Annotated in this window: 40 protein-coding genes and 4 pseudogenes; 22 read left to right on the top strand and 22 right to left on the bottom strand. The window is 60.3% G+C overall.

Translation table 11 applies throughout. The annotated features are described in order from the left end of the window. The 3 genes from ACMGFE_RS25825 to ACMGFE_RS25815 form a co-directional block, all read right to left on the bottom strand. Positions 1-1,253, bottom strand: a 1,253-nt coding sequence (locus tag ACMGFE_RS25825) for a multicopper oxidase family protein (protein WP_436928145.1), incomplete at its 3' end; no start/stop codon positions are given. Further along, entirely contained in the window at positions 1,243-2,391 is a 1,149-nt protein-coding gene (locus ACMGFE_RS25820; RefSeq protein WP_436928144.1) for an MBL fold metallo-hydrolase, read from the bottom strand. The genes ACMGFE_RS25825 and ACMGFE_RS25820, both read right to left, overlap by 11 nt. A 77-nt stretch (positions 2,392-2,468) precedes the next feature. After that, on the bottom strand, positions 2,469-4,253 hold the full coding sequence (locus ACMGFE_RS25815; RefSeq protein WP_436928143.1) for a bifunctional metallophosphatase/5'-nucleotidase: 1,785 nt from the start codon (positions 4,251-4,253) through the stop codon (positions 2,469-2,471). Positions 4,254-4,555: 302 nt separating this feature from the next. Between ACMGFE_RS25815 and ACMGFE_RS25810 the strand changes: the two genes are divergently transcribed. Beyond that, positions 4,556-5,341: a sulfite exporter TauE/SafE family protein gene (locus ACMGFE_RS25810; RefSeq protein WP_436928142.1), complete on the top strand. Its 786-nt coding sequence runs from the start codon at positions 4,556-4,558 to the stop codon at positions 5,339-5,341. A gap of 109 nt (positions 5,342-5,450) precedes the next feature. Here the strand turns inward: ACMGFE_RS25810 and ACMGFE_RS25805 are convergent, their stop codons facing one another. Further along, positions 5,451-5,780, bottom strand: coding sequence for a four-helix bundle copper-binding protein (locus ACMGFE_RS25805; RefSeq protein WP_436928147.1), 330 nt, complete (start codon positions 5,778-5,780; stop codon positions 5,451-5,453). Positions 5,781-6,149: 369 nt separating this feature from the next. After that, positions 6,150-6,743 (bottom strand): helix-turn-helix transcriptional regulator, encoded by a 594-nt coding sequence (locus ACMGFE_RS25800; RefSeq protein ID WP_436928141.1) that lies wholly within the window; start codon positions 6,741-6,743, stop codon positions 6,150-6,152. Between the two features lie 492 nt (positions 6,744-7,235). Between ACMGFE_RS25800 and ACMGFE_RS25795 the strand changes: the two genes are divergently transcribed. The 3 genes from ACMGFE_RS25795 to ACMGFE_RS25785 all read left to right on the top strand — a co-directional run bounded on the left by ACMGFE_RS25795 (position 7,236) and on the right by ACMGFE_RS25785 (position 9,344). Further along, positions 7,236-7,886 (top strand): hypothetical protein, encoded by a 651-nt coding sequence (locus ACMGFE_RS25795; RefSeq protein WP_436928140.1) that lies wholly within the window; start codon positions 7,236-7,238, stop codon positions 7,884-7,886. A 5-nt stretch (positions 7,887-7,891) separates the two neighbouring features. After that, positions 7,892-8,467 carry a GNAT family N-acetyltransferase gene (locus tag ACMGFE_RS25790; protein ID WP_436928139.1) on the top strand — a complete coding sequence of 192 codons (576 nt, stop codon included), beginning with the start codon at positions 7,892-7,894 and terminating at the stop codon, positions 8,465-8,467. Positions 8,468-8,528: 61 nt separating this feature from the next. Further along, on the top strand, positions 8,529-9,344 hold the full coding sequence (locus ACMGFE_RS25785) for a DUF6517 family protein (RefSeq protein ID WP_436928138.1): 816 nt from the start codon (positions 8,529-8,531) through the stop codon (positions 9,342-9,344). Between the two features lie 377 nt (positions 9,345-9,721). Here ACMGFE_RS25785 and ACMGFE_RS25780 read toward each other — a convergent pair whose 3' ends face one another. Beyond that, a complete protein-coding gene (locus ACMGFE_RS25780) occupies positions 9,722-11,125 on the bottom strand; it encodes a permease (RefSeq protein WP_436928137.1) in 1,404 nt (467 codons plus the stop codon). Between the two features lie 357 nt (positions 11,126-11,482). On the opposite strand from ACMGFE_RS25780, the gene ACMGFE_RS25775 reads away from it, so the two are divergent. From ACMGFE_RS25775 to ACMGFE_RS25760, 4 genes are all read left to right on the top strand, one after another. After that, positions 11,483-11,746: a hypothetical protein gene (locus tag ACMGFE_RS25775; protein WP_436928136.1), complete on the top strand. Its 264-nt coding sequence runs from the start codon at positions 11,483-11,485 to the stop codon at positions 11,744-11,746. Positions 11,747-11,762: 16 nt separating this feature from the next. Next, positions 11,763-12,296, top strand: a complete 534-nt coding sequence (locus ACMGFE_RS25770) for an SRPBCC family protein (protein ID WP_436928135.1) — start codon at positions 11,763-11,765, stop codon at positions 12,294-12,296. Between the two features lie 128 nt (positions 12,297-12,424). Then, entirely contained in the window at positions 12,425-15,205 is a 2,781-nt protein-coding gene (acnA, locus tag ACMGFE_RS25765; protein WP_436928134.1) for an aconitate hydratase AcnA, read from the top strand. A 161-nt stretch (positions 15,206-15,366) separates the two neighbouring features. Then, positions 15,367-15,921 carry a DoxX family protein gene (locus ACMGFE_RS25760; RefSeq protein WP_166974382.1) on the top strand — a complete coding sequence of 185 codons (555 nt, stop codon included), beginning with the start codon at positions 15,367-15,369 and terminating at the stop codon, positions 15,919-15,921. A 59-nt stretch (positions 15,922-15,980) separates the two neighbouring features. Here ACMGFE_RS25760 and ACMGFE_RS25755 read toward each other — a convergent pair whose 3' ends face one another. The 7 genes and pseudogenes from ACMGFE_RS25755 to ACMGFE_RS25725 all read right to left on the bottom strand — a co-directional run. Continuing rightward, entirely contained in the window at positions 15,981-16,304 is a 324-nt protein-coding gene (locus tag ACMGFE_RS25755) for a hypothetical protein (RefSeq protein ID WP_436928133.1), read from the bottom strand. 135 nt (positions 16,305-16,439) lie between these two features. Beyond that, positions 16,440-17,342, bottom strand: a complete 903-nt coding sequence (locus ACMGFE_RS25750) for a DUF63 family protein (protein WP_436928132.1) — start codon at positions 17,340-17,342, stop codon at positions 16,440-16,442. 165 nt (positions 17,343-17,507) lie between these two features. Next, a complete protein-coding gene (locus ACMGFE_RS25745; protein WP_436928131.1) occupies positions 17,508-18,326 on the bottom strand; it encodes a TrmB family transcriptional regulator in 819 nt (272 codons plus the stop codon). A 247-nt stretch (positions 18,327-18,573) separates the two neighbouring features. Then, positions 18,574-18,930, bottom strand: coding sequence for a DUF7344 domain-containing protein (locus ACMGFE_RS25740; RefSeq protein WP_436928130.1), 357 nt, complete (start codon positions 18,928-18,930; stop codon positions 18,574-18,576). 162 nt (positions 18,931-19,092) lie between these two features. Beyond that, complete coding sequence (locus ACMGFE_RS25735) at positions 19,093-19,614, bottom strand: Lrp/AsnC family transcriptional regulator (protein ID WP_436928129.1); 522 nt, start codon at positions 19,612-19,614, stop codon at positions 19,093-19,095. Between the two features lie 81 nt (positions 19,615-19,695). Then, entirely contained in the window at positions 19,696-20,952 is a 1,257-nt protein-coding gene (locus tag ACMGFE_RS25730; RefSeq protein ID WP_436928128.1) for an RNA-guided endonuclease InsQ/TnpB family protein, read from the bottom strand. A 136-nt stretch (positions 20,953-21,088) separates the two neighbouring features. Continuing rightward, positions 21,089-21,313: pseudogene (locus ACMGFE_RS25725) on the bottom strand (CopG family ribbon-helix-helix protein); the annotation flags it as partial. A gap of 101 nt (positions 21,314-21,414) precedes the next feature. Here ACMGFE_RS25725 and ACMGFE_RS25720 point away from each other — a divergent pair. Continuing rightward, a complete protein-coding gene (locus tag ACMGFE_RS25720; protein ID WP_436928127.1) occupies positions 21,415-22,356 on the top strand; it encodes a hypothetical protein in 942 nt (313 codons plus the stop codon). 138 nt (positions 22,357-22,494) lie between these two features. Here ACMGFE_RS25720 and ACMGFE_RS25715 read toward each other — a convergent pair. Next, positions 22,495-23,196, bottom strand: a pseudogene (locus tag ACMGFE_RS25715) (cobalt-factor II C(20)-methyltransferase); the annotation flags it as partial. A 174-nt stretch (positions 23,197-23,370) separates the two neighbouring features. Between ACMGFE_RS25715 and ACMGFE_RS25710 the strand changes: the two are divergent. Then, positions 23,371-23,985, top strand: coding sequence for a universal stress protein (locus tag ACMGFE_RS25710; protein WP_436928126.1), 615 nt, complete (start codon positions 23,371-23,373; stop codon positions 23,983-23,985). A gap of 259 nt (positions 23,986-24,244) precedes the next feature. Here ACMGFE_RS25710 and ACMGFE_RS25705 read toward each other — a convergent pair whose 3' ends face one another. Further along, on the bottom strand, positions 24,245-24,697 hold the full coding sequence (locus ACMGFE_RS25705) for a cation diffusion facilitator family transporter (protein WP_436928125.1): 453 nt from the start codon (positions 24,695-24,697) through the stop codon (positions 24,245-24,247). A 597-nt stretch (positions 24,698-25,294) separates the two neighbouring features. On the opposite strand from ACMGFE_RS25705, the gene ACMGFE_RS25700 reads away from it, so the two are divergent. Next, complete coding sequence (locus ACMGFE_RS25700) at positions 25,295-25,723, top strand: universal stress protein (protein ID WP_436928124.1); 429 nt, start codon at positions 25,295-25,297, stop codon at positions 25,721-25,723. A gap of 127 nt (positions 25,724-25,850) precedes the next feature. Next, complete coding sequence (locus tag ACMGFE_RS25695; protein WP_436928123.1) at positions 25,851-28,031, top strand: heavy metal translocating P-type ATPase; 2,181 nt, start codon at positions 25,851-25,853, stop codon at positions 28,029-28,031. A gap of 199 nt (positions 28,032-28,230) precedes the next feature. Here ACMGFE_RS25695 and ACMGFE_RS25690 read toward each other — a convergent pair. Continuing rightward, a pseudogene (locus ACMGFE_RS25690) lies at positions 28,231-28,647 on the bottom strand (PIN domain-containing protein). A gap of 9 nt (positions 28,648-28,656) precedes the next feature. Continuing rightward, complete coding sequence (locus ACMGFE_RS25685; protein WP_436928122.1) at positions 28,657-28,887, bottom strand: AF_0619 family ribbon-helix-helix protein; 231 nt, start codon at positions 28,885-28,887, stop codon at positions 28,657-28,659. Between the two features lie 355 nt (positions 28,888-29,242). Between ACMGFE_RS25685 and ACMGFE_RS25680 the strand changes: the two genes are divergently transcribed. From ACMGFE_RS25680 to ACMGFE_RS25670, 3 genes are all read left to right on the top strand, one after another. Beyond that, positions 29,243-29,617 (top strand): winged helix-turn-helix transcriptional regulator, encoded by a 375-nt coding sequence (locus tag ACMGFE_RS25680; RefSeq protein WP_436928121.1) that lies wholly within the window; start codon positions 29,243-29,245, stop codon positions 29,615-29,617. A gap of 143 nt (positions 29,618-29,760) precedes the next feature. Further along, the gene (locus ACMGFE_RS25675; protein WP_436928120.1) at positions 29,761-30,702 is read left to right on the top strand and encodes an NmrA/HSCARG family protein; all 942 of its coding nucleotides are present in this window, start codon (positions 29,761-29,763) and stop codon (positions 30,700-30,702) included. A gap of 107 nt (positions 30,703-30,809) precedes the next feature. After that, positions 30,810-31,403: a hypothetical protein gene (locus ACMGFE_RS25670; RefSeq protein WP_436928119.1), complete on the top strand. Its 594-nt coding sequence runs from the start codon at positions 30,810-30,812 to the stop codon at positions 31,401-31,403. Positions 31,404-31,700: 297 nt separating this feature from the next. On the opposite strand, the gene ACMGFE_RS25665 is transcribed toward ACMGFE_RS25670, so the two are convergent. Beyond that, the gene (locus ACMGFE_RS25665) at positions 31,701-32,564 is read right to left on the bottom strand and encodes an SDR family oxidoreductase (RefSeq protein WP_436928118.1); all 864 of its coding nucleotides are present in this window, start codon (positions 32,562-32,564) and stop codon (positions 31,701-31,703) included. Further along, a complete protein-coding gene (locus ACMGFE_RS25660) occupies positions 32,561-33,217 on the bottom strand; it encodes an NAD(P)-dependent oxidoreductase (protein WP_436928117.1) in 657 nt (218 codons plus the stop codon). The genes ACMGFE_RS25665 and ACMGFE_RS25660 overlap by 4 nt, the downstream gene beginning before the upstream one ends. Before the next feature lie 117 nt (positions 33,218-33,334). Between ACMGFE_RS25660 and ACMGFE_RS25655 the strand changes: the two genes are divergently transcribed. The 7 genes from ACMGFE_RS25655 to ACMGFE_RS25625 all read left to right on the top strand — a co-directional run bounded on the left by ACMGFE_RS25655 (position 33,335) and on the right by ACMGFE_RS25625 (position 38,211). Next, positions 33,335-33,742, top strand: coding sequence for a winged helix-turn-helix transcriptional regulator (locus ACMGFE_RS25655; RefSeq protein ID WP_436928116.1), 408 nt, complete (start codon positions 33,335-33,337; stop codon positions 33,740-33,742). Positions 33,743-33,812: 70 nt separating this feature from the next. Beyond that, positions 33,813-34,886 (top strand): ABC transporter ATP-binding protein, encoded by a 1,074-nt coding sequence (locus ACMGFE_RS25650; protein WP_436928115.1) that lies wholly within the window; start codon positions 33,813-33,815, stop codon positions 34,884-34,886. Continuing rightward, positions 34,883-35,773, top strand: a complete 891-nt coding sequence (locus ACMGFE_RS25645; protein WP_436928114.1) for an ABC transporter permease — start codon at positions 34,883-34,885, stop codon at positions 35,771-35,773. The genes ACMGFE_RS25650 and ACMGFE_RS25645 overlap by 4 nt, the downstream gene beginning before the upstream one ends. Positions 35,774-36,084: 311 nt before the next feature. Beyond that, positions 36,085-36,372: an amphi-Trp domain-containing protein gene (locus ACMGFE_RS25640; protein WP_436928113.1), complete on the top strand. Its 288-nt coding sequence runs from the start codon at positions 36,085-36,087 to the stop codon at positions 36,370-36,372. 28 nt (positions 36,373-36,400) lie between these two features. Then, on the top strand, positions 36,401-37,045 hold the full coding sequence (locus ACMGFE_RS25635; RefSeq protein ID WP_436928112.1) for a universal stress protein: 645 nt from the start codon (positions 36,401-36,403) through the stop codon (positions 37,043-37,045). Beyond that, positions 37,027-37,278 carry a universal stress protein gene (locus ACMGFE_RS25630; protein ID WP_436928146.1) on the top strand — a complete coding sequence of 84 codons (252 nt, stop codon included), beginning with the start codon at positions 37,027-37,029 and terminating at the stop codon, positions 37,276-37,278. Before ACMGFE_RS25635 ends, ACMGFE_RS25630 begins: the two co-directional genes overlap by 19 nt. 63 nt (positions 37,279-37,341) lie before the next feature. Beyond that, a complete protein-coding gene (locus ACMGFE_RS25625) occupies positions 37,342-38,211 on the top strand; it encodes a universal stress protein (protein WP_436928111.1) in 870 nt (289 codons plus the stop codon). Between the two features lie 500 nt (positions 38,212-38,711). On the opposite strand, the gene ACMGFE_RS25620 is transcribed toward ACMGFE_RS25625, so the two are convergent. The 3 genes and pseudogenes from ACMGFE_RS25620 to ACMGFE_RS25610 form a co-directional block, all read right to left on the bottom strand. Further along, the gene (locus tag ACMGFE_RS25620; protein ID WP_436928110.1) at positions 38,712-40,043 is read right to left on the bottom strand and encodes a hemolysin family protein; all 1,332 of its coding nucleotides are present in this window, start codon (positions 40,041-40,043) and stop codon (positions 38,712-38,714) included. A 466-nt stretch (positions 40,044-40,509) separates the two neighbouring features. Beyond that, positions 40,510-41,592: a CNNM domain-containing protein gene (locus ACMGFE_RS25615; RefSeq protein WP_436928109.1), complete on the bottom strand. Its 1,083-nt coding sequence runs from the start codon at positions 41,590-41,592 to the stop codon at positions 40,510-40,512. Positions 41,593-41,633: 41 nt separating this feature from the next. After that, positions 41,634-41,720 (bottom strand): annotated as a pseudogene (locus ACMGFE_RS25610) (IS5/IS1182 family transposase); the annotation flags it as partial.

The following is a 41,720-nucleotide window of genomic DNA, read 5'->3' as shown; positions in this document are numbered from 1 at the left end:
AGGTGCATCGGGTGAACGACTGGGCTCTGATTGGTCATCCGAATCCGGACGTGTTCCCCGGGCCGAATCTGTAGCGGATCGGCGTCCGGGTAGGCCTGCCCGTCTATCGTCCACGTGTATGATTGGCCCCTGCCGCGTGAGAGCGTCAGATCGAACGTTCGATCCGGCTCTCCACTCACCCCGTCGAGCGAGGAGATTGCCTGCAAGTCCCCGTACCGCAGCCGGTTACTGGCCGACGACGGGCGCTGTGGGCTCCCTCCGCCCGCTGACTCGTACTCGACGACAGCCCTCGCTGGTGGTTCGTTTCCATCGAGCGCATCCGCTTGAACGGCCCACGTACCCGGGTTCGTCGCCTCAATCACGACGTCGTAGCGCTCACCGGCCCCGAAGACGAACGAGTCCACGTCGACGGGTTCGACAGGTCGACCATCGGCGTGGGTCACCGTCATCTCGTGGCCTGCGATTCGTACACCGAAGACTGTCGCACTCCCGGCGTTCACGAACCGGAGGCGCACCCGTTCCCCTTCTGCCACTCCGAACGTCGGTGGATCCTCTGGAAGCCGACCGTTGATCAGGAGACCCTCGTACGGCGGACGAACGTCTCCCATCATTCCGCCTCCTCCGCCCATTCCGCCACCGCCACCCCTGCCGCCGTCGGAGGGGAGTTCCGGCTCTTCGGGGAGGTAATCGTCGACGACGACGACGTACTCGCGGTCGTACTCGACGTGCGGGTCGCGTTCTTCGACGATCAGTGGGCCGAACAACCCACGGTCAAGCTGGAGCCCGACGTGACTGTGGTAGAAGTACGTCCCCGCGGGTTCCGCACGGAACGTATACGTGAATATCTCGCCGGAATCGATCGGGTCCTGGGTCACGTTCGGCACGCCGTCCATCGGATTCGCGACGGGAATCCCGTGCCAGTGAATCGTCGTCTCCGCCTGGAGGTCGTTGGTCAGTTCGACGCTGAGCACGTCTCCTTCCTGAACGCGTAGCTCCGGCCCCGGGAATTCACCTTCGTACATCCAGTTGGTCGTCGATGTATCGGGTGCTGGCCGAATGGTCCCGGACGCCGCAGTGAGGTTGACGGAAGTATCTGGCTCGAACGTGACCGTCGAGCGCGGCGTCACCTCACGACCTCCGCCGTCGCCGGAGCCCGGTAGCTGTTCGGCACAGCCCGCGAGCGCGCCGAGGGTGGTCGCTCCCGTCAGCTGGAGGAGGCTGCGACGGGAGAGCGAGTGCTGTTTACGCGGCACAGTTGTTCGGTCCCAGTTCGAGTTCTGTCGCTTCGCTCTCGTCGTCGACGGTGTCTCTGCCGGTGTTGATGGCGATGACTGCCTCGTAGTTCGGGGGTTTCTCCGGGACGTCCTCGGTCAGGCGCTCGACGAACGCGTCGCGGTCAAGTCCGAGGAAGTCAAGTCCCTCGCGCAGATCGCCGAGTCGGGCCTCGAGGGGTTCGCCCGGCGTGCCGTTTTCGTAGCGCCCGTCGCTCGTAACGGTGAGATGACCCGGCAGGATCGTCGTGTCGTCCGGGAGATCGAGGATTGTCTCGTGGAGCGAGTCGTACAGTAGTTCTGCTCCACGGGAGGCGTCGTCCTCGTCGAACTGGAGTTCCGTCCGTCCAACGGAGTCGACGAACAGCGTGTCGCCCGTCAACAGGAGTTCGCCGTCGACGAGGTAGTTCATCATCTCCGAGGTGTGCCCGGGCGTGTGCAACGCCTCGATTTCGACGTCACCGACCTCGATGACGTCTCCATCCGATAGCGGGTCGTATTCGTACTCGACACCGCGCTCGCTGGCTGCGTCGCCGAGGTGGTAGGGCACGCCGACCTCGTCGGCGAGCGCCGGGCTGCCCGAGATGTGGTCGGCGTGGACGTGCGTATCGAGCACGCGAACTATGGAGAGCCCAGCGTCCTGGGCGGCGACTTTGAACTGGTCGGTCTGCCGGGTCGCATCGACCACGACGGCCTCTTCTGCCTCCTTGGATCCGATGATATAGCCGAGACAGCCCTTCGCTCGGCGCTGGACCTGCCGAACGACGAGGTCGTCGCTGGCTGTCTCGATGAGGACGATCTCGTAGAGTTTGCTCCACTCCTCCATGCCGCCAGTGACAACCGAGACGTCGTCGTAGCCGCGCTCCTCGAGGTCGAACGCGAACGGCGTCGACGTTAGGCCTTTGCCACAGATAGCGATGACTGGCTGGCCGTCGACCAGTGCGTTCACCTCGTTCAGTTGGTCCTCGCTCAAGCCCTCGTCAGGGTCATACGGAACGTTCTCTGCGCCGCGCACGTGCCAGGCCTCGTAGCTGTCTTCGGGGCGCACGTCGACGAGCGTGAACTGTTCGTCCGAGTCGATCTTGTCCGCAAGTTGTTCCGCAGTGATGTTCTTGACCATCGTATCTCACCTGTGTCGTGTCGTGCGGTGTCCTTCGAGATCGTCGCTCGACGCAGCTGTCGCGTGCGCCGTCGCCCCTAGCGCGTTCGATTACGCCCTTCTTCGGGAAACGTGTTCCTGCGCGGAATCATGGACGTCTCGCAGTACGCTTCGCCGGCCGTGTAGTCGACGCCGGGCTGGACGAACGGATACGGGCCGTCCGCGGGCGTGTTCTGGACTCGACCGCCGTCCGCTGCGGTCTCGACCAGCCCCATCACCTTGTAGTCGACGGGCGAGTGTTCCTCGAGGTAGTCGACGATGACGTCGATCGGTATCGTTGCGTCCTCGACCTCGACGTCCTGGAACGGGAAGCCGCAGTTGCCGAGGTCGCGCTCGGGGTCGCCGGGCCGGCGGAGCGTCGCCACCGAGTACGTCTCCTCCGGGTCGACCGACTCGCCGTCGATCTGTAACTCGACGAGGCGGCGGCCGCGCTGAGCGGTCGGGTCGAGGGTTACCTCGACGTTCGAGGAGAAGTTGCGGACGCGGCCGTCCTCCTGGTCGTAGGGGTTCGGCGTGAAGTTGTCCTGGAGGAACGCCTCCATGTGGTTCGTGAGTTGCTGGCCGTAGGCGACACCGCGGGCGACGGGCGTCGTCATCGGGAAGAACGTGTATAGATCTCCGAGCGTGATGTCGCCGGGTGGGATAGCGGTCCCGTACCGGAACCCGTGTGAGACGGCCAGATCAGTGTCGAAGTGCGCCTGCAGTGCGTCGTTGAACAGCGTGTTCCACGCGCTCTCGAGGAACGACTGCCGATAGAGTGATTCCTCCGTTTGGCCGACGACCGCGTCCAGTGGCCGGTCGAGCGTGCCGGCCCCTCGCTTGAACCCTGGTTCGTCCTCGAGGAATGGTGCACGCACCGATTCGACTGTCTCCTGGGCATCGGCGTCCGGTTCCGGCGTGTGTTCGCCGTCCTCGGTCAGGCAGTAGAGGTGATGACGGAACTGCACTTCGCCGTCCCGAACGCGGAGGTCCACACGGCCGAGCGCCTCGCCCATGCCGGACTCGACGACGACTGTTTCGGTCTCCTCGACGACGATGGGGTCGTAGGTGTACTCGTGAGTGTGCGCGCTGAACATCATGTCCACGCTCGCACAGTCCTTGGCGGCCTGGACCATCCACGGGAGGCCGATCTCGGTGACCGCGACCACGACGTCCGAACCGTCTTCGCGGGCGGCCTGTGCGGACTCTTCGAGGAGTGCGGGGTGTTTGCCGAAGCGGTACTTCCCCTCGTAGAACGCGGGTGCCATCCGGTCGACGTAGACGTTCGTCATCCCGACGACGCCCACAGAGAGCCCCCCGACTTCGAGGACGCTGTACCCGTCGTACAACCGCTCGTCGGTCTCCTGATCGTAGAGGTTGTTCGCGAGGACTGGCGCGTCGAGTGCGTCCATCAGTTCCACGAAGTTGCCCTCCTCGGCGGCTTCGTTCGAGTAGTCCCAGTTGCCGGGAACGTAGACGGCCGGGTCGACGAACTCGTTGATGGGATCGATCATCGCCTCCCCGTCGGTGTAGGTCGTGATGGCCGACCCGTGGAACGTGTCGCCGCTCATCAGCGTACAGACGTCGTGGTTCTCGCGGAGTTCGGTGAGTTTGGCTGCGAGCAGGGGGATTCCGCCCCCGCGCTCGACGACGCGGTCGTCGTCTCCGAAGTCGAGGTCGGGCTTCGACGTCGGGTTGTCGTAGTAGACTTGGTGGCGCGGCGTTAGCTGGCCGTGGAGGTCGCTGACGTGCGTGAAGACCACGTCGGCGTCGTCGTTGCCGTCTCCGACAGGGGTGCCGCTGAGGGACCGCCACTCACCGATATCCGTTTCGTGCTCGTTCATCGTGCTGTGACTGTCGTTACAGACATCGAATGCTCGGTACATCCGGGTATAGTTATTCAGACAGTACACGAATATCGAAGAGCGCGAGCCCAGCGATCACGCTACTGTTAATGCCAAAGAGGTCGGACGAGCCGGCGACATTTAGGTGGAGCACGGAACGTGTAAAATTGGATTTTGTCTCAGATTCGAACTGCAATATAAGGTTCACTTACTGCTTCAGAGTTGAGCATTACAATAACAGATGCAGCCGGAGTATCGCTCATTCAGATGCGCACTCTACCGTGGCAATGGGGGTGTGATCGATGACGAGCGACTGGGTAACGACGGGGTTGTCTGCGGTCGTTATCCTCGTCGCAGCCGCCGTTCACGGTATCGCCGGGTTCGGCTTCGCACAGGTGTCGATGGGCATAATGCCGCTATTTCGGTCGCCCTCGAGCGCGTCGATTATCTTCACGGCGACGGCGGTGGTTGCCAACGCCCGCGTCTGGTGGAGCGTCCGCGACGCCTTCGACTGGGAGAAGTGGATCGTTCCTGTCGGCGGGCTCGTCGTCGGGATGCCGCTCGGCATCGTCGTGTTCAGTGGGTTCGACGCGGCACAGATGCGCGTCGCCATCGGGGCGGTTCTCGTGTTAGCGGTCATCGTCGTCGGCGCGACCCAGCAACTCGATGTCGTCACGGACTGGATCGAGGAGAAGGACTACCGACCGGGGAAGATAATTGGCGCGACGGCCGGGCTGCTCGCGGGGATTCTCGGCGGCGCCGTCGCCGTCCCCGGTCCGCCAATGATTGTCTACGGGGCCTTCATGTCGGCGAGCGGGTTCTGGAGCGACGAGGAGATGAAGGCCACGTTCACCGCCTTCTTCGGGACGCTCATGCTGTACCGCCTCGGGAGTCTCACCTACACGGGGGACGTGACGACGCCGCTGATGATCGAGGCTGCCGTCGCTATTCCGATGGTGTTCCTCGGTGCCTGGATCGGCGTGTACATCTTCGACCACATCCCCGAGCGCATCTTCCAGTGGCTCGTGCTGGCGCTACTGACCGTGAATGCGTTCGTCCTGCTGTTCACGTCGGTTCCGGAACTCTAACCGCGTTCGGCTGTCCTCTGTGCGAGGAATCCGGGTCCCCTCGAAACAGCGGTTGTAGCCAAAAAACAGCGTCGCAACGGTGCTAATTCGTGCGCTATTCGGGCGTCGGTCAGGCACTCATCATGTTCCGACAGCTCTCGGCGCATTCCTTGAGGACCTCGGCACAGACCTGGCAGTGATCGGCATCATGACGCTCACATTCTTCGGCACACTCCTCACAGGCACCGGCGCAGGCTTCGGCCAGTTGTGGGCTGTAGTTGGAGTTGCGAGCCATGAATCGGGCATGCAGCGACGCGATGTCTGCGACGTCGCGACAGAGCCGAGCACACGCTTCCATCTCCTCGTCGCCGAGGCACTCGTCGGCACACCACTCACAGACCTCAGTGGCTTCATTGCAGATCTCGATGCACTCGCGCTCTTCCTCGCTCAGATGATCGATCTTAGAGACTGTTTCTGCAAGTTACATTGCACGTCACCGTACGAGGCCTTTCTAGTTCATCGGCCTGCTTGCCCTTGCGGGGCCATATCATATCTGGTCGCCAGAAGGCGTCGAAGAGTGCGAGCACACCGCGCGGGAACGCGAGGTTCTGATGGCCTGGGCTCGGACAGCCTGAGAGGCCAACGGGCGCGATGGAACTCGATCCCATTATACGGCGGCGGGAGAGCGTTGTGGGGATCATAGCCCTCCTTTTCCGGGAGTCGAGGATTGGCCTCCTAGTGAGGACGGTGATACACGAATGTCGCTCGTCTCAAGTGCAAGCACCCACGACCACGGTTCCGATCAGTTCTGGATCTGCAGTAGCGATTGCTAGTTCGCCTGTTTCTGTTGTAAGTCGTCGCTCGGATAGATGCGATACGTCCGCCCTTGGCGCTCGCGGTACAGGATGCCGCGCTTCTCGAGAGCGCTCACCGTCTGACTGACCTTGCTCTTCGAGAAGTCCGAGAGATCTCGTAATTCGATCTGTGTAATGCCGGGCGAGGAGATAACTGGTTCGAGGATACGGCATTCATCATCTGGCAGGAGGTCTAACACACGAGCCTGTGGCTGAGACTCTGGATTGATAGCCCCGTCTGGTTGGGTGGTTCCCTCTGGCGATTCGTCACCCTCCGGATCGGTCGGATTCGCCATATCATTCTGTGAGCTGTCGGTTACGTCTATGCTGGTGACCTCCTCCCGAATCACGAGATACCCCCCACCGATGACAGCCGAGACGAGGAAGGTTCCGAGGACGTACCAGAGTGGATTCGTTCCGTGAACGGACCCCATCGACGTGCCCATCATCGATCCCATCTGGTCGAAGGCCTGCTGTTGCTGATATGCTTGCCAGCTGAGCACACCGACGACGACGAGGACGGCGGCGACCAAGCCACCGACCACTGTATCGGCTCGCCGCCGATTCATGTTCCCCACCTCGATCCGCCGAGATACCTGCTCATGCATAAGAGTTCGCGAGACATCGCTGTACCTGTTTTGATTAGACGACAGCGTGTCATAGAATTCTTCTCGTACGCATTGAAGTGATAGATACAGAGAATGCATCGCTCAATCACGAACTGAGTATGTTTCACGAATTCGGTCAAATATCTAACTAAGCCATAGAATCGTCGGAGAGCGACGAGTTTGCGCGAGGTCGGTCACCGCTAGCACGAGGTTCCATCTCGCTCGGCGTTCACTCCCTCTCTGCGTGGTTGCGGGTGTATCCGTGGTTACCCTCAAACAGCTGCTTGCCGTTCTCGGCCGTGTCGAGCGTGGCATGCTACAGTTGCCGCTACCGAGCCCGCTGACCGGATTCCCGACAGCGGCCCCGACGGAGCAGCTCGGTCGGGATTCCGGGCATTCTACCACCGATTCGTTTGCGGATAGAACTATATGCCCCTCCTACGGATACGTCGTATGTCAACTGACGAGCGAGGCGGAGACGACCGACGTCTCGACCGCCGGTCGGTGCTACGGGTCGCGGCGGCTGTCGGTGGGGTCGGCTTGGCAGGGTGTACAGGACTCACGTCGCAAACGTTCACGGCGAACTCCGCCGAGGGGACGGCGGCGTTGACCGAAGAACTCGGATTTGAGCAGACGATCTCGGAGACGTTCACCGAGACCCGGAGCCGATCCGTCGGGCCGCTCGAGGGCTCCGTGACCGCCGAGAGTAGGCTCACCGTGTTCTCGGATGGGGAGTCCGCGCCAGCACCCACCGAAGCGGACCGCTGGGCGGCCAGCGAAGCACCCATGGCAACGTGGGCGGAGAAGACTCCCACTCTTGGGGTCACCGACGGGGACGCCATCGATGGCTCGAACGTCACGCCGACGGACGAGGAGGCACCGTTCGAATCGGTCCCATCGAACGCTCTCCGACTCTTGTATCCCGAGGGGGCCATCACTGATGGAACAGTTGCGTCGACGGACCTCCTCGCCGTTGCACCTGGCGACGACGTTCGTTGGGGTGACCGGGAATCCGACGGTCGGATTACGCTGGACGAGCCAGCGCACGTGTTCACCGGGGGGAGCTTCGCTCCCGAGGACGCAGTCCTCCCCTTCCAGTCCTGACTCGCATGTCCGACTCGTCGGACGGGACCTGGACGGTCCGACCAGCCGAGGCTGCAGATGGCCCGGCGGTGCATGACCTCTGGGCCGATTCGTTCGGCCCGCCTGGTGGGGAAGCCAGTCGCTGGCTAGATCTCGCTCTCGCCGATGGACCGACCCAGTGCTGGGTCGTGGCCGATACCGCGGGCGACCCGGTCGGCTTCCTCTTCTCGGCCGAGGTCGACCGACGGTTTCTGCAATCGTATCTCCGCGGCCACCCGGTCGTGGACTCACTGCCGACCCGGGTCGCGATTATCCACATGCTGGGTGTCAGCCCAGCGTGGCGCTCGACTGGGGTGGCGACGGCACTCGTCCGGCGGAGTATGGACTGGGCGAGCGAACGGGTCGCCGTGATGCTGGTGGCACTCTGGAGACGGGACGACCACGTCGACTCCAGCGGGCTCTCGACCAAGCTTGGATTTACACACGTCGGAACCGCCGAGGAGTTCTACGACGATCGCGTCTACTGCCCGGACTGCGGGGCGTCGTGTTCCTGTCCAGCGACCATCCACGTGAAATCGCTCGACGACGAGCAGCCGTCGTAGTCGCGTGAATCGCCCGTGTCGAACGGTCAGTCCGTCCCTGTAATCGATTATATTGCATGACATGCCATGTTACTTACTTCCACAGATTTATTACAGGACATCTCGACCCCTCCGCATGGGAGGAGTTTCAGGTCTGGAGAGAGCTCCGGAACGCATCGCACACCTTGGCTCCGGCGAGGGGGTTCCGTTCGCCGACGCCGAGGAACTCACCGAGTTTGACGTGGGCGGGGTCTTCGTCACGATGGCCGGAACCGCTCTCTTCGACGACGACCAGACGTTCGACGTGGGTGAGGGCGAGAAGCAGTTCACCTACCTGCAACCACTCGACGAACAGTGGGTCGACCGGACGGCGACGACGGTATGTGTGTTCACGACGCCAGTGGCTGCCGTGGAGGGGGAGTCGCTCAATCCACTCGCCGAGGTCTCGGAGGAGACGTTCGTTACTGCGAGGGGTGGCCGGTATCTCTCGGAGTCGGGCATGCTCTCAGCCAGTGGGCTTGGCTCGAACCTGTCGTGGGTCGTCTCACCCGCCGAGGTCGGCTCACAGTCGGTAACCCTGTTCGACAAATCGTCGCCGCTGTTATCGTATCTGGGGCTCATCGAGGACGAGTCGGGCGACATCCGGACGGTGATCATCCACATCGCGAAAGCGACGCTCGACGACGAGACCGCCTTCGGCGTGGGCGTCCAGCATCGAAAGCTCTGGACCGGCGGGAGTCCGGATGCCGTGGCATCACTCGTCGAGGAACTCGAGTCACGGTCGGTTCCCGAACTCGTCGGTGACGACGAGACGGCAGTCGTCGAACGGGCTGGTATAGACGCAAGTGCTGCACACGTGGCCGCCGCACTCGCCGAGGTTCGCCGTACGGAGTCGTGATCGGGTCGAGCTAACCGCTCTCTCTAGGTGACGCCCCCGCCCAGACCGTCGTCTCGGAGCTCGCCGTCCCAAAACGCCTTTCGATTGCGCTCTCACCTCGCTGCACTCTATCCAGCTGCGTCCCCCCAGTCGTCTGCCGCCATCCACTCACCCATCACACCCTCGAGCACCCGATACGCGCCCTGTATTCAGCACTGCTCTTCCGATCTCATCGCTATTTGATAGGACTCGTCGCGTTACGTTCGCACATCTATTGAGCGGATGTTTCGACGCAACTGCCGTCGAAATCAACCCTCGTGAACGATTCTATGACACGCTGTAGACGTAGCAATATTTGGGGCTGCCTGGCCGCGATACTTGGTATCGCGATGCGACGTTCAGTGATGCTCATGGTTCTGGGAACCTCCCGATCCTGAAACCTGTGGGTGTTGCTGTGCAAATTCGGAGGGGCGCTTCTCGAACGAGCGCTTGCACTGATCCGAACAGAAGTAGTACGTCTCGCCGTCGTGGGTGAGACTCGGCCCGCTATCGTCGGTTCGCATCCCACAGACGGGGTCGCGGTACTGCCCTGGCGCACCGAGACCACGACGGTAGACGTAGAGGAGGAAGCCAGAGAGCGCAAACGCGACGATGTTGAGGTAAAACGTGTAGTTAAGTTCGAAGTACGTCTGTTCGGAGGCTGTCTCTCCGCCAGCGAGATTCGGGACGATCCCGAGAGCGCTGAACAGTTCCTCCATGAGAAAGCCCGTGAACGCCATCGTCACGAAGAAGATACCGAGGATGTACAGCATCACCTTCCAGCCGTAGTACTTCCGGTAGACATTCAGGACAGGGATGGTGATGAGGTCGGCGTAGACGAACGCGATGACGCCGGCGAAACTGACCCCACCACCCCAGAGCGCGACGGCGAACGGGACGTTGCCCATGCTGCCGACGAAACTGAGCACGGCGATCGCGACACCCATGGTGGCGTTCTCTGCGCTCACCAACAATCCATCGCCCTGGAGGAAGAGCGTGTTCCAGACCCACTGCGGAACGAAGACGATGACAAACCCCGAGATGAGAAACCCCGCGATGATGTCCGTCCAGATCATCGACCATTCCTTGCGATACTGATCCCCGACTTTGTACCACCCGCCCCACGAGCGGAGTTCGTCGCGCCAACCGCCGCTACTTGCGGCTTCCTGCTGGTACGTCTCCATGCAACCTTCTGAACAGAACTTCAGCGTCTCGCCCCCGTCAGTCTCCAGCGAGTACTCGTCTTTGCCTTCCATCCCGCAGGTCGGGTCCTCAGTGATCCCTTGGTCGTGGTCGCGTTGATTCAGTTCCTCCCGTACTTGCTCGAAGAGGTTCTCGGGGAGTGTCAGATGAACGAGGACAGCCATCACGGCGATGAGAATGACGCCGCCAAGGAGTTCTGCAACCAGAAACTCCCAGCCGAGGAGGATGAGGATCATCAGCCCGAGTTCGACGATGAGGTTCGTCGAGGCGAACATGAACGCGAAGAAGTTCACTGTGTGCGCTCCCTTCTTGAACAGTCCCTTCCCGATGGCGACCGCGCCGTAGCTACAACCACTACTTGCCGCGCCGAATACGGTTGCCTTCGCGAGACCGCCCAGATCTCCCTCTCCGAGTACGTTGGCCATCCGCTCTTTCGAGACGTAAACCTGAACGAGACTCGTGATGACGAGCCCCATGATGATCGCCCACGCCGCCGTCCAGAGGAAGCCGACGCCGATCCGCAACGACTCGAGGATCCCCTCGACGAGGGTGGCTTGCATGGCTAGACTATCGCAGCCATCTGCTTTGTCATTTGTTCTTAAGAAACCGGGGCAGTGGATGGAGTAGACCTTGCATTCAAAGGTGACTCATGCTATTAGATGTGGTCAACCGTTCGAGGACTGTGTTCGCGCTCATCAGTTTTTGCGTGTCACTGATTCCAGGCGGTGGTTGCTCCGTGGTCTTCCGACGGACCGGCCACACAGATATGGGGATTGTACCGCTGTTTCCCACACGATATTCTTGCTCCATGTTACCAAGGGATCGTTCCCTTTCGAATTGTAAGAGAAACCCGATTGAAGGAGTAGAGCGTATCTCTAGTCATGAGCACTACCACCACAAACCAAGACGCGTACGAAATGGACTCCACGACCAACGTGATGCAGCTCGATTCGTTGGCACTGGCGGGCGCAGCAGCAGTCGTCGCTGCCATCGCGATGCTCCTGCTCGGTGTGTTCGGAGCAATCGGCGTCTACGAGGGCGCAGTCGAAGCGATGGAGCAGTGGCACCTGTTCTTCGAACCGACCGTCGTCGGGACTGTGGCGGGCATGGTCGAGGCAGCGGTGATCAGTTTCGTCCTCATGTACGCCTTCGCGTGGCTGTACAACGCCTTCACATCATAAATCAGGGATTCAATCCATGTACGTTACCGACAAAGCCGAAATCGTCATCGACGCATCGTCCGAGGAGATCTGGAAGTACGTAACCGATCCAGTCCACTGGACGGCATCGAACCCTGAGGAACACTACGGGCTCGAATACGACACACCCGATAACCGTCCCCGAGAGGGCGCAACGTTCCATCAGGCGGAAGAAGTCGCCGGGATGTACGCCGACTTGCACGGCCGATTCCAGTATATCGACCGTCCCAACGTGGCGGTCTGGACGGGGACGGCGTACTACCCGCTCCTTCGCGGACTCGTCACCGTTCGGATTCCCGAGGGAGGGACCATCCGACTCGAAGAGACTGCAGACGGGACTCGGATGTCACACGCCGTCTGGATGGACTTCCCGAACAACCGACGGGGACGGGCGCTGAAATGGGTGTTCACCTCCGCTCTCAATGGGAAGGCGAAACTCTACGATCACACGAACAAGGAACTCGTCTTCTTCAGGGACCGCATCGAATCGGCGACACCTGAGAAACCGAAGCCGCCGGGGACGAGTTCGTAGCAGTATCAGTTTGTCACTCGAATCGTGTACACTGACACTCCCATTCCAACCGATAGAAGTGACCGTCCACATCGTCACCCCGTCCATGGGGGAGACGATTCAAGGGCCACGTCACCGTAGGACAAGGTATGAACGAACCGTCTCCATTCGACGCAATTCGCGAATTCGAGTTCGACGGCACCTCCTACAAGATGGCCGACCTCACAGTCCTCGAAGACGAGGGGCTCTGCGAACTCGATCAGCTCCCCGTCAGTATCCGCGTTCTCCTCGAGTCCGTTCTCCGCAACGTCGACGGGGAGACGATAACCGCCGAGGACGTTCGCAATGCCGCCTCGTGGGAACCCGACGTCCCAAACGTCGAACTCCCGTTCACGCCCTCCCGAGTCGTCCTGCAGGACCTCACCGGCGTCCCTGCCGTGGTCGACCTCGCAGCACTCCGATCAGCGGTCGATCGCAAGGGCAAGGATCCAACCATCGTCGAGCCGGACGTCCCGTGCGACCTCGTGATCGACCACAGCGTGCAGGTCGACTACTTCGGCTCCGAGGATGCCTACGAGAAGAACGTCGAACTGGAGTACGAGCGCAACGGCGAGCGGTACCGGTCCCTCAAGTGGGCCCAACAGGCGTTCGACGACTTCCGCGTCGTCCCGCCGGGGACTGGTATCGTCCACCAGGTGAACCTCGAGTACCTCGGGCGGGTTGTCCACGCCCGCGAGCAGAATGGGGAAGAGTGGCTCCTGCCGGACACGCTCGTGGGGACGGACAGCCACACGCCGATGATCGGCGGCATCGGCGTCGTCGGCTGGGGCGTCGGCGGCATCGAAGCTGAAGCCGCGATGCTCGGCCAGCCGATCACGATGAAACTCCCCGAGGTGGTCGGCGTTCGGCTCACCGGCGAACTTCCCGAGGGAGCGACCGCGACCGATCTCGTTCTTCACGTCACTGAACAGCTTCGGGAGGTCGGCGTCGTCGATCGGTTCGTCGAATTCTTCGGCCCCGGTGTATCGAATCTCACTGTTCCAGACAGGGCGACCATCGCGAATATGGCGCCCGAACAGGGCTCGACCATCAGTATGTTCCCCGTCGACGAGGCGACCCTCGACTATCTCGAACTCACGGGCCGCGACGAGCAGCACATCGAACTCGTTCGGGAATATCTCGACGCACAGGGGCTATTCGGTGAACAGAACCCCGAGTACACCGAAACGGTCGAGTTCGATCTTTCGACGATCACGCCCAGCCTCGCCGGACCGAAGAAGCCCCAGGACCGGGTCGCAATGGGCGACATGAAGTCACACTTCCGGGGACTGGTTCACGGCGAATTCGCGGACGAACTCGACGACGTCGACGAAGACGCGATCACGCGATGGATCAGCGAGAGCAGCGCTTCCGGCGACGATCAACCCGACCCCGGTCTTCAGGAACCGGACGTCGGCGAACTTAACGACAGAGTTGAAGTCGACGTGAACGGTGAGACGGCCGAAATCGGGCACGGAAGTGTCGTCGTCAGCGCCATCACCAGTTGTACGAACACGTCGAACCCGTCGGTGATGCTCGCGGCGGGACTGCTCGCCCGTAACGCCGTCGAGCGCGGTCTCGATGTCCCGGACCACGTCAAAACGAGCCTTGCACCGGGCAGTCGTGTCGTCACTGAGTATCTCGAAGAATCGGGACTGCTTCCCTATCTCGAAGATCTCGGCTACAACGTCGTCGGCTACGGCTGTACGACTTGTATCGGAAACGCTGGGCCGCTTCCCGAACCCATTGAACGCGCGATCGACGCCGAGGATCTCTGGACGACAAGTGTCCTCTCCGGCAACCGGAACTTCGAGGCACGCATCCACCCGAAGATCCGGGCGAACTACCTCGCCAGTCCGCCGCTGGTGGTCGCCTACGGTCTCGCCGGGCGCATAGATATCGATCTCGAACACGATCCACTCGGCACTGACGACGACGGCGATCCGGTCTATCTCTCGGACATCTGGCCCGACGCCGACGAGATCCACACGGCAGTCCACGACAGTGTCGATTCCTCGATGTTCGAGGAGAAGTACGCCGAAGTGTTCGAAGGTGACGAGCGCTGGGACACGCTCGACGCGCCAACCGGCGACGTCTACGAGTGGGATGACTCTTCGACGTACATCCGCGAACCGCCGTTCTTCGAGGACTTCCCGCTGGACGAGCCCGGCGTCGCAGACATCCAGGACGCTCGCACGTTGATGCTGCTCGGTGATACGGTCACGACTGACCACATCAGCCCAGCGGGCCCGTTCTCTCGTGAGCAACCTGCTGGTGAGTGGCTCGTCGAACAGGGCGTCGAACCTCACGATTTCAACACGTACGGCGCTCGCCGGGGCAACCACGAGGTGATGATGCGCGGCACCTTCGCCAACGTCCGCATCGAGAACGAGATGCTCGACGATGTCGAGGGGGGCTACACGGTTCATCAGCCGACCGACGACCAGACGACCGTCTTCGAAGCGAGTCAGCGCTATCGAGAGGACGATACGCCGCTGGTCGTGTTTGCGGGTGAAGAACTCGGAACGGGGTCGAGCCGCGACTGGGCCGCGAAGGGGACCGACCTCTTGGGCGTTCGTGCAACCATCGCTGAGAGCTACGAGCGCATCTTCCGCGACAACCTCGTCGGGATGGGCGTCCTCCCGCTCCAGTTTGCCGACGGCGACTCCTGGGAGTCACTCGATCTCGATGGATCAGAGAATATCGCGATCCACGGCCTCGACGACGGCCTGAGCGTGAACGACGAACTTACTGTCGTCGCTGAACGATCTGACGGATCGACTGTTGAATTCCCAGTCACTGCCCAGATTAGTACACCGGCTGCTGTTCGATACGTCGAAAACGGCGGTATTCTCCATCTCGTTCTTCGTCGCCTACTCACCCAAGAGTAGGTGCGACGTTCTATTTCTCTCACTTCAACGTGCGACGGGTTCGTCGCTTCTGGGAGAGTGTGGTTCGCAGCTAACTACTGGTTCCCGCAGAGCTTGGACGGCCTACTATACTCGGCGAGAGGTGCGTAGCTTTATACGATGTTGACGAATCACTCTGTAGTATGTCACCACAGGAAGTCACGCTAGAAAGCACAATTGGCGGCTTCACGGCGAGCGGGAAGCTCCATACCTTAAGCGTCTGGTTTATTTTTGCGCTCAGGCTGATGATGGGGATTGCGTTTTTCCAGAGTGGACTTGATAAGGTCCTCTCGGGGAGTTTTAGTGCCGGTGGATATCTCACCGGGGCCGTGCCGAACAGCGGGAGTCCGCTTGCAGATTTGTTCGTCTCGATGGGGAACACGCCGTGGTTCGTCGACTTCGTGAACGTCGCAGTGCCGTGGGGTGAGGTGCTGATCGGCCTCGGGTTGTTATTCGGCGTGCTCACTCGGCTCGCTGCGTTCTGGGGGGCGTTTATGATGCTCATGTTCTATTTCGGCAACTGGGACGTCACACACGGCTACATCAACGGGGATTTTGCGTACATGCTCGTGTTCCTCTCTGTCGCCGCGTTTGGCGCTGGACGGATACTCGGCCTCGATGCGTATATCGAACAGTACGAGGTCGGCGGAGTGCCGCTCGTCGAACGGTATCCCTGGACTCGATATCTTCTCGGTTAATTTCCTGTATTTCGAGTCTCTCCGGGGAGATCCAACGTGTTATACGCACGATGGATGAGTTACATTTCCGCCTCCGAAGCAGATCGGTTTGTCATGATGACACCACTAATCAGCATCAGTACCGCGAGTGCGGCCATACCGAGGTCCCACCCCATACCGGCGGTTATCGTCGATCCCATACTACCGGTCATTCCACCATCCATTCCGGATCCCATACCCATCCCCCAGTTCGTGCTGCCGGTAACACCGACCAGCGCCTGGTTGATCAACATCACGAGCGAGTACCCGATCATCAGGGGGCCGCTTGCCTTCCCCAGCCGGCTCGCATAGGGCGTCAGCAAGATGACCCCGTGAACCACGACTATCACGCCCAAGAGCGCCATGAACAGGCCACTGTTCGGGCTCGCCCATCATCCCGGTGCCACCAGTCGCTGAGACCAGCGAGTAAAGGCCCGAGACCAGTGCGATTGCCGCGCCGTACTGCCGTGTCGTAGCGGTTGTATTCATCGAATCCATTGTTAGACCCCGAGCATCATCCGAAGCGACCCTCTGACGCCCATCGGTAGCCCGATAGCCCCGATGAAGAACGTCATGAGCCACCACCAGGTGTGGTTCATTTTTGCTTTCGCATCCGCGAGGTACCACACAATTCCCCCGGTCACGAGAAGTTTGAGGACGAACGTCGACCCGGAGAACCCGGTCACCTGATAAACAAGGTTCGTCACGACCAGCTTGGGCGAGTAGTTGAGGAACGTGACGCCGATGAGGTTCTGCGAGCCATCCCACGTCTGACCGAAGACGGCGAGCAGGAACAGTGGATGCCGTAACGGAACACCCTCGACAACATCCGCGCCCCAGTAGTAGAGGCCGGTTACACCGAGGGTAATTCCGGTTGTCGCGACTGGCACCCACAGCCGAAGTGGCGCGGGGCTCGTCGCGCCGTACCAGAATGCCCAGCCAACCGCACCGACGGCCCACACTACCCCGACCACACCGACCGACTGCGGGATTGAGATGAATCCTCGGTCGCGAGCGAGTGCACCGATTCCGAGCGCGAGGACAGTAACAGCAGTGACGACGAAGTAGATTGAGGGCGTGATGAACAGCACGGCGTAGTCACCGAGCAAGCCGATATCTTCGAGTGCACGCATCGCACCGCCGGCGACGATGATTGGCGCGAACCCATAGGCCAATCCCGCGTCGAACGTCACGTCGAGGTGGTCGAGATACGCTCGGAGGCCCGGGAGACTGTACACGACCGCGGCGAGGTACGTTACCGTGTTCACCGCGGTGTAGCCGCGGACGGCTCGAATTCCTTCGTGTGCGACTGGTTGCCCGGCGGCGTCTGCAACGACTGGGCCCCACAGATACTGCCAGATGAATCGGTCGTAGACGAGCGTCGGAAACGAGAGAAATGCCAAACCGACGAGCACGATGGGGGTTCGTCTTCGAATAGCGTGCGTGGACGCATTACGTACTTGGGTTCGTCGCTATTGCGCCCTTGAGGAGACTCCCAACAGTTAGCCGGTCTATTTCCTGTAGTCATCACTTTGTTCGTGCAGTCTGGCACGGGACCCGCTGCCTGGCTACGTCGCCGGGTCCGCCAGGGGGAGCAGCCCCGAGGAGATTATCCGGCGAAGGAGGACGACGATACCGTTGTCCAGGCCGTTGGCGAAGATCGCCTGCTCGTGTGAGTCATCGTGGTCGGCGTCCTGGTAGAAGGAACTGACCAGCAACGTCGTGCGGTCGACCAATAGCAGGCGGCTGATGGCAACCTCGTCGTCGGTCGCGGGCCCCAGGAGCCAGTCCAGTTCGGTTTCGAACACCTTCACAGATGGCAGCTCGGTACCGAGCTTGGCGATGATCGCGTCCGTCTCGCCACCGATGATCACGTCGACGCCACGGTCAACTGCGTCGTGGAGCCGGTCGTACAACGCCTCCGTCAGGAGTTCTTCCTCGACGACCAGCAAGACGATCTCCGAGTTGGCGTCCTCCAGCAGCGTGTGTGTCCGGGCCTCGATACCGTCGTGGCCGGACAGCGCCCACACCTCCTGCATTCGGTCGCTGTCGTCGACCTCCGGCTGGAGATCGAGCGCTTCGAGGTGTGACTGGAGGGTGTCGATCCGCGAGTCGTACTGCTGCCGCAAGGTCGTGGTTGCCTCCTCAATGCTGACCGCGCGAAACTGCTGAGGGGTCCCGTGTTGCACTTCGACCAGCCCCATCGACTCCAGCACTCGGACGGCGTCGTACACCCGGGTCCGCGGAACTTCCGAGATCTCGCTGATTTCCTTGGCGGTCCCCGTCGAGAGTTGGGTCAATGCCAGGAAACTCCGCGACTCGTACTCCTTCAGCCCGAGGTCCTGCAACAGACTCACCGTCTCGGCTTTACGTTGCTCAGCTGCCATTGGATGGTCCTGTCATGTCCGACTGGTTGAGAGGGCTAATTCACGCTCGGTCGGGATTTGGGTGACAGACTCTCCACACTTCGAGCAAGCGTCCATCTCCTCGCTGGTATCCGTTATTTCACAGGCAGCGCACCAATACAGGGCCGTGGTGGCTTCATTCTCGGAGTCGTGATGAGAGACCGATGGCTCGGCCTGTGTGCGCCCACTGAACCGGGAGAGCCACGTGTGGAGACGTTGGCTCATTGGGTTATGGCCACCCTGCGGGCAGTTTGTCTTCGTGGTCGGCCATCAACCGGAGTAACGACCCGATCTCGTCGAAGTTCGGCCCCCGCCGAATCGTATTGGTATCCCTATCCCACGCGATATAGCCTGCCTCGGCGAGTTTGGGTAGATGCACGTGATACAGGGTCGTGCGCATCTCGGTGAAAGTGGCGTCGTCGACGGCGTTCGGGTCGCTGTCGGTGTGCCAGGCGGCAACCCGAGCGGTGAGGGGGTCGAAGCGGACTTGAGTCTCCTGCTCAGCAAGATAGCCCAGCACGTACCGACGAATGGGATCTGCCAATGTGCGGAAGGTGTTGGTAACCCTCTCGGTAGACTCGGTCATACGGTTGCACGGACGTGCTCACGAATAACTCTTGTTTCTCAGAAAATCATAACATTTGAAAATTCAAGCAGAAATCGGCTACTGGTGGATATATTGAAATCCAAATGTGGTCCGGGCGCCTACCGCTGCGGATAGATTTGAAAATTTCAAGCGATTCCCCGACTATCCTTGATCGGCGACCGACCCGTCGTCGGTGTCGTCCTCCTGGCGCGCGTCGGGGTCCGGCCGCGGATAGAAGTGGTCCCACGACTGGACCTGCGTCTCGGAGATGATCTCAGAACTGTTGATCGTCAGGCCCAACTCCGCTAGTTCGTTCCGGATCTCTTCGATCTCCCCGACCGTGTCGGCCACGACCTCGACGTGGACATTCCGTTCGCCTCCAAGCAAATCGCGGGTTGTCACCACACCGCGAACGTCGAGTATCTGTCCGGCCAGCGAGTCCAGCTCATTCGGATTGATCGTGCAGACGAACATGACGTGAAGGGGGTAGCCCGCTTGCTCGTAGTTGATCTCGGGGCGATAGCCCCGGATCACGCCCCCGTCTTCGAGTTTGTCGAGCCGATTCCGGACCGTCGTGGAGGTCACATCCACCTTCTCGGCGATCTCCGTATCAGTCTGGCGGGCGTTGAGTTGGAGTTGGTGTAGGATGCTCCGGTCCACATCGTCGATTTGACTGCTGTCCATACCGTATTATTGGATAGGGAGACTGATAAGTCCGCATGGGCCCGTCACTAGCATAGAGTCAACTACCCCACCCTACTTCGCTCACCCTGACGGGTTCGCTCGTTGAGGGTAGGGCTTGTCCATGAACTCGGCGTCAAACCCTTTCGGGTGGGCGGTAAATCCGCCGCTCGGCGTCACCGTTCCAGACTTCAGGGCAAGCTGACTGTCGCCCGTCCGCCGAGACGACTGTTGGCCTCGACGGATGTACCGCATCCCGATGTTCTTCGCCGCGTTATAATCCGCGTTCGCTTCTGAGTCGCACTTCTGACACCGAAAGTCGGTGCGAGTCGGACGGTTCTCGTCCGCCGTGAACCCACACTCAGCGCACCGCTTGGATGTGTACGCCGACCCGACTTGCTTCACTGAGATACCTTCGGATTCGGCTTTGTATTCCACCTGCTCATACAACGTTCGGAACGCCCACTTGTGACCCCACGACGCACTCGTTCGGTCGCGAATGTGGGTCAAGTCCTCGAACGCAATTACGTCGCACTCGTATCGGAGTGCTTCGTCTACGATGGCGTTCGACGCTCGGTGGAGTACGTCTCTGGCGTATCGAAGTTCCCGGCCACTCGCCTGTTCGAGCGTCCGGTGGGCGCTTCGCGTCCCGGTCTGCTGGAGCCCAGCGCGTACCTTTTCGAACTCGCGGAGGTCGTGGGTCAACTCCCGCCCACTGAAGAAATAGGCGGTGCTTGTGACGGCGAGGTTTTCGATACCGAGGTCCACCCCGAGGACCGTTCCGTCCTCGGCGGTTTCTCGTTCAGTATCGTTCTTGGGCCGGCGGAAGCCGATATGCAAGAGGTAGTCGCCGTCACGGGCGGTGAGCGTACTTTCCGTGACGCCCCACTCCTCGGAGTCGAGATACTGCCGCTGGTACCCATCATCGGCGTCGGGCAGCGCAAGCGGACACCGGACGCGACTCTCTGTTGTTGAGAGCGACACCGTATCATCGTCAAATAGCGTCATGGTCCGAGTGTCGTAGGTCACCGTCGGTGCGGTGAAGGTGGGCTTACTAACCTTCTTGCCGTTGGACCGGCGTTCGAGACAGCTGGTGATGGCTTGGGCGGCCTGGTGGGTAGCGAGAATCGCGTGTTGACTCCCGAGGTCGGTCTGTTCCCGCACGTCGTCGTAGGCGAGGGGCTGTACGTCGCTTTTCGTGTTGCACTTACCCCACGCTAGGTCGGTGGCGAGTTGGCACCCACGCTTCCACTCGGAGATGGTCTCTTCAAGGAGGTCGCGTTGCTCGTCTGAGACTTCGAGACGAGTGATTGCTGTCCGACGCACGTAGTCGTCTGCCACAGATTCAATGTAACGTGGAAGCTACGTAAAGAGTGATGTTTGTAACGTATACGAACACACTCCTCCCCTCCCTACTCGCTCCCTTTGCTTTGCTTTGCTTCAGTCGCTCCTTGAGGAAGGGGACTCCGCGCTACCGCTCCAGTTGAACTCCGTGGAGTTCGCCGATAACGTCGTGATGGCGGTAGTCGAAGGCGACAAGCGCAACGATTTCACCCGCCGTCGATTCGAGGCGTGAGTGTGCCTCGACGTATTCTAGCATCGCTTCTCTGACTGCCCGCGACCGGTTGTCGAGTTCTTGCTCCTGCCACACTCGGTCGAACGCTTCGACGACTTCGTCAGGGATGTTGAAACTCGTTCGCATACGCCCATTCTCGCAGTGCAGTCACAAGATGTCTCGTATGACGGAACCCCCGATTCGGTATTAACAACCGTTATCCTCACTCTCGGCAGACACTCACACAGATGTTACACGGTGAGGCACTCGGTCTCCTCGTCGGGGCTGTCGCACTCGGTGCCGTCCACGGCATCGAACCGGGGCACGGTTGGCCCGTCGCCGCCTCGTACGCGCTCGACCAGACGAACAAGTGGGTCTACGGCTTCGCGGCGAGTTTCATCCTCGGTCTCGGCCACCTCATCAGTAGTATCGCAATGGTAGCGGCATTCTTCTACGCGAAGAATTATTTCGACCTCACACAGGTCAACGAGCCGATTCACCTCATCTGGAACATATTCCTCGGCGGGCCAGTCAGCGTGGTCGCTGGTGTCTTGCTCATCGCGCTCGGAATCCGTGAGTATCGCCACGGCCACTCACACGGCACCCACGAGGAACACGACCACTCGCACGGCACCCACGAGGAACACGACCACTCGCACGGTGACCATGGACACGACCATTCACACGACCACGAGCATGGGCATTCCCACAGCCACGAGAACGAGCACCAGCATGACCACGACGATCAGTCCGGGCATAGACACGATCATCCCCATCGTTCAGACGACCACGACGACGGTCATTCAGACAGCGAAGACGGTGAGGGACTGCTTGACCGGCTGAAAGGGTATCTACCGTTCGTCGGGGGCCACTCTCACTCGCACGACGACCTCGATGAGTCGGCCGACCGCGGCCTGCTCGGCATCGCGTGGTTCGCATTCTTGCTCGGGTTCGCACACGAAGAAGAGTTCGAGATAATCGCACTCTGTGCCGGGTCAAACCACTGCCTCGAACTGATGAGTGCGTATGCGCTCACCGTCATCTTCGGCATCGTCGGGTTGACGATGCTGCTGATAGCGGGCTATCATCGCCACGAAGAGAAAGTGGAACAGTATACTCCATACCTCCCGGCGTTTTCGGCTGCTGTCCTCATTGTGATGGGGGCTGGGTTCGTCGTCGGAGTATTCTAGACCAATTGCAGTCTCCGAGGCTCGGTGTCCCACCGAGTTCAAGCGTACTGGTCTCTCTGACTGCCTGGTCTCTCTACTCGGAAGGAGGACAGCATCGAGACGGTAGAACACCGCGCGAAACCGGCAGACCTATTCGCTATCGTCGTCGCCCTGTTGGGTTGTGAAAGCCGCAGTCGTCGGGTCGTCACCACGATCTCCACGTTCCGCGTACGCGAGCGTGTAGTAATCCCGGTCTGCGACCTCGGTAGGGTCAGTTGTCACGCCCGCCTCGCCGCCCTCCATGAAGAGCCGCCGACCGTACGTCACCTCGTAGCCAGCCGCGACGAGTCCTTCGTGGGTCGTCGGCGCGTCCGTCACTTTGAACAGGATCATCCGGTCCGGGCCAGTTGGGGCCGCGCCGTCATCAGCCTCGCGTAACGCGAGCCCCGACCCGGCTTCGATCTCGACGCCGAGCGCCGACGTGAATGCGGTCACCGACGAGACGCCCGGCACCGTCTCGATCTCGACAGCCGGGTGGAACGAAGCGAGCGTCCGGCGGAGGTGGCCGAACGTCGAGTAAATATTCGGATCGCCGAGCGTGACGAACGCCGCAGTACCGTCGCGGGCTCGCGGTGCGACGGTTTCAGCCGCGTCACGCCACGCTCGGCGTAACTCTTCCGGGTCACGCGTCATCGGGAACGACAGGTCGCTCAGTGTCGCGTCCGAAACGTACTCCATTGCGACCGACTCGGAGAGTCGCCCGGGCGTGTACACTACGTCTGCCGCTTCGAGTACTTGCTTGCCACGGAGGGTGATCAGGTCAGCCGCACCGGGGCCGAGACCAACGCCATACAGCGTCATAGTTTCCTCCCCCCCACTGCGTGGATACCGAAATTCAAGACCCGAGCCGGAATGTGACGCATTACTCGCCAGTACTGACCCGCGTGAGGATGATAGTTTGTATTTCCTTGCGGTAGATTCGACACACCGTGTAGGGCAGGGCCTTTCATGTGGGCTGGAACCGTTGGCACGGGTATGTACGAACGAATCCTCGTCCCGACGGACGGCAGCGTCGGCTCGGCTCATGTCGCCCTGCAAGCGATCGACCTCGCGGAGACGTACGGCGCGACGATTCACGTTCTCCACGTCATCGACGAGAAGGTACGCGGTCTCGTCGCCGGCTTCGGCGATGAGGAGGAGTTCGAAGCCCGTGGCCGCGAGGCAGCCGAACGCGTCGCGGGGATGGCCCGCAACCACGGCGTCGATGTCGTGACGGCCATCGAGGATGGCGACCCCGCACAGCGGATCGTCGACTACGCCGAGGAGATAGACGCCGACCTGATCGTCTCGGGGACCCACGGCCGTTCCGGCGTTGAGCGCCGTCTCATTGGCAGCGTCGCCGAGCGCATCGTCCGCAAGGCTCCCTGTCCCGTCATGACTGTTCGGCTTCCTGAGACGGACGTCACTGTCGAAGACGAGGACGAGGCGATGGACATCGCCCGCAAGGCGCTTGCGCAGGAGGGGGTCGATGCAGCTGTCTCGGCCGCTGAACGGCAGCTGAGCGTGTGGGTCGTCGACGCCGAGGAAGACGGCGATTCGTACCTGATCTACGTTGACCCCGTGACACAACGGACAAGCATCATCACGTAACCGATAGCATGGCATCAAGTTTTGCGGGGGGTGGCTGAAACGTGTTCCTCCCGCTGGTTTCGACCGACGACGCTCCCGAGTTCCACTGGTACTCTGAGTGATTTCCAAATTCCGTAGTGGTCCTCCTGTATCATTTGCACCCGTATTTAGCAAACCTCCTCCATCATACTGCGGGCGTCATAGAACGGTTCGCATACCCGTTCTTCGTTCCCTCAATTCGCTCAATGCAGGTTCCGTCGTGTGTCCTCCCGGTCGTGGTTCATGCGGAGGAGCTTGCCGACTCAGCAGTATCTTTCCATTCTCCGAGTCCCGCGGGGTCGAGATGGGCGTGGACGTCCGAAGCCCGGTCGATCTCACGGACGCGCTGACGGAGTTCCGATTCGAGATCGCGTGCTTCGACCACCGTCATGGCCTGTTCGACTTCGGCGTGAGACTCGACTTCGATCACGTGCCCGGAATAGTACGCCGCGAAATCGTGAATGCGGTGGACAGCGGAGTGATCGCGGATTCGTTGCTTGATTTCGGCCTGTTCCGACTCGGGCGGCGCGCTGTCCGCGAGATACTGCCTATTCTCCCGCGAAATGTCTACCCCCTGGTGGACGACGAGCAGGCTGACGACGACGCCCGCGATCGGGTCGAAGATCGGAAAACCGACGGCCATCCCACGTACACCCACGAGGGCTGCGCCGGTCGACCTGTTCGAGACCTCCATCGAGACAACTCGCCTTGCCCTCCAGTGATGGATTCGCAGACGTACCGAGCAGGCGAGTATCACCGACACTCCTGAAAACGACCACCTCGTGAACTCTGCTATGACACCCTATCATACGATGAATCTATGATTTCGAGTGGGTATCCCCGTCCATTCTATCAATTTCCGATACAATATAGTCCACTAGTAGTTCTCGAATGTCGAACGCCGTTCCGGGCAGCGTCTCTCGACAGGTGTGCGGTTACCTCATTGAGGTTCTACTCGTAGTCAGCGTGTCATAGTATATGTCTCACATCCTCTGTGCAGTGATTTCGACTGCTTCATTTCACGTTCGAGTCGGGAAACTCGGGATTCATGCCTCTATTTAGAATACGAGGCGCGAATTACTCAGGTTGAGGACTATTGTATGACACGCTCACACAACAGTAATAGAGCCACTCAGGAACCACTGCAAAGATCGCCTGCGGAATAGAGAGGGAGCGTTCTCACAGTGATTTCCCGCAACCCGACTCTTCTGACGAGTCACCTCCGATGAATCATCGTCACGCGATACCCGAGGGAGTACGTTCATTTCAATTCGCCCCGAACCTTCATCTCATGCCAGACAACGTTCTCGTCGCTTTCGACGGATCCCCGCTTTCCGAGCGTGCACTCGCATATGCTATCGAGAACTTCCCGGACATACCCATCACCGCGATCTACGTCATCAATCCGATCGATTCGGTTATCGACGTGGAGGGTGGCGGTTTACCAGTTGCTGCGGACTGGTACGACAATGCCAAAGACCGAGCAACCAGAATCCACACGACGGCAACGAACCTCGCGGCGGAACGCGATACCGAACTCGATACTGTTACCGAAGTCGGTAAGCCAGCGCGTGCGATCATCGAATACGCTGACGACCACGACATCGATCAGATCGTCATGGGCAGCCACGGCCGATCAGGAATCGACCGGACGCTCCTGGGGAGCGTCGCCGAGACGGTCACCCGTCGAGCACGAATCCCGGTGACGATCATCAGTTGAGTTGTTCGAACAGGAAGGACAGTACGGCGCGCCGTGGTGGCGAGGACCCGCGTTCGTATGTGGGCAGACAAGGACACAGTAACATACTTTCAATGCAAAATCAACACACCCCGTTTGGAGAGATCGTGTGACCGTTACTGAATCACCCCCGCTATCGACGTGTACACTCGAGATCGAACGAAGAGGTGGTCGTGGCGAAGCGGGGGCGCGCGGGCTCGAACGACACCTTCGGGACACACCGGGCGTCCACGACGTTGACGCCTCGTTCCGAACAGGGAGCGTTCGGATCACCTACGACGAGAGCGCCACCTCCGAGAAACGACTTCGAGAAGCGGTCCGCGACCGTGACGTCTCGATCCAGGGCGAACCCGACACGGCAACCGACGATGTGACCTCTCGCTCGGAACTCAGGCGAGAGGCGGCGTTCGTCGGTCTGACACTGCTCGGCATGGTGACTGGCCTGGGGACGGGGTGGCTCGACGGGCCACAACGTCTCATGTGGGCCGGATACGGCGTCGCGTACGTGTTCGGTGGCTGGTACGGGCTGAAAGGAGCGATCGAGACGCTCCGACACCGTGCGGTCGACATCGATCTGCTGATGATCGTCGCCGCGCTCGGTGCCCTCTCCATCGGGGCACCGTTCGAGGGCGCGATGCTCCTCTTCCTGTTCTCACTGTCGAATACACTCCAGCACTACGCCATCGGCCGTTCGCGCCGGGCGATCAAATCCCTCGTCGAGATGCGACCGGACGAAGCACAAGTTCTACGGGATGGAGAGGAAGTCACCGTCCCCATCGACGAAGTCGCCGTCGGCGACGTATTCGTCGTCCGCCCTGGCGACAAAATACCGCTCGACGGCGTGGTCACGTCTGGCGAGGGGACTGTCGATCAGGCTTCGCTCACCGGCGAATCCGTCCCCGTTCCGAAGGAATCCGGCGACGAGGTGTTCGGCGGAACGATCAACGAGAGTGGGAGCATCGAAATTGAAGTCACCCGGCAGGCCCACGAGTCGGCGATCAGCCGCCTCATCCACATGGTCGAACGCGCTCAAAGCGAGAAAGCCCCGACACAGCGGCTCATCAACCGCCTCGAACAGCCGTACGTCCTCGGCGTGTTCGCACTCACGATCGCTGCTATCGCTGTTCCGCTCGCGCTCGGGAGCGAGTTCACCAGTACCTTCTACCGAGCCATGACGCTCATGGTTGCCGCTTCGCCCTGTGCAGTCATCATTTCGACGCCCGCGGCGGTCCTTTCGGCAATCGCCTCCGGCGGCAGACAGGGCGTCCTCTTCAAGGGCGGAGAGCACGTGGAGGCGGCAGCGAATATCGACGCGGTCGCATTCGACAAGACGGGAACGCTCACGCAGGGCGACACGCAGTTGACGGACCGTTTCGTCCGTGACGGTGCAGCAGACGAGGCACTGACCCCAGACGGGCTGCTTGCCCTCGCGGCCGCAGTGCAGGCCCGCTCGGAACACCATCTCGCTCGTGCGACTGTGGAAGCAGCGGAAGAACGGCCACTCGACGTCCCCGACGCACAGCGGTTTCAGTCAGTCGCCGGGAAAGGAGTCCGCGCCACTGTCGAAGATAGCACCATCCACATCGGGAATCGAAGCTACTTCGAGACCGTGCTCGAAGACGTGGCAATAGACGGCCTCGAAACTGGTCTCGACCGTCTTCAAACGTTAGAGGGGGAGGGGAAAACGAGCGTCCTCGTTGCGCGAGAGACCCGCGGCGAAGTCACCGTGTTAGGGTGGCTCGCCTTCACCGACACGGTCCGTTCTGACGCTGCCGAGATGATCGACGACCTCCGTTCGCTCGGCGTTGAGCACATCGTCATGCTGACGGGTGACAACGAGCGCGTCGCACAGCGGATCGCCGACGAGGTCGGTATCGACGAAGTCCAGGCGGAACTGCTGCCGGAGGAGAAAGTTGCGACCATCGAAGGCCTCGTCGATCGATACGAGAACGTAGCGATGGTCGGCGACGGTGTCAACGACGCGCCGGCGCTCGCCACAGCGACCCTCGGCGTGGCGATGGGCGGCGCAGGGACCGACGTCGCACTCGACACTGCCGACGTGGTGTTGATGGGCGACGACCTCAGCAAGATCCCGTACGTGCTCGGCCTCGGACGCAAGACCCGTCGGACGCTCACCGTCAATCTCGCAATTGCCTTCGGCGCGATCGGGCTCATGGTCGGCACGATCCTCCTCCGAGGTATCCCGCTACCGCTCGCAGTGGTCGGTCACGAGGGCTCGACGGTCCTCGTCTCGCTGAACGGCCTTCGGTTGCTCGGCTATCGTGGGTGAACGGTCTCCGTGGAGATACGGAACTCGCGTGGCGGTATGCGCGTGACAAGGATCGAGGAGCGCTCGTAGAGCCCCTCGAATTCGGCCGCGTCACGCCCGAACGGTCGATTCGTTCGATAGTCGAACGCGGGAGTGGGCGCCACCGGAGTTTGCATTCAGTCAAACTAGCGTTAACAGAGAAAATCACTCGTACATCGAGTTAGAGTGTGTCGAACGAATCGATCACGTCGCTCGTCGAGTACGTTTCGACCACATTCTGTTCCTCGAAGTCGGAATCATCACTCAAGATGGCTGCATCGCTGGCTATCGCACATGCCAGATAGAGCACGTCGTCGGGGTCGGTATCGCCAATTGCTTCGTTTGCTGCTTCGATCGCCGGGTAGAATTCGTCGGCAGGCACGACCTCGATATACTGGAACAGGAGGTCGATGAACTGTGCCACTCGGTCTGGCTCCATCCCGGACTTCTCCACCATCAGGTCTTCGTAGTTTTCGATCTCGTCGTACACGAACGCGGGCGTCAGGAGTTCGGGTTCGAGTGTGACGATGAGTTCTCGCGTTTTTCAATCGGCGATTAGTGCAGAGATGACGACGTTTGCGTCGATGACCAGCTTCATTCGTCGTGTCTACGCCGATTCCTCGTCAACGCGCATGCGTCCACTCTCGTTGATCTTATCAGCGATCTCCTGCACATCGCTCTCGGTGAGCTCGCTCTCGCTGGTGAGTTCGTCCATCACTTCGAGTGTCTCGATCTTCTCCTGGATGGCCTGCCGCGTTACTTCACTCCAGTTGATCTCCGGGTGGTTTTCCATTCGCTTTTTGAGGTCGTCGTCCACGTTGACCGTGATCGTGGGCATACAGAAGACTATGGACATACAGAATACTGTGTCTTTCGGTGTATCTCATACCTCTCGAATTCGGCCGTCTCACACCCGAACGGTCGATTCGTTCGATAGTCGAACCGGAGCCTGCAGCGTCCATATCTTTGCAGGGTGAAATCGCTCGATAGCGGCGAGGCGGTTGCTGAATCGAATGCAGCGCCGTTGCCTTCGTTCGATGGTCGGACGACGAGTGATTTCCACCGAGGTTCGCGGACAGCCAAACTGGTCGGTACAGAGGATATCGATCGCCGGTGATGGACGACCACCTAACTGGTCTCTGGCGGAGACACGGGCTAGCTTTTTGTCGAGTGGTGCGGTAACAAATAACAAGATGTCTTGCGACGACCTACCTCCGAAACCCGACCCCGACGACGACGTATTCGAGGTGTGTCCGGTCGCCCGGGCGTTCGAGATAGTCGGCTCCAAGTGGCGACTCACCGTGCTCAGGAGCCTCCACCTGTACGGGGAACAACGATTCAGTGAGCTCCAGGAAACGACGACGGCCGACTCGACGACTCTTTCACGCGTGCTGGAGAACTTGGAGGGTCAGGACCTCGTTACCCGACGTCTGGAGGACCGACCGATCGCCACGTACTACGACCTGACGGAACGAGGGGAATCGCTCACCGGTGTCTTCGACGAATTCGAGGAGTGGGCGTTCGAACACACCGCCGCGGAGATGCCTGCCGTCGAACTGCCCGAGTAGCCCACACCGATCGGCGGTCTCCGGTTACGAGATGTTACTTCCTTGCACAGCCGTAACTGACTCACACTAATATCACAAAAATTATAATTCGGGTCGGGACGATTTTCTCGTCGTGGCCATTGCGGCCAGGGAGGCTGAGACACATGGCAGAAACGACAGCGGATACTCCAGAAACCAACGAGAAGACCGTACTGGTTGTCGGTGCGACGGGAAACCAGGGCGGCGTCACAATCGATCAGCTGTTAGCGGCCGACAGGGAGTTCACCATCCGTGGTCTCACACGAACGCCGGACAGCGAAGCGGCACAAGCACTCGCAGAACGCGGTGTAAACGTCAGGCGAGGTGATCTAAACGACAAGGCGACACTCCGATCCGCTATCGACGGTGTCGATGCGGTGGTCATCGTGACGAACATCTGGACAGCGGGATTCGAGGAGTCGGTCCGCCAGGGAAAGAACGTTGCTGAGGTGGCCGTTGAAACGGGGGTCAACCACGTCGTGTTCAGCGGCGCTGGCTACCACGACCAGGACCTCGGAATCGCCGCCCTCGAACCGGCCGGAGAAGTCGAGCAGTACATCAGGTCGCTGGACGTGCCCGCGACCTTCTTGCGACCGGTGTGGTTCATGCACAACCTCGAACCCGCTTACGAAGATATCCTCGACGGCACACTCGCCCTGCCCGTCGAAGAGGAGGTGACCCTCCAGATGATCGATGTCGACGATGTCGGCCGTGCGACCGCGCGGGTCCTCGCGGATCCCGACGAGTTCGCGGGGAACGGTTTCGATCTCGCAGGGGACGAACGCACGCTCTCCGAGATGGCCCGGATCCTTTCCGAGGTAACGGGTACTGACGTCCACCCGTACTCCGTTCCCATCGAGGACGCCAGAGAAGAGATGGGTGATGCGATGGCCGAACTGTTCCAGTGGTTCAACGACGAGGGCTACACGGTCGATATCGAGCACGCGGAGCGACGGTTCGGGTTCGAGTTCACCAGTTTTCGTGAGTACCTCGAGAGCAACGGCTGGACTGATAAGAAACGACCGAGCCGGATCCCGGGCCTCGTGAAGGCTATGATGCAACACTGACACAACCATGCAAAATACGACTACAATCGAACAATCTCCTACCGTCGCTGCAGGGGTCAATCGGAAGGGAAGTGACAGCGACAACTCGCACCTATCGGAAGAGAACTATGGCGTCTATTGATCAACCAACCTCACATCGAGAGGAGCTCGGATTGGTCGTCGATCTCGCTGACAAACAGTTCACCATCGTCGCTGTCCTCGTCACGATCGGAGCGCCGGTCCTAGCGTTCCTGTCCGGCTTCGAATCGCTCATGTTCTACGTCCACGTGGCACTCGGGGCATTCTGGTTCGGACTCGACTTCTTTTTCAAGTTCGTACTCGGCCCCGCGCTTGAGGCTGCACCAGAGGACGCTGCCAGTGCAGTCAATCACCAGCTCATCCCGAAGATCGTGGCGGTTGCGGAACCGCTCAGTGTCGGGGTAATCGGCTCGGGGATCGGCCTCGCATTCATGTTTGGGTATTGGGCTGATCCCTCGGTTTGGCTGTGGGGTGCCCTTGTGATAGGAGTGTTAATGCTTCTCAATGGCTTCGGACCACTCCATCTGGTCACGACGAAGATGGTCGTGGAACTCAGTAAAAACGAACCGGACGGCGAGCGACTCGACACGTTGTTCGGCAAAGCCATGCAGTGGGGACTGCTCCAGACCGTGTTCATGCTAGCTATCGTCGTGATGATGGTCGGCCTCCGGGGATTGCTCTGACCGCGCTGGTTCGACTACGACAGGTAGAACGAACCCTTCGAAGAAGTCCAGCTGGAGAGAGTTCTACGACCGACTCGCGTCCTGTCTCTCCAAGGGAGCACGGAACAGTCCAGAGATTGCCAGAACGTCTGTTTTTCAAACCCTCGAATTTGGCTGCCTAACGCCCCAACGGTCGATTCGTTCGAAGGTCGGACCGGAGCCTGCAACGCCCATGATTTTGGCGGCTCGACATCCTCCCCGCACTAAAGGTCGAAATTCTCGCCTCGACACGCCCAGAGAGGGAATCGGTCGAGTCGATTATCCGGCACGCTCGAACTCCGCGGTGTGGTCGCGAACGAAGTCGGCGAGCGAGCGTGGAGGCCGGCCGAGTACGCGTTCGACGTCGTCAGTGACTCGACCGGCTAGGCCGAGCCGTGCTGTCGTGTAGACGACTGCTTGGACGAGTGCGAACGGAAGCGATACCCCACGATGGGTCGCGGTCGTAACGAACTCGACGAGTCCCGGGCTGGCATACTCGACGTCCCGCTCCAGCACGTCCGAAAAGACCGCTGCGACATCACCGTACGAGAGCGCCTCGGGACCGGTCACGTCGTAGGCCCGGTTCTCGTGGACTGGATCGACGAGCGCCTCGACGGCGACCGCGGCGACGTCTCTCGCATCGACGAAACTGGTTTCGCCATCGCCGGCGGGAACGAACAACTCCCCCCGCTCGGCGATGTCCTCCCGGTGGACCACGTAGAAGTTCTGCATGAAGAACGAGGCTCTGAGAAAGGTGTAGGTCAGCTCGCTGGCCTGGAGATGGCGTTCGATACGACGGTGGGGCAACAGCGGATTCTTCTCCGCGCCGAGTACCGAGAGAAAGACCACGTGCTCGACGCCGACTCGCGCGGCAGCATCGATTGCCGGCGTGATGTGGCGGTGTACTCGAGCCATCTCCGGTGGCCGAATCAGGAACAGCGCATCGACGTCTTCGAAGACACGCCCCCACGTTTCCGGTTTCTCGAAGTCGAACCTGGCCAGGTCGACACCAGCCGGGAACGCCTCGTGGGCTCGATCGATGGAGCGCACCCCGGCACGGACGCCGGCGTCGGTTTCGGTCAGCCTGCGGGTGACGTGGCGACCGACGGTTCCGGTCGCGCCAGTGACCAGTACCTGGGTCATCGGTCCGCGACCTTCGGCATCTCGCGGACGTACGTGTCGTCTTCGAGGCAGTCGAGGACGAACTCGGCGACGTTCGCCCTCGCGGCGGTGTCACGCATCCCGAGCGTGAGGTCCGTCCCGTGACGGAACTCGCCAGTGTGGGCGTCCTCGGTGAGTCGCGGTCCGCGGACGACGGTCCATCGAGTATCGCTGGCCCTGACCATCTCGACGTGGTCACGGGCGTCTTCGAGGACCGACCGTGCCAGGAGTTTCAGCAGCGCCCCTATCACCTTCCCGCCGAGGCTCACCGATTCGCCCTCCTCGCGAACGCCCGCACCGACCAGCGTCACGAACCGCTCGACGCCGTACTGGTCCATCGCGGCGAGCACGTGACGGCCGGCTTCAGTCAGAAGGTCGTCCGGCCCGTCGGCTGTTTGCCCGAGGACGCTGACGACGGCATCGACGGAGTCGCCATCGCCTGCGATTGCGCGTTCGACGCCCTCGCCGCTGTAGGCGTTCCCCTGCACGACACTGATTCGCCCGTCCTCTCGGAGCGTGGACGGGAGACCCATCGGGTCCCGCACGAAGGCAACCACCTCGTGGCCGCGTTCGAGTGCCTGTTCGACGACGGGCTGGCCGGTCCGCCCGGTCGCACCGAACACCGTGATTCGCATACACGGAATTGGGGCGCCGAGAGGATATACTTGCAACTTCGAACCTTCGAAGCGTTGGTCTCGTATCCGGACTACAACCAAAGGTACAATATTACAAGCCGATAGGTTCGATCACCCATGACCGACGCGAGCGAACCACCTGCGATCCCCGAACTGAGTTCGGGACTGTCACGTGAGGAGGCCATTGCCCTTCGAGAGTCATTTGACGCCGAAGAACAAGCGCGTATCCAGCAGACGGTCGCGGAATTACTCGATCTCCTCGGAAAGACCCACACGATGGCGGTCCTGAGTGCGTTCGCGTTCGCCGAGGGATCGCTCCGGTTCAGTGACCTCGAAGCAAAACTCGACGTCGCGCCGAATACGCTCTCGACACGGCTACAGGACCTGACTGAAGCAGGACTGCTCGACCGCGATGCCTACGACGAGGTCCCGCCCCGCGTGGAGTACACACCGACAGCGAAAGCCGAGTCACTGTTCCCCGTGTTCGCGCATCTTCACCACTGGGCGATCGAGCACGAACTCTGACTTCGAATTCTGTCGTAACGGCCATACTTCGAAGTTGGAAGTATATCCGTTCACGTCCCCTAGCGAGGGCATGTCACCACCGGGGCCAGAGTCTACAGTCGATTCCTCCCTGGACAGAGACGGATCGAGCAGAGCGGATACGCAAGTCACCGGCGAGAGTACTGCTATCGACGTCGATGGTCTCCGACTGGTGTACTCTGACGGCACAGCCGCCGTTCAGGGGATAGACTTGACCGTTCCCGAAGGGGAGTTTTTCGGGTTTCTCGGGCCGAACGGGGCCGGCAAAACGACCACGATCAAGGTGTTCGCGACGCTCCTGTCACCGACCAGCGGCGAGGTCCGAGTCAACGGCTTCGACGTTCGTTCGGAGGCGCGAAAGATCCGGGAGACGATCGGCTACATGGCACAGGAGACGAGTATCGATCCGGAACTCACTGCCGGAGAGAACGTCCGATTTGCCTGTGAGGCATACGGCGTCCCCCGCGGCGAGCGGGCCGAACGGACCGCCGAACTGCTCGATCTCGTCGGCCTCGTGGACGTCGCGGACAAGCGAGCCGAAGGGTTCTCTGGCGGCATGAAAAAGCGCCTGGACGCCGCGACCGCGCTGGTCCACCGACCCCCGCTCGTCTTCCTCGACGAGCCGACGACCGGTCTCGACCCGAAGGCCCGCAACCGCCTGTGGGAGTACTTCCGGCGCATCAACGACCTCGGCACGACGATCTTCCTGACCACGCAGTACCTCGAAGAAGCCGACCAGCTCTGCGATCGGCTGGCAGTCATCCTGGACGGGAGGATCGTCGCAGCGGGAAGTCCCGCCGACCTGAAACGGGAGGTCGGCGGTGAAGTCCTCGACGTGGAACTGGAGGGTGGCCCCGACGCCCGCGACCGGGCCGCGACGATCGCACGGGAATTCGACGCGTTCGAGGACGCCGCCGTGGCCGAAACCGAGGAGGGAATCAGCGTCACCGCCGAGACGGCCCGTCAGTACGGAACTGACCTGCTGGTCGCGCTCCGAGACGCCGGGCTGACGGTGATCGGATTCAACATCCGGGCCCCGACACTCGACGACGTGTTCCTCGCCATCACCGGCGACGAACTCGACACTGCGGAGACGGACGACACCCGACGGGAGGCGTCGCGGTGACCACCCCCGATGCCGACGAAGGCGCTAGTACGACCGATAGGCGGGAAGACGCGCGTTCGGGGAACACATTTGTCGGCGACGTCTGGGTGAATTTCAAGCGGTGGAACCGCAAGGCCGTCCGGAACCCGTTCGTCCTGGTAGTCTCGCTCGTTCAGCCGATCATTTTCCTCGTGTTGTTCACGGAGGTGTTCGGCAACGTCGCCGGCGGCGCTGTCAACCGGGGAATCCCGGGCATCAACTACGAAACGTACCTCGTGCCCGCGATCGCGATTCAGGTCGCGCTCGCCGCGGCCATCACCTCGGGTATCGGACTCGTCAACGATATCGAGAACGGCATGTTCGAGAAAGTGCTCGTGACACCGATGAACCGGACGGCCGTCTTCGTCGGCAAAACTGCCGCAGAGGTGTTCCGGATTACCGTCCAGATCGGCATCATTCTCGGGCTCGGAGTCCTCCTCGGCGCGGAGATCGCCACCGGTCTCGTCGGTGTCGTCGGGATCATCGCCATCGGCGTCCTCTTCTCGCTCTGGTTCGTCGCGTTCTCGAACGCACTGGCGATTCTCACGAGAGACCAGGAGTCGACGATTATCGGCGCGAATCTGCTGCAGTTTCCGCTGCTGTTTCTGTCGAGCGCCTTCCTCCCGCTCGCGGCACTCCCGGAGTGGATTCAGACGTTCGCCCGCTTCAACCCCGTCACGTACGGCGTCGATGCCACGCGTTCGCTCATGATCGACCAGGACGTGATGACAGTCGTCGAGGTGACCTGGTTCGACGGTGCCATGAACGGAGTCGTTCCCGGTGTAGTCGTCCTGGCCGGCCTCGATCTCGCGCTGGGTGGTATCGCCGTCTACCTGTTGTCCCGTGCGTCGAGTTCCGACGTGCAGTGAACCCCCTCGATTTGGCCGAGGCTGTCGCTCGAACGGTGCTTTACGAACGTCGCAGACGCGAACCCGAACACGAACACTGCGAGCGGTAGCCCCGGCTCAGGAACCGATGGCCTGTTCGAGGATATCTGCACAGCAGAAGTTGAGATTGGGGCTCTCAATGCATACGCGTTGGAATTGTTGCTCGGAAGAAAACTGAAATGACTCATCAACCGGTCTCATGCAGTGTATCTCCGATCTAGCACCGGTGAGTGATTCCTCCGGCTAGAGAATCTCCCCCTTCGTTTATCGGGACTTCCCGCGTATCTGTACGTATGGGAGAACTCGAAACTGAAGCCGAGAAAACGCGATCCGAAATTGCATCGTACCTCCGCGAACTAGCCGAGCAACTCGACGGCGACGACGCTGTGACGCTCGAACTCGGTGGGAAGCAGGTTCAGTTGGGCCCGACGAACCCGGTGACATTCAAACTGGAAGGCGAGTCGGACTGGTCCGAAGGGGACACCGAGGCAAAACAGAGTATCGAGTTCGAGCTCGTCTGGTGGCGTGAGGCCCAATCGGCAGAAGAAGGAACGTTGGATATCACTACTGAGGGCCAGTAGTACCCATCCGTTCCCTCAGACCTGTCCTATGTACGACCATATCCTCTTTCCCACAGACGGGAGCGAGCCAGCAGAATCGGTCCTCAAGTACTCCCTCCAGATAGCCGCCGAACACGAGGCAACGATCCACGTCCTCAATGTCGTAGACACCAGCCACGACAGCCTCAGCGGAATGCAAGACGATGTGGATGACACTCTAGAGCAGGAAGGAACAGAGATCGTGAACGAAGCAGCACAGCGCGCGACAGAACACGGTATCGACGTGGTCTCGGAGGTACACCACGGAGATCCCTACGAGGCGAATGTCGAGTATAGTACGCAGTCAGCCATCGGGTTGATCGTGATGCCGACACACGGCCGGCGTGGATTACAGCGGTTTCTCCTGGGAAGCGTTACAGAACGCGTAATCAACACCGCAGATGTCCCCGTGATTGCAGTCAACCCCGGGACCCAACCACTCGCCTATCCGTGCCAGGAGCTTCTGGTTCCCACGGACGGCAGTCGTGGTTCGGAACTCGCGGTATCCGAAGGGGTCGCCCTCGCAAACGCGACTGGTGCCACGCTTCATATACTCCACGTTGTCGAGACAGGAAGCCTCGGTCCGGATGCTCGCTCTCTGGTGAGGATGAGGAACTCACCACCCGAGCGGACGAGATCATCGCAGACGCCATAGAGACCGCAGAGGCGGCGGCGGTCAATAGCATCGCGAGTGAAATCGAATTCGGTGTTCCGTCGAAAGAGATTAGAAACTACATCGACACAAACGAGATCGACTTCGCGATCCTCGGCACGCACGGCAAGACTGATTTCAGCCGATACATGATGGGTGGGGTAAGTGTGAAAATCGTCCGAACGTCGCCAGTTCCGGTGATGTGGGTTCGGGAGCCGGACTCGAGTGGTGGGTGAGACGCCTCTGCTGGTGGGTGACAAACCACTTGAGCGTGATGCCCGTAGGTACTCACACTGTACATGTACGAGGACATTCTGCTCCCGTTCGATGGAAGCGATGGAGCTGCGGAGGCATTGTATCACACTGCCGAGATCGCACACTGGGCCGACGCCACGATCCACGTTCTGTTCGTCGCGGATACGACACTCCATAGTGTCACCGTCGTCGAAACCGAGGTCGTTGACACCCTCGTTCATGAGGGCGAGGACATCGTCGAGGAAGCAGAAAAGACACTGAACACACTCGGTGTCGACTACGATTCCGACGTCGTCCAGGGGCATCCAGCGCCGACAATCGTCGAGTACGCCGAGCAATACGAGTACGACGTGATCGTGATGCCGACCCACGGTCGGGAGGGGGTGTCACGATACCTCATCGGGAGCGTCACGGAGAAGGTCGTCCGTCTGTCTTCCGTCCCTGTCCTCACAGCGCGGATGCAGCCCGACGAACAATTGGTGTTCCCCTACGAGAACATCCTCATCCCGACCGACGGGAGTGCCGGTGCGGCCCATGCTGGCGAGCATGGCCTCTCACTTGCAGCGGCGCTCGATGCGACTGTTCACGTGCTGTCTGTCGTCGATAATACGTCGCTAGGTCTGGACGTTCGCTCCACGATTTCGGGACAGGAACGTGAACAGGCTGCGACCAATGCCGTTGACGACCTCGTATCCGAGGCAGAGACACACGGCGTTTCGAATAGTGTCCGGCACGTCGAACACGGGTCCCCGATCGAGGTGATCCTCGACTGCATCGAATCGAACGATATCCACGCCGTCGTGATGGGAACGACAGGGAGGCGCGGGAGCGATCGAATCCTTATCGGGAGCGTCGCCGAGAAGACCGTCCGCTCTGCACCAGTTCCTGTCATCACGGTAGGACGCGGGAAGTAGCGGTTCTATGAGATGGCTCGCGGCTATCGAACTCCTGTGCATATGTCGCTAAACTAAGGTGTGTACCCTCGTGCTCACAGAGCACCGCAGTGCGCGCCAGCGAACGAGGAGTACAGCAGGGCTGAGTGTAGCCCCAACCGTGGACTTGCGAGTAAACCACCCAACAATCAAAATAACAAATTCAGATTATTTTCCTGAAGCTGTGCAAGATACAACGCGCGTATCTGGCACTGAGTTTCACTACGTACCCCCGGCAGATAGAGTTCTGCCACTGGAAACAGGCCTCACCAATTGAAGATTCGGTTGCAAGCGACTTCGGGTCAGACCATCACGAAACACCGGCCCGACAACGGAGAGAACTCAAACCAATTCCACCGAGTAACTCCGCACCCCGCACTCATAGAGATTATCGTAGTAGTCCATAGATTCGTTTTCATGCGAATCTCATACCTCTGCCGGTCGAGGGGTTCTGGACCTCCGACCGGCTACGATAATCCGTATCAGTCCACCACTGAATCATCCTCTTCGCGTTCGTGGACCCTGACTGTCGAAATTCGGGTCCCCTCAACGCTCGTCACCTCAACGACGTACCCGTCGACCTCAACGCGATCGCCACGTTCTGGTGCACGGTTGAGTTGCTCGAGTACCAGTCCACCGATCGTTTCGACCTCCTCACTTGTGAACTCTCCCTCGATCATGTCGTTGATTTTCGACAGCGGGACGCCCCCGTCAATGTCGTACCCCTCATCGCCACGGCTTCGAATCGAGGGTTCACGCTCGTCCATATCAAACTCATCCCGGAGGTCTCCAACGAGCGCTTCGACGACATCTTCAACCGTTGCAATCCCCTCAAATGCCCCCCACTCGTCGATAACTGCGACCATTTGTTGTTGATCTTCCCTGAACTGTCTCAGGAGATCGCTCAGTGCCATCGTCTCGGGAGCAATGACGATCTCGCGGGCGATGTCGCCGACTACCTCGGCGTCCCTGCCCTCCACCTCAGCTCGTAACACGTCCTTGACGTCCACGAATCCGATCACCTGGTCGCCGTCGTCGGCATCAAGAACTGGATAGCGGGTATGACCAGCCTCGAGGATGATCGACTGGAGGTCTGAGAGCGCAGCATCCGCCGGAACGCTCACCACGTCCGGTCGTGGAACCATGACCTCCCGCACCACGATGTCGTCGAGATCGAAGACCCGCTCGATCATCGTCACTTCTGCCAGGTCGATGTCCCCTCCCTCGCCCGATCGTGTTAGTACTCGTAGGAGCTCTCGCTCACCGAGTGTCTCATCCGTTTCGGAAGCGGGCGGCACACCGAGCAACCGCGTGAACGCGTTAGCTGCCCCGTTGAAGACCACAATCCCCGGATAAAGTATGTAATAAAAGAACTTCATTGGCGGGGCGAGAAACAGCGAGAGTCGCTCGGTCTGGGCGATTGCGATCGTCTTCGGCGCGAGTTCACCGAAGACGACATGGAGGAACGTGATGATACTGAAGCCGATTGCGAACGCGACGAGATGGATGAGGCCCACCGGGAGAATCGGTTCCAGTACGGGTTCGATGAGCGCCGCCACGGCTGGTTCGCCGACCCACCCTAACCCGAGCGAGGCGATGGTAATGCCGAGTTGCGTCGTGGCGAGGTAGTTATCGAGATTCGTCATCACTTCTTGGAGTGTCCCCGAACCCGGGCGCCCCTCCTCGACGAGCTGGTCAACCGATGTCCCCCGAATCCGAACGAAGGCGAACTCTGCAGCGACAAAAAAGCCGTTTAATACCACGAGAAACAGTGCTAAGACGAGTTGTGCTGCCGAGAGCGCGACGTTTACCATCGGTATCCCCAGAACGTACTGCCGTTCGATTGTAGTGTGTCCATAGCTATGCATCTCATTCCGTTTACTAAAACCATCTACAGGATTCGCGGGTGATCGACTACTGTCAGTAGTGAGTTGGTCCTGTGGATCCCCTGGCCATAGACTGTCCTCCTCGTTTCGCCGACTGACAGCAAACATTGGACCTCGACATTCAGTAGACAAATTAGCATCGGGTCCTGCTGAATAGATCCTCTGAGTCCTGCATCCTGTTTCTGTCAAAGGTTGGTACTACCGCCCGATTGATGAGGGAGAACACTCGCAAGAAGAGGGTTGAAGCTACACTGTGATACAGCATCGTCTTCATCAAGTGTACACTGTTCTGTTGCAGGCCCACAGGTCCAAAGCAACTCCTTGTGACTAGTTCTATGACACCCTCAATAGGAGTCCGTGGAGATTCCGTCAGTATTGGACTCGCAAGGCTAGTTCACTGGGGGGCGCTCTTCCGTTCCTGGAGTTTGATGTCAAGCGGGTCTTCGATCTCACCCATCACCGCTTCGAGGGCGTCCGTCGCAGTGATCAGTCCCACGATGTCCTCCTCGTCCGCATCATACACGAGCGCGAGTTCCTGATGTTCGTCCTGAAACTGGTCGACGGCATCGCTGATGAGCGTGTCTGCTCGAAGCGTCATCGGTGGAGCGGCGATATCCTCAAACGTGACCTCGTCACGCCGGAGCTCGTCGATTTGATCGACAACCGTAGGGACGTAGACAACCCCTCGATAGTCGGCTGGATCGTCACCAATCAAGGGAAATCGCGTGTGCGGGCTTGTTCCGATTCGATCGAAATTTTCCTGCGCAGAGACGGCTGTCGAGAGAAAAATAATGTCCTCACGATCGGTCATGATGTCGCTGACGGGCCGTTCACCGACGGTGAAGGCATTCAGTATCTCTTCTTGCCGTTCCTCAGAGAGGTTCCCTCGGTCGAGCAAAGTCCCGAGACGGTGGCGGAGGTCCGCCCGCGATTCGACCCGGTCGGTTTCAGTTTCCAGCCAGGCGCCGGTCATTTCGACGCCGAACAACCCGAGTGTCCATTTTGCGACGCTGTCTCCGAGCACGATGACTGGGTAGAGCAGTTTGGCAAACCAGTACAGCGGTGTCGCGCCGTACCGAGCGACGAACTTCGTCCGCTCGACCCCGAGATACGTGGGGGTCTGTTCACCGTGGGTCAGGTGGAGCAGATTGATGATGACAAACGCGAGGATGCCACCCGCTCCAATCGACGTGAGCAGCGTATTCTCGAACACTGGATCGATCAACGAAGCCAGGGCCGGTTCCGCGACGATGCCGACGGCGATACTCGTCGCAGAGATCCCGACCTGACAGCTCGTGAGATAGATTTCGAGGTCCTGTGTCATCTCCCAGGCTCGCTGGAGCCCCGGGACGTCAAACTCGGATTTGGGATACTGTCGCACGCGAGTGAGCGCGAACTCGATTGCGACGAAGAATCCGTTCGCGAGGATGAGTAAAACGCCGCTGACCAGGCGGAGCGTTAGTTCGAGGCCATTCATATATTGGGGGGCCGTGGTGAATCGCCGGACGGAGCACGATTTCACGGTTTCACGGCTCGCTTGATGTTGTGAACGACACACTTCAGGACAATTTCACGGAACTCACGAAACCATGCTCGCGCACGGAT

This window comes from Halosimplex amylolyticum (genome assembly GCF_051414035.1).
GTDB classification, from domain to species: Archaea; Halobacteriota; Halobacteria; order Halobacteriales; family Haloarculaceae; genus Halosimplex; species Halosimplex amylolyticum.
This window is presented reverse-complemented; position numbering and strand designations above follow the sequence as displayed.

Excerpts from the sequence above, each read along its gene's own strand:
- ACMGFE_RS25680 (WP_436928121.1), top strand. The coding sequence starts at position 29,243 with ATGTCTTGCGACGACCTACCTCCGAAACCCGACCCCGACGACGACGTA.
- ACMGFE_RS25770 (WP_436928135.1), top strand. The coding sequence starts at position 11,763 with ATGTACGTTACCGACAAAGCCGAAATCGTCATCGACGCATCGTCCGAG.
- ACMGFE_RS25760 (WP_166974382.1), top strand. The coding sequence starts at position 15,367 with ATGTCACCACAGGAAGTCACGCTAGAAAGCACAATTGGCGGCTTCACG.
- ACMGFE_RS25625 (WP_436928111.1), top strand. The coding sequence starts at position 37,342 with ATGTACGAGGACATTCTGCTCCCGTTCGATGGAAGCGATGGAGCTGCG.
- ACMGFE_RS25685 (WP_436928122.1), bottom strand. The coding sequence starts at position 28,887 with ATGCCCACGATCACGGTCAACGTGGACGACGACCTCAAAAAGCGAATG.
- ACMGFE_RS25780 (WP_436928137.1), bottom strand. The coding sequence starts at position 11,125 with ATGCAAGCCACCCTCGTCGAGGGGATCCTCGAGTCGTTGCGGATCGGC.
- ACMGFE_RS25620 (WP_436928110.1), bottom strand. The coding sequence starts at position 40,043 with ATGGTAAACGTCGCGCTCTCGGCAGCACAACTCGTCTTAGCACTGTTT.
- ACMGFE_RS25655 (WP_436928116.1), top strand. The coding sequence starts at position 33,335 with ATGACCGACGCGAGCGAACCACCTGCGATCCCCGAACTGAGTTCGGGA.
- acnA (WP_436928134.1), top strand. The coding sequence starts at position 12,425 with ATGAACGAACCGTCTCCATTCGACGCAATTCGCGAATTCGAGTTCGAC.
- ACMGFE_RS25670 (WP_436928119.1), top strand. The coding sequence starts at position 30,810 with ATGGCGTCTATTGATCAACCAACCTCACATCGAGAGGAGCTCGGATTG.
- ACMGFE_RS25660 (WP_436928117.1), bottom strand. The coding sequence starts at position 33,217 with ATGCGAATCACGGTGTTCGGTGCGACCGGGCGGACCGGCCAGCCCGTC.
- ACMGFE_RS25635 (WP_436928112.1), top strand. The coding sequence starts at position 36,401 with ATGTACGACCATATCCTCTTTCCCACAGACGGGAGCGAGCCAGCAGAA.
- ACMGFE_RS25815 (WP_436928143.1), bottom strand. The coding sequence starts at position 4,253 with ATGAACGAGCACGAAACGGATATCGGTGAGTGGCGGTCCCTCAGCGGC.
- ACMGFE_RS25640 (WP_436928113.1), top strand. The coding sequence starts at position 36,085 with ATGGGAGAACTCGAAACTGAAGCCGAGAAAACGCGATCCGAAATTGCA.
- ACMGFE_RS25785 (WP_436928138.1), top strand. The coding sequence starts at position 8,529 with ATGCCATGTTACTTACTTCCACAGATTTATTACAGGACATCTCGACCC.
- ACMGFE_RS25665 (WP_436928118.1), bottom strand. The coding sequence starts at position 32,564 with ATGACCCAGGTACTGGTCACTGGCGCGACCGGAACCGTCGGTCGCCAC.
- ACMGFE_RS25675 (WP_436928120.1), top strand. The coding sequence starts at position 29,761 with ATGGCAGAAACGACAGCGGATACTCCAGAAACCAACGAGAAGACCGTA.
- ACMGFE_RS25745 (WP_436928131.1), bottom strand. The coding sequence starts at position 18,326 with ATGGCAGCTGAGCAACGTAAAGCCGAGACGGTGAGTCTGTTGCAGGAC.
- ACMGFE_RS25705 (WP_436928125.1), bottom strand. The coding sequence starts at position 24,697 with ATGGAGGTCTCGAACAGGTCGACCGGCGCAGCCCTCGTGGGTGTACGT.
- ACMGFE_RS25740 (WP_436928130.1), bottom strand. The coding sequence starts at position 18,930 with ATGACCGAGTCTACCGAGAGGGTTACCAACACCTTCCGCACATTGGCA.
- ACMGFE_RS25800 (WP_436928141.1), bottom strand. The coding sequence starts at position 6,743 with ATGAATCGGCGGCGAGCCGATACAGTGGTCGGTGGCTTGGTCGCCGCC.
- ACMGFE_RS25810 (WP_436928142.1), top strand. The coding sequence starts at position 4,556 with ATGACGAGCGACTGGGTAACGACGGGGTTGTCTGCGGTCGTTATCCTC.
- ACMGFE_RS25735 (WP_436928129.1), bottom strand. The coding sequence starts at position 19,614 with ATGGACAGCAGTCAAATCGACGATGTGGACCGGAGCATCCTACACCAA.
- ACMGFE_RS25615 (WP_436928109.1), bottom strand. The coding sequence starts at position 41,592 with ATGAATGGCCTCGAACTAACGCTCCGCCTGGTCAGCGGCGTTTTACTC.
- ACMGFE_RS25700 (WP_436928124.1), top strand. The coding sequence starts at position 25,295 with ATGCCAGACAACGTTCTCGTCGCTTTCGACGGATCCCCGCTTTCCGAG.
- ACMGFE_RS25790 (WP_436928139.1), top strand. The coding sequence starts at position 7,892 with ATGTCCGACTCGTCGGACGGGACCTGGACGGTCCGACCAGCCGAGGCT.
- ACMGFE_RS25795 (WP_436928140.1), top strand. The coding sequence starts at position 7,236 with ATGTCAACTGACGAGCGAGGCGGAGACGACCGACGTCTCGACCGCCGG.
- ACMGFE_RS25820 (WP_436928144.1), bottom strand. The coding sequence starts at position 2,391 with ATGGTCAAGAACATCACTGCGGAACAACTTGCGGACAAGATCGACTCG.
- ACMGFE_RS25775 (WP_436928136.1), top strand. The coding sequence starts at position 11,483 with ATGGACTCCACGACCAACGTGATGCAGCTCGATTCGTTGGCACTGGCG.
- ACMGFE_RS25710 (WP_436928126.1), top strand. The coding sequence starts at position 23,371 with ATGTACGAACGAATCCTCGTCCCGACGGACGGCAGCGTCGGCTCGGCT.
- ACMGFE_RS25755 (WP_436928133.1), bottom strand. The coding sequence starts at position 16,304 with ATGGCGCTCTTGGGCGTGATAGTCGTGGTTCACGGGGTCATCTTGCTG.
- ACMGFE_RS25720 (WP_436928127.1), top strand. The coding sequence starts at position 21,415 with ATGTTACACGGTGAGGCACTCGGTCTCCTCGTCGGGGCTGTCGCACTC.
- ACMGFE_RS25650 (WP_436928115.1), top strand. The coding sequence starts at position 33,813 with ATGTCACCACCGGGGCCAGAGTCTACAGTCGATTCCTCCCTGGACAGA.